Here is a 57,671-nt window from a genome sequence, read left to right on the forward strand (position 1 = left end):
AGCACGTCCAGGCGTTGCAGGGCGTCCTCGTCGGCGATGACGTCGCGCAGCGACCAGTCGACATAGGGGGCCAGCGCCCGCTCGCAGTCGGCCAGCCGGGCTGCGAACACCTGGGACGAATCCGCCAGCGCCAGCGCCATTCCCGGCCATTGGGAGCCTTGGCCGGGGAAGACGAACACGACCTTGCCAGGCTCGCCCGCGCTGCCCTCGATCACGGCCGGATCGCTCGCGCCCGCGGCCAGGGCGGCCGTCCCGGCCAGCAGTTCGGCCCGGTCCGCTCCGACCACCACCGCGCGCCGCGCATACGCCGAGCGGGTGGTGGCCAGCGACAGTGCGATATCGACCGGCCGCAGGCTCGGATCGGCGAGCACTCGGGCGCGCAGTCGGCGCGCCTGCGCGCGCAAGGCCGCGTCGCTCTTGGCCGACAGCACCCAGGCCACCGCGTCGGGTTCGGGCTGCTCCGGTGAAATCTCCTGCGGCGGAGCCTGTTCGAGGATGAGGTGCGCGTTGGTGCCGCTCAATCCGAACGAGGAGATGCCCGCGCGGCGCGGTGTGTCCGTGCGCGGCCACGGCACCTGTTCGGTCAGCAGTTCCACCGCGCCGAGTGTCCAGTCGACTTCGCCGGTGGGGCGGTCGATGTGCAGGGTGCGCGGCAGCGCTTCGTGCCGCAGCGCCAACACCATCTTGATCACCCCGGCCACCCCGGCCGCGGCCTGCGTGTGCCCGAGATTTGACTTCACCGAGCCCAGCCACAGCGGCCGGTCGCGATCGCGGCCGTAGGTCGCGAGTACGGCCTGCGCCTCGATGGGGTCGCCCAGACGGGTTCCGGTGCCGTGCGCCTCGACCACGTCGACCTCGGCGGCATCCAGACCGGCATTGGCCAGCGCCTGCCGGATGACCCGTTGCTGCGCAGGTCCGTTGGGCGCGGTGAGCCCGTTGGACGCGCCGTCCTGGTTGACCGCGCTGCCGCGCACCACCGCGAGCACCGGATGCCCGTTGCGTCGTGCGTCCGAAAGCCGTTCCACCAGAACCAGGCCCACGCCCTCGGAGAAGCCGGTGCCGTCGGCCGCGGCGGCGAAGGCCTTGCAGCGGCCGTCGGGCGCCAGCCCGTCCTGCTGCGAGAAGTCCTCGAAGATCAGCGGGGTCGCCAGGACAGTGACGCCACCGGCCAGGGCCAGCGAGCATTCCCCGGCGCGCAGCGACTGCGCGGCCAGGTGCAGGGCGACCAGGGAGGACGAGCACGCGGTGTCGACCGTGACCGCCGGACCCTCCAGCCCGAAGGTGTAGGCAACGCGCCCGGACACCACGCTGGTCGCGCCGCCGGTCAGGGCGTAGCCGTCGGCGGTGCCGCCGTACCCCTGCGCCCAGGTGCCCGCGAACACGCCGACCCGGCTGCCGCGCAGGGTCGTGGGATCGATGCCCGCGCGCTCGAAGGTCTCCTGCGAGACCTCGAGCAGCAGGCGCTGCTGGGGATCCATCGAGATCGCCTCGCGCGGTGAGATTCCGAAGAATCCGGCGTCGAAATCGCCCGCGTCGTAGAGGAATCCGCCCTCGGAGGTGACCGATCGACCCGACGGATCCCAGCCGCGGTCGCGCGGGAACTCCGACATCACGTCCGCGCCATCGCTCAAGACCTGCCACAGGTCCTCGGGCGAGGCGATGCCGCCCGGGAACCGGCAGCTCATCGCGACAATGGCGATCGGCTCCTCGCCCGCCGAGACCGTCTCGGCGACTTCGACATTCGGTGCGGTCCCGGTCAGCTCCGAGCGGATGTAGCCGGCCAAGGAGGCGGCGGTCGGATAGTCGAATACCAGGGTGGCGGGCAGCCGCAGCCCGGTGACCGCACCGAGCCGGTTGCGCAGTTCGACCGCGGTGAGCGAATCGAAGCCGAGTTCGCTGAAGGCCCGGATGGCGTCGATCGCCTCCGGCCCGCCGTGGCCGAGGACCACGGCCGCGTGGGTGCGCACCAGCAGCACCAGGTATTCGTCGCGTTCGAGCGGTGTCATCCCGGCCAGACGGCTCAGCAGGGAGGCGTCCGCGGCGACGGACTCGGCCGCATTGCGGCGTCCGCGCGCCCGCACCAAGCCGGTCAGCAAGGGCGGGACGGGTGCCGCGATGCGCGCGGTGTCGAGGTGGAACGGCAGCAGCAGCGCCCGCTCAGCGCGCAGCCCGGCGTCGAACAGGGCCAGACCCTCGGTGGTGGACAGGGGTTTCGAACCGCCGCGGGCCATGCGGGCCAGGTCGGTGGCGTCCAGGTGTGCCGAGATCGCGCTGCGCTGGTCCCACAGGCCCCACGCCAGCGCGGTGCCGGGCAGGCCGTGGGCGCGGCGGTGCTGGGCCAGGGCGTCCAGCACCGAGTTCGCGGCCGCGTAATTGCCCTGTCCGGCACCGCCGAAGGTGGCGGCGATGGAGGAGAACAGCACGAACTCGGCGAGGTCGAGGTGTTCGGTGAGGGCGTGCAGGTGCAGTGCCGCCTCGGCTTTGGGGCCGAGGACGGTGTCGAGCCGCTGCGGGGTGAGCGAGGCGATGACGCCGTCGTCCACGGTGCCGGCGGCGTGCACGACCGCGGTCAGCGGGTGCGCGGGCGGCACCAGGGTGAGCAGTCGTTCGACCTCGCCGCGATCGGCGACATCGCATGCGACCGCGGTGACCTCGGCTCCCAGTTCGGTGAGATCGGCCTCGAGTTCCGGGGCGATGCCGCGGCGGCCGACCAGCAGCAGATGCCGAATCCCGTGTTGGGACACCAGGTGTCGGGCGATCAGACCGCCCAGCACACCGGTGGCCCCGGTCACCAGCACCGTGCCGTTCGGGTCGAGCGGGGCGGGCACCGTGAGCACGACCTTGCCGATGTGGCGGGCCTGGCTGACGAACCGGAACGCCTCCTTCGCCCGGTGGATGTCCCAGGCGGTGAACGGCAGCGGCCGCAGTACACCCCGCTCGAACAGGGCGGCCACCTCGATCAGCAACTGCCCCAGTCGATCCGGTCCGGCCTCGAACAGTTCGAAGGCGCGGTAGTCCACGCCCGGATGGGCGGCGGCCACCCGCTGGGCGTCGCGGACGTCGGTCTTGCCCATCTCCAGGAAGCGACCGCCGCGCGGCAGCAGCCGCAGTGAGGCGTCCACGAATTCACCCGCGAGCGAGTCGAGGACGATATCGACGCCCTGCCCATCGGTGGCCTCGAGGAAGTGGCCCTCGAATTCGGTGGTCCGGGAGGACGCGATGCGGTTCGGCGCGATCCCGTTCTCCCGCAGCACATTCCACTTGCCGGGGCTCGCGGTGCCGAACACCTCGGCCCCGAGATGGCGCGCCAGCTGGACCGCGGCCATGCCGACGCCACCCGCCGCCGCGTGCACCAGCACCCGCTCCCCCGCCCGCATCTCGGCGAGATCGACCAGCGCGTAGTAGGCGGTGAGGAAGACCGCCGGAATGGTGGCGGCCTGCGCGAAGGTCAGATTCGCGGGAATCGCGGTGACCAGGCGGTGGTCGGCAACCGCCACCGGTCCGAAGGCCCGGTCCAGCAGACCCACGACGCGATCGCCGGGCGCGAGTCCGGTGACCCCGGGCCCGGTTTCGAGCACCACGCCCGCGCCTTCCAGCCCGAGCGGTGTCGCCGCGCCGGGGTACATGCCCAGCGCGTTCAGCACATCGCGGAAGTTCACCCCGGCCGCCCGCACCGCGATGCGGACCTGGCCGGGCGCGAGGGGCGCGCTGGCGTCGGGATGCGGTAGGAGGGCGAGGTTTTCGAGGGTGCCCGCCGCGGTGGTGTCCAGCCGCCAGGTGTCGGTGTCGGGTGCGGTCAATCCGGATTCGGCCCGGGTAAGCCGGGGTGCGAGCACGGTTCCGGCGCGCACGGCCAGTTGCGGTTCGCCCGCGGCGAGCGCGGTGGCCAGGGCGGAGGTCAGCCCGTCGTCGGAATCGATGTCCACGAGCAGGATTCGATCCGGGTTCTCCGACTGGGCCGACCGGACCAGACCCCACACGGCCGCGGTCGCGGGATCGGGCACGGTGTCGCCGGGGACGGCCGCGACGGCGCGGCGGGTGACCACCAGCAGGGCCGAGGCGCTCTCGGCCAGCCACAATTGCAGGGCCTCGAGCGTCTCGTGCACTGCGGGCAGGTCGCGATATGCCTCGATCCGGAACCCATTGGCGCTCAATGCCTCCGCGACCGCTTCGGCACCATCGGCGAGGACGGTCCAGCTGTCGTCGCGGCCGTGGGCCGCGTTCGCGGACACCGGGAGCCAGTCGATCGCGAACAGCGCGTCGCGTGCGATATCGGTGCGGGACAGTCGAGTCGGCGACACCGCGCGCAACACCAGCGATTCCACCTCCGCCACCGGCGCTCCGGCCGAATCGGAGACCGACAGGGTGAATTGGCCGTTGCCGGTCGGTGCGAGCCGCACCCGCACCGCCGTCGCGCCGGTCGCGTACAGGGCCAACGAGCGCCAGGAGAACGGCAGCCGCCCCTTCTCGTCGGGGGCCGCGAGGCCGAGCACATGCTGGGCGGCGTCCAGCAGCGCGGGGTGGATCCCGAATCGCTCGGTGTCCATGCCCTCCGGCAGCGCGACCTCGGCGAAGAACTCCTCGCCGCGTCGCCAGGCCGCCCGCAGGCCGCGGAAGGCGGGTCCGTAGGCGAACCCGTCGGCGGCGACGCGATCGTAATAGCCGTCCAGTTCCAGGGGTTCGGCGTCCGCGGGCGGCCAGTCGCCCAGCGGGGCGGGACCCTGCGGCGCGTTCGGGGCCAGCATGCCCACGGCGTGGCGCGTCCATGCCTCGTCGGCCGCGGCCGACTCCGGGCGTGCGTGCACGCTCAGACTCCGGCGACCGTCGTCAGCGGGCGGTGCGACGGTCACCCGCAGGGCGAGGCCGCCGTGTGCGGGCAGCACCATCGGGGTTTCCAGGATCAGTTCCTCGATCAGCTCGCAGCCGACCTGGTCCCCGGCCTGCACCGCAAGTTCGACGAAGGCGGTGCCGGGCAGTAGCACCGTGCCCTGCACGACGTGGTCGGCCAGCCACGGCTGGGTCTGCACGGACAGTCGTCCGCTGAGCACCAGGGCCCCGGATTCCGGCAGCGCCACGGCGGCGCTCAGCAGCGGATGCCCGGTCGCGTTCAGACCGGCCGCCGCCACGTCCGCGGTGGTGGCGGCGGGCCAGTACCGACGCCGTTGGAAGGCATAGGTCGGCAGGTCGACCGTGGTCGTCACGCCGGGGAAGGCCGGGGCCCAATCGATTTCGACGCCTTCGACGTGCAGCCGCGCCAACGCGGTGAGTACCGCGGCTTCCTCCGGCCGGTCCGCGCGCAGTAACTGGGTGAAGGTCGCGTCGGGCACGCACTCCTGTCCCATGGCGGTGAGCACGCCCTCGGGACCGAGTTCGACGAAGACGTTCGCACCGAGTTCGGCGGCGCGCTGTATCCCGTCGGCGAAGCGCACGGCCTCGCGCACATGCCGGACCCAGTAGTCGGCGTCGTAGGCGCGCACCGGTTCTCCGGTCAGGTTCGACACGACCGGAATCCGCGGCGGTGCGTAGGAGAGTTCGGCCGCGATCTCCCGGAACTCGTCGAGCATCGGCTCCATGAGCGGCGAGTGGAAGGCGTGACTCACGGTGAGCCGCTTGGTCTTCCGATCGGGGAACCGCGCGGCGAGCGCGAGCACCGCGTCCTCCGCACCGGACACCACCACCGCGCGCGGCCCATTGACCGCGGCGAGGCCGACCCGCTCGTTCAGCAGGGGCGTGACCTCCGCCTCGGTGGCCTGGATCGCGATCATCGCGCCGCCACCGGGCAGCCGCTGCATGAGGCGGCCCCGGGCCGCGACCAGCACGCAGGCGTCCTCGAGGGACAGCACGTCCGCGACATGCGCGGCGGCCAGCTCGCCGATCGAGTGACCGAGCAGGAATTCCGGTGTGAGGCCGAAGGATTCGGCCAGCCGGAACAGTGCCACCTCGAGCGCGAACAGCGCGGCCTGGGTGTACATCGTCTGGTCGAGGAGTTCGCCGTCGTCGAACAGGATCTCGCGCAGCGAGCCGCCGAGTCGGCCATCGAGCTTGGCGCAGACCTCGTCCAGTGCGGCGGCGAAGGCTGGGAACCGTTGGTACAGTTCGCGTCCCATGCCGGGACGTTGGGAACCCTGGCCCGAGAACAGGTAGGCGATCCGGGTTTCTCCCGACACGGTGCCTTCGACGAGTCCGGGGGCCGGTACGCCCTCGGCCAAGGCGCGCAGACCCGCCCGCAGTTCGTCGCGGTCCGCGCCGATCGCGACGGCGCGGTGCTCCAGTGCCGCCCTGGTCGTCGCCAGTGTCAGCCCGATAGCGGCCGCGTCGGTCTCCGGTGCGGTCTCGGTGTGGGATAGCAGTCGTTCGGCCTGCGCCCGCAACGCGTTTCGGTCGCGGGCCGAAATCGGCCACGCCACCATCGATCCGGTGTCGGGGTCGCCCGCGGTGATCGCGGCGGTCGCGGCGTCCTCGGTGAACTGTTCGAGAATGACGTGGGCGTTGGTGCCGCTCACGCCGAAGGAGGACACGCCCGCCCGATGCGGGCGGTCGTGGTCCGGCCAGGCGCGGGGTTCGGCGAGCAGTTCGACCGCGCCCGCGCTCCAGTCGATGATGGGCGAGGGCACCTCGGCGTGCAAGGTCTTGGGCAGCAACCCGTTTCGCATGGCCAGGACCATCTTGATGATCCCCGCGACCCCGGCCGCGGCCTGCGTGTGACCGATGTTCGACTTGATCGATCCGAGCAGCAGCGGTGTCTCGCGGTCCTGTCCGTAGGTGGCGAGCAGGGCCTGCGCCTCGATGGGATCGCCGAGCACCGTCCCGGTCCCGTGTGCCTCCACGGCGTCCACGTCCGACGCCGACAGACCGGCATTCGCCAACGCCTGACGGATGACTCGTTGCTGCGACGGACCATTGGGCGCGGTCAGGCCATTCGACGCGCCGTCCTGATTCACCGCCGACCCGCGCACGACGGCCAGCACCCGGTGTCCGTTTCGGCGCGCGTCGGACAGCCGCTCGACGAGCAGCATGCCCGCACCCTCGGCCCACCCGGTGCCGTCGGCTCCGGCCGCGAAGGCCTTGCAGCGGCCGTCGGCGGCCAGGCCGCGCTGGCGGGCGAATTCGGCGAAGATCTCCGGGGTCGAGATGACGGTCGCGCCACCGACCAGGGCGAGGGTGCTTTCGCCGCGCCGCAGCGATTCACCGGCCAGGTGCAGGGCCACCAGGGAGGACGAGCAGGCGGTGTCGACGGTCAGGGCGGGACCCTCGAGGCCGAAGGTGTAGGCGATGCGCCCCGACAGCACGCTGGCCGCGCCGCCGGTGAGCGCGTAGCCCTCCGCGCCCGACATGGGTTGCCGCGCCGCGTATCCGGAGGCCACCGCCCCAATGAACACCCCGGCCCGGCTGCCGCGCAGCGAGGTCGGGTCGATGCCCGCGCGCTCGAAGACCTCCCACGCGGTTTCCAGCAGCAGCCGCTGCTGGGGGTCCATGGCCAGCGCCTCGCGCGGGGAGATGCCGAAGAATCCGGCGTCGAATTCGGCCATATCGTGGACGAATCCGCCCTCGAGGGTGGTGGAGCTGCCCGCGGCGGCGGTGTCGTAGAGGTGTTCGAGGTCCCAGCCGCGGTCGGTCGGGAAGGCCCCGACGGCGTCCACCCCGTCGGTCAGCAGCTGCCAGAGTTGTTCGGGCGTACCGACTCCGCCGGGGAATCGGCATGTCATGCCGATAATGGCGAGCGGCTCGTCAGACGCGGCCGACACCGTCGCGGGTGTGGCCTCGGGCCGGGTTCCGGCCAGCCGATCCAGCAGGTGGTCGGCGACAGCCGCCGGGGTGGGGTGGTCGAAGACCAGGGTGGCGGGCAGGCCGAGTCCGGTCGCGGTGTCGAGTCGGTTGCGCAGTTCCACGGCGGTGACCGAGTCGAATCCGATGTCGCGGAACGGCTGTCGGGCGGGAACCGCGTCGACCGTGGTGTGTCCGAGTACGGCGGCGACGGTGGACCGCACCAGGTCGAGCGCCGCCCGTTCCCGGTCGTCCTCGGGCAGCGCGGCGAGCGTGCCCGCCCACCCGGTGTCCTCGGCGGGTAGCGGCATCGAGGCGGCCGCGACCTGCGGGCTGCCCGCGGCGGGTGCGTCCAGCCAGTAGCGTTGGCGCTGGAAGGCATACGCGGGCAGGTCGATTCGGCGCGCACCGGTTCCGGTGAACACGCTCGACCAGTCGACGGACGCGCCGTAGGTGTAGGACTGCGCGACGGCCGTCAGGAACTGGTCGTAGCCGCCCTGGTCGCGGCGCAGGGTGCCGGTGACGGCGGCCGGGTCCGCGGCCTCGTCGAGGGTCGCCTGCACGGCGGGCACCAGCACCTGGTGCGGGCTGCATTCGAGGAACAGGCGGTGCCCGTCGGCGACCAGACCGCGGATCGCGGTCTCGAATCGCACCGGGCGACGCAGGTTTTCGTACCAGTAGTCGGCATCCAGTGTCGTGGTGTCGGTCCAGTCGCCGAGGGTGGCGGAGAAGAACGGCACCGCGGCGGCCCGGGGCGTGAGGTCGGCCAAGGCCGCGAGCAATTCCTCGCGGATCTGCTCGACCTGGGTGGAGTGCGAGGCGTAATCGACAGGGATCTGGCGAATCCGAATGTCGTGCGCGGCACAGTGTTCGACCAATTCGGCCACCGCGGCCGGGTCCCCGGACACCACGACCGCCGACGGTCCGTTCACCGCGGCGAGTTCGAGCCTGCCGTCCCACCGGGTGAGAAGCGCGGTCGCCACCTCGGCGGTCATCGCGACCGAGGCCATGGCTCCGCCGCCCGCCAGCGCCGTGAGCGCACGACTGCGCAACGCGACGATCTTGGCCGCATCGGCCAGACTCAGCGCACCGGCCACACACGCCGCCGCGATCTCACCCTGCGAATGCCCAACCACCGCAGCCGGTTCCACACCGTGAGCCCGCCACAACTCCGCCAGCGACACCATCACCGCGAACAACACCGGCTGCACCACATCGACGCGTTCCAGCAGGTCGTCGTTACGCAGCGCGTCCAGCAGCCGCCAATCCACGTGGGGCTCCAGGGCCGCAGCGCATTCGGCCATTCGGGCGGCGAACAGCGGTGCGGACTCGAGCAGCTCGCTCGCCATCCCGGTCCACTGTCCGCCCTGTCCCGGGAAGACGAACGCGACCCGGCCGCCGACGGCGACGCCGCGCACCACGCGCGCGGATTGTTCACCGCGCGACAGGCTTTCGAGTTCGCGACACAGCTCGTCCCGGTCACCGCCGAGGACGACGGCGCGGTGGTCGAAGGCGGCGCGGGTGGTCACCAGGGAGAAGCCGACATCCAGCGGGTCGGCCGTCCGCGCGGTCGACAGCAGCCGGGCGGCCTGGGCGTGGAGTGCGTCGGCGCTCTTGCCCGACAGCACCCACGGAATCGGTTCGACCACGTGACGTTCGGGGGTATTCGACTGCGCCGCAGCGGCTTCGATCGGCACGCCCTCGACGATCACGTGCGCGTTGGTGCCGCTGATGCCGAACGAGGACACCGCCGCCCGGCGCGGGCGCTCGTGCGCGGGCCACTCGATCGCCTCGGTGAGCAGTTCGACCGCGCCTTGGGACCAATCGACCTGCGGTGTGGGCGCATCCACGTGCAGGGTCTTGGGCAGCGTGCCGTGCCGCATGGCCATGACCATCTTGATGACCCCGCCGACGCCCGCGGCCGCCTGGGTGTGGCCGATATTGGACTTCAGCGAGCCGAGCCACAGCGGGTGGCCGTCGGGGCGCTCCTGTCCGTAGGTGGCGAGCAGGGCCTGCGCCTCGATGGGATCGCCCAACACCGTCCCGGTCCCGTGCGCCTCCACCGCGTCCACCTCGGACGTGGTCAGCCCCGCGTTCGCCAACGCCTGACGGATGACCCGTTGCTGCGACGGACCATTGGGCGCGGTCAAGCCATTCGACGCGCCGTCCTGATTCACCGCCGAACCACGCACCACCGCCAGCACCCGATGGCCGTGGCGGCGTGCGTCCGAGAGTCGTTCCACGAGCAGCATGCCCACGCCCTCGGCCCAGCCGGTCCCGTTGGCGGCGGCGGAGAAGGACTTGCTGCGACCGTCCGGCGCGAGGGCCTGCTGCTTGCTGAATTCGACGAAGACCGCCGGGGTGGGCATCACGGTCACACCGCCAGCGAGCGCCATGGAGCATTCGCCATTGCGCAGCGCCTGACAGGCCAGATGCAAGGCGACCAGCGAGGAGGAGCAGGCCGTGTCGACGGTGACCGCCGGGCCTTCCAGTCCGAAGACGTACGACACCCGGCCGGAGGCGATACTGGCCGCCCCGCCGGTGCCCACGTATCCGGCCAGCGCCTCGGGCACGGCGTGCAGGCGCGAGAGGTAGTCGTGGTACATGACACCGGCGAACACGCCGGTTCGGCTGCCGCGCACCGTGTTCGGGTCGATTCCGGCGTGTTCGAAGGCCTCCCAGGTCGCTTCGAGCAGCAGCCGCTGCTGCGGGTCCATGGCGGTGGCCTCGCGCGGGCTGATCCCGAAGAAGCCCGCGTCGAATTCCGTGGCGTCGTAGAGGAATCCGCCCTCGCGGACATAGCTGGTGCCGGTCCGTCCCGGATCGTCGCTGTATTCGACGCGCCAGCCGCGGTCGGCGGGGAACGCGCCGATGGCGTCGGTGCCCGCGGCCACCAGTCGCCACAGCTCGTCGGGTCCGGTGACGCCACCGGGATAGCGGCAGCTCATGCCGACAATGGCGATCGGGTCGCCGGCCGCCGCGGCGGCCACCGCGATCGGGGCCGGTGCGCTGGTCTCGCCGAGCAGTTCGGCACGCAGCCAGCGGGCCAGCACCATCGGTGTCGGGTGGTCGAAGACCAAGGTGGCTGGCAGGCGCAGGCCGGTGCGCTCGGCGAGCCGGTTGCGCAGTTCGACCGCCGTCAGCGAGTCGAATCCGAAGTCCCGGAAGGCCCGGGTCGCCTCGATCTCGCCGGATCCGGTGTGCCCCAGCACCACCGCGACCTCGGCACGCACCAGCTCGAAGACCACGCGCTCCTGTTCGACCTCAGCGAGGCCGGAAAGCCGTGCGGTCAGGGATGATTCGGCGGCCGCCCGTTTCGCCGGAACCCGAACCAGGCCGCGAAGCATGGGCGGCAGCGACCCGGCGGCGGCCTGGGCGCGCAGCACCGACAGGTCCAGGCGCACGGGCGCGAGGACCGCCGCCTCGGAGATCCACGCGGCATCCAGCAACGCCAGACCCTCACTGGCGGACATGGTTCCGGAGCCAATTCGGGAGAGGCGGGCGGCGGTGGCCTCGTCCAGGTCCGCGGCCATGCCGTCGCTCTGCTCCCAGGTGCCCCAGGCGAGCGAGGTCGCGGGCAGGCCGCGGTCCCGGCGGTACTGGGCGAGGGCGTCGAGGAAGGTATTGGCGGCCGCGTAGTTGCCCTGGCCGGACGCGCCCAACACACCGGCGGCCGAGGAGAACAGCACGAAGGCGGAAAGCCCACGCTCCGCGGTGAGTTCGTGCAGGTGCACGGCGGCGTCGAGCTTGGGCCGCAGGACGGTATCGAGACGTTCGGGGGTGAGGGCCGGGATCACGCCGTCGTCGAGCACACCGGCGGTGTGCACGATCGCGGCCAGTTCGCGGTCGGCGAGCAACTCCGCCACGGCGGACCGGTCGGCCAGATCGCAGGCGGCGGCCGTGACGGTCGCGCCGAGTGCGGTGAGTTCGGCGATCTGCTCGGGGCCGGGCGCACGCCTGCCCACCAACAGCAAGCTGCGGACGCCGTGCTCGGTGACCAGGTGTCGGGCGACGAGGCGGCCGAGTGATCCGGCCGCGCCGGTCACCAGGACGGTGCCGTCAAGGGTCGGGAAGTCGGTGGTCGGCACCGGCATCGGGGCGAATCGGGGCACCCGAATTTGCCCGTCCCGCACCACGATTTGCGGTTCACCGGTAGCCAGGGCGCGAGCCAGGAGGTCGGGGGCCGCGCCGTCGTGGTCGAGCAGGACGAACCGGCCGGGGTTCTCGGTCTGCGCGGAGCGCACCAGACCCCACACCGCGGCGTCGACCAGATCGGTGATCTCCGGTCCCGCCGCACCGTGGGTGAGGAAGACCAGTGTGGAGTTCGCGAATCGCTCGTCGGCGAGCCAGGTCTGAATGGCGGCCAGGGCTCGATGGGTCGCGGTGTGCGCGGCCGCCACGACGTCCCCGCCGGTTTCCGGTTCGAAGGTCAGAGCCACATATTCGGCTGCGCCCGTGCCGATTTCGTCCAGCTCGCGGGCGAACTCGAGCGTCGCCGGAGTGGGTGCCGCCGCGACCGTCGGCCAGTCGATGCGGAACAACGACTGCCGCCGCGCCGTGCGGGGGCGTTCGAGTCCGGCCGCGGAGACCGGCCGTAGCGCCAGCGCGCCAATGGTGGCCACGGGTGCACCCGTACCGTCGGCGAGGTCCAGGGCGACCGCGTCGGCCCCGGCCGGGGTCACGCGCACGCGCAGTGCGCTCGCGCCCACCGCGCGCAGGGCGATATCGCGCCAGGAGAAGGGAACCCGACCCTGTTCCGCGTCGCGTCCGAGGCCCAGGGTGTGCAGGGCGGCGTCCAAGAGCGCGGGGTGCAATCCATAGCGTTGGGCCTGCTCGGCGTCGGGCAGCTCGACCTCGGCGAACAGTTCCCGGCCGCGTCGCCATGCCGCGCGCAGCCCTTGGAACATCGGTCCGTAGTCGAATCCGACTGTCTCGCTGGCCCATTCGTAGTAGTCGTCCACCGCGAGGGCTTCGGCTCCGGCAGGCGGCCAGTCGGTCAGCGCTGCCGCTTCGAGGGACCCGGTGGCCAGCACACCGGTGGCATTGCGGGTCCAGGGCTCGTCCGCGTCGGCGTCCTCGGGGCGGGAATGCACGGTGACCGCCCGCCGTCCGGTGGCGTCGGGCGCGCCAACTAGCAGCTGCACCACCATCCCGGTGCCGTCGCGCAGAATCAGCGGCGCTTCGAGGGTGAGTTCCTCGATGCGGTCGCAACCGACCTGATCGCCTGCCCGCGAAGCCAATTCGACGAACGCGGCACCGGGCAGCAGCACCCGGCCCAACACGATGTGATCGGCCAGCCACGGATGGGTGCGGGTGGACAGCCTGCCGGTCAGCAGCACCGAATCGGCGTCGGCCACGGTGATGGAGGCACCCAGCAGCGGATGCTCGGCCGCGCCCAGACCGGCCGCGGTGACATCCCCGCCCCCGGCGGGCGGCTGGATCCAGTACCGCTGCCGATCGAAGGCGTAGGTGGGCAGTTCGACGCGGTGCGCACCGGTCGCGGCGAGGACCCCGGTCCAATCGACCTGTGCGCCATGGACGTAGGCCCGCGCGACGGCGGTCAGGAACTGGTCGTAGCCGCCCTGATCGCGGCGCAGGGTGCCGGTGACGGCGGCGGGATCGGCGTAGCCGTCGAGGGTTTCCTGCACCGCGGGCACCAGCACCGGATGCGGACTGCACTCGACGAACAGCCGGTAGCCCTCGTCGAACAGGCCGCGGATGGCGGTGTCGAATCGCACTCGCTGCCGCAGGTTCTCGTACCAGTACCCGGCGTCGAGGCCCGTGGTGTCGATCCACTGCCCGGTCACCGTGGAGTAGAACGGCACCGTGGCGCGGCGCGGTGTGATCCCCGACAGCAGGGTCAGCAGTTCGTCGCGGATCTGCTCGACCTGGGCGGAGTGCGAGGCGTAATCGACCGGGATGCGCCGGGTTCGAATGTCGTGTCGGTCGCAATGGTCGATGAGTTCGGCCATGGCGTCGGGCGCGCCGGAGATCACCACCGAGGTAGGTCCATTGACCGCCGCGAGCGCGAGTCGCCCGTCCCAACGAGCCAGCAGGGTTTCGGCGGCCTCGGGGGTCATCGCGACCGAGGCCATGGCTCCGCCGCCCGCCAGGGCCGTGAGCGCACGACTGCGCAACGCCACAACCTTGGCCGCATCGGCGAGACTCAGGGCACCGGCCACACACGCCGCCGCGATCTCACCCTGCGAATGACCCACCACCGCAGCCGGTTCCACACCGTGCGCACGCCACAGCTCCGCCAGCGACACCATCACCGCGAACAACACCGGCTGCACCACATCGACGCGCTCGAGCAGCGCGCTGTCGTGGATCGCGTCCAGCAGTCGCCAGTCGACGTAAGGCTCCAGGGCCGCAGCGCATTCGGCCATCCGAGCGGCGAACACCGGCGAGGACTCCAGCAGCCGCGCGGCCATCCCGACCCACTGTCCACCCTGGCCGGGCAACAGGAACGCGACACCGCCCTCGGCGACCACGCCCGTAGTCGTCCCGGGCGCGGGCGTGCCGTCGGCCAACGCGGTCAACTCGGTGAGGAGTTCGGCCCGATCGCGGACCACCGCCACCGCACGGTGCTCGAGCGCGGCGCGGGTACTCGCGAGGGAGAATGCGACGTCGGGCAGCGTCAGATCCGCATGGGTGGTGAGATGGGACCGCAGCCGATCGGCCTGGGCCCGCAGCGCGGCGGCGGAGCGGCCCGACAGCATCACCGGAATCGCCTCCGGCACAGCGGCTTCCACCGTCGGCGCGTCCGACTCGGCGCTCGCGTCCCGCTCGTCTGAGACCGGAACGTCCTGTTCGAGGATGACGTGCGCGTTGGTGCCGCTGACACCGAACGAGGACACCCCGGCGCGGCGTGGCGCACCGGTCCGCGGCCACGGCAGGTGCTCGGTCAGCAGCGACACCGCGCCCGCGGACCAGTCCACATGCGGGGTCGGCTCGTCCACGTGCAGCGTGCGCGGCAACTGGCCGTGCCGAATCGCCATGACCATCTTGATGAGACCCGCCGCGCCCGCGGCGGCCTGGGTGTGCCCGATATTGGATTTCACCGAGCCCAGCCACAGCGGGCGTTCCCGGTCCTGGCCGTAGGTGGCCAGCAGAGCCTGCGCCTCGATCGGATCACCGAGCCTGGTTCCCGTGCCGTGGGCTTCGACCGCGTCGACCTCGGCGGCCGTGAGACGCGCGTCGGCCAGCGCCGCCCGGATCACCTGCTGCTGTGACGGCCCGTTCGGGGCGGTCAGGCCATTGGACGCGCCGTCCTGATTGACCGCCGACCCGCGTACCACCGCCAGCACCGGATGCCCGTGGCGGCGAGCGTCGGAAAGCCGTTCCAGCAGCAGCACTCCCGCGCCCTCGCCCCAGCCGACCCCGTCGGCGGCGCTGGCGAACGCCTTGCTGCGGCCGTCGGCGGCCATGCCGCCCTGCCGGGAGAACTCCACGAAGATGGTCGGGGTGGTCATGACGGTCACGCCACCGGCCAGGGCCATCGAGCATTCGCCGCGCCGCAGCGCCTCGGCCGCGAGATGCAAGGCGACCAGCGACGACGAGCAGGCGGTGTCCACCGTGAGCGCGGGCCCGGTGAATCCGAACGTGTAGGAGATGCGACCCGACAGCACCGCGGCGGTGGCGGCGGTGGCCAGATAACCCTCGGTGAGCCGGGGCGCGGCGGTCAGCAGGTTTGCGTAGTCCTGCCCGTTGGTGCCCGCGAAGACGCCGATCTCCCTGCCGCGCACCGTGTCCGGGGCGATTCCGGCCCGTTCGAATGCCTCCCAGCAGACCTCGAGCAGCAGTCGCTGCTGCGGGTCCATCAGGACCGCTTCGCGCGGCGAGATCTTGAACAGGCTCGGATCGAACGCCGCCGCGTCCGCGACGAAAGCGCCCTGCCGCGTGTGGGATCGGCCCGGCCGGGTCGGGTCGGTGCTGGCAAGGGCGTCCAAGTCCCAGCCGCGGTCGGCCGGGAAGTCCGCGACCGCGTCACGGCCCGCGGCCACGAGATCCCAGAGCTGCTCGGGTGATTCGACACCGCCGGGAAAGCGGCAGCTCATGGCGACCACGGCGATCGGCTCGTGCCGGGCGTCCTCGGCCTCGCGCAGCTGGCGGCGGGTCTGCCGCAGCTCGGCCGTCGCCCACTTGAGGTGCTCGAGTAGCTTGCTCTCATCGGTCATTGCACGTCACCCACCGATTTCCCGAATTCCCTGTGGAGAATGTCGAACAGTTCTTCCGCTGTGGCGGAATCGATTTCGTCGACCGGGTCGCCCTGGTCCGCGGTGCGGTCGGGCGCTCGGTCGTGCCGCTTCCAGGCGGCCAGCAGTTCCTCGAGCCGGGTCGTGATCGTCGCGTACTCGGCCGCCGTGGGCTCGAGGGCGGCGAGGGTCCGCTCCAGCGTGTCGAGGTGGTCGATGCCCGGCGCGACCGGATCGGTCGGCTCGGGAATCAATCGCGTGCGCAGGTTGGTGGCCAGCGCCTGCGGTGTCGGATGGTCGAAGACGACCGTGGCGGGCAGCCGGACTCCGGTCGCGGCGGCGAGCCGATTGCGGAATTCCATGGCCGTCACCGAGTCGAAGCCGAAGTCGGTGAAGGGCCGACCCGATTCGATGGCACCGGCGTCGGCGTGCCCGAGCACGGTCGCCACCTGGGCGCGGACCAGGTTCACCAGTAGCCGATACTGTTCCGCCGCACCGGATTCCGCCAGGCGCGCCAGCAGGTCGGTGGCGTCGGTTTCCGGTTCGCCGCTCGGAGTGGCGGGCTGTTTCCGGGCCTCCGGCAGGTCCGCCAGCAATGGGCTCGGCCTGGTCGCGGTGAACACGGGCAGGAAGCGATCCCAGTCGATGGCGGCGACGGTCAGCGTCGTCTCATCGCCCGCGAGGGCCGTGCGCAGCGCCGCCAGCGCGAGTTCGGGGGCCATGGCGGGCACGCCGTGTCGGCGCGCGATATCGCCGCCCTCGTGGTCGGCCATGCCGCCGCCCGCCCAGGGGCCCCAGGCAATGGCTGTGGCGGGCAGGCCCTGTGCGCGCCGATGCTGGGCCAGTGCGTCCAGGTAGGCGTTGCCGGGCGCGTAGTTGCCCTGGCCGGGTGTGCCCGCGACCCCGGCGAGGGACGAGAACAGCACGAACGCGGACAGATTCCGGTCGGCGGTCAGTTCGTGCAGGTGCCACGCGGCCCGCGCCTTGACGCGCAGCACCCGGTCGACCTGCTCGGCGGTCAGCGCGTCGAGCACCGCATCGTCGAGCACCGCGGCGGTGTGCACCACCGCGTCCAGCACCGGGAGCCGCGAGAGCAATTCGGCCAGGGCGGCGCGGTCGGCCACATCGCAGGCGACCACGGTGACATCGACACCGCGAGCGCGCAGTTCGGCTTCCAGTTCCGTCGCACCCGCCGCGGCGGGTCCCCGGCGACTCACCAATACCAGGTGATCGGCTCCGGCGGTGGCGAGCCACCGCGCGGTGTGCGCGCCCAATGCGCCGGTGCCGCCGGTCACCAGGACGGTGCCCGCGGGCTGCCAGCCGTCGGCGGCGGTCGTCGAGGGCGCGTGGGTCAGGCGTCGGCCGTATATGCCCGAGACACGCACGGCGACTTGGTCTTCCACGCCGGTCAGCACCGTCGGCAATGCCGCGCCGACACCGTCCGGCAGTCGCTGTCCGGCCGCTTCCGCGGGCAGGTCCAGAAGTCCGCCCCAGCGTTCCGGATGCTCGAGTGCGGCGACTTGGCCCAGGCCCCAGAACAGCGCCTGGTCGGGTCGCACGTCCTCCCCCGCGACCGCCGTCGCGCCGAACGTCGCGCACCACAGCGGGGCGTCGAGGCCCGCGGTCCCGAGGGCCTGCCACAGCGCGAGCGTCATCGCGTATCCCGCTGGGACAGCGGGGAATTCCGGCATCGGCTGGTCGTCGAGCGCCAGCAGCGACAGCACTCCGTCGACCGGTGCCGTGGGCAGTCGCCGGGCGAGGTTCTCGCGATCGGCGTACGTCAGTGCCATCTCGACCACGCTCGCCCCGTGCGCGGTAAGCGCGTCCACCACGGGACCCGAATCGGCTCCGGTTGGCGAGACCACCAGCCAGGTACCAGTCAGCGGCTGGAATTCGGTGTGCGCGAGCGCCTTCCAGGTCACCTTGTACCGCCAGGCGTCCACGGCCGACCGCTCGCGCAGGCCGCGCCGCCAGGCCGACAGGGCGGGCAATGCCTCGGCCAGCGGACGATCGGGCGCGACCCGCAGCGCGGATTCGAGGAACGCCAGGTCGTCGTGTTCCACCGCTTCCCAGAAGCGGGCGTCGACCGGGTCCGCTGCCCGGCGGGGTTCGAGCCAGAAGCGTTGGCGCGCGAAGGCGTAGGTGGGCAAGTCGACCGTGCGGGCGGGCCGGAGGACGGCTCGCCAGTTCGGGCCGGTGCCGCGTACGTGCAGGTGGGCCACCGCCGTCAGAAGCGCCTCCGATTCCGGCTGTCGCCTCCGCAGCAGCGGCACGAATCCGGCCTCGGGCACGCAGTCTTGGCCCATGGCGGTCACCGTGGCGTCCGGGCCCAGCTCCACGAAGGTGGTCACGCCCAGCTCCGCAAGGGTGCGCATGCCGTCGGCGAAGCGAACGGGTTGGCGTACGTGCCGGACCCAGTAGTCGGCGTCGTAGGCGGCCACGGGTGCACCGGTCAGGTTGGATATCACGGGGATTCGAGGGGGCGCGTAGGTCAGGGTCTCCGCGACTTCCCGGAATTCGGCCAGCATGGGATCCATGCGATGCGAGTGGAAGGCGTGACTCACCCGCAGCCGCTTGACCTTCCGGTCCTCGAACAGCAGCGTGATCTCCTCCACCGCGTCCTCGTCGCCCGAGATGACCACCGACTCCGGCCCATTGAGGGCCGCGAAGCCGACCCGCTCCGACAGCAGCGGGGCGATCTCGTCCTCGGTGGCCTCGATCGCGGCCATGGCTCCCCCGGCGGGCAGCGCCTGCATGAGTCGGGCGCGGGCGGCGACCAGCGTGCACGCGTCGTCGAGGGAGAGCACCCCGGCCACATGCGCCGCGGCGAGCTCACCGATCGAATGACCCATCAGCTGGTCCGGGACGATGCCCCAGTGCTCGAGCAGTCGATAGAGCGCGACTTCCAGTGCGAACAGGCCGGTTTGGGTGAACATCGTGCGATCGAGCAGTGCGCCGTCACCGTGGAGTACCTCGCGCACCGCGGGGTCGAAGCGGTCGCAGATGGCATCGAACGCGGCGGCGAACACCGGGTGGTGGGCGTAGAGCTCCTGCCCCATCCCGGCGCGCTGGCTGCCTTGACCGGCGAACAGGAACCCGAGCTTGCCGGGCACCACCGAGCCTCGAATGGTCGGTGCGGCAAGTCCTTTCAGGAACTCCTCGCGATCACCGGCGAGCACGACCAGTCGATGCGGATGCGCGGCCCGGGTGGTGGCCAGCGACCAGCCCACATCGGCCACGTCGAGATCGGCATGCCGCTCCACGTACGTCCGCAGGCGTGCGGCCTGCTCACCAAGTGCCGCAGCGCTTTTCGCCGACAGCACCCAGGCACCCTTCCCACCCGCCGTTCCGGCATGCTTTTGGCCGGAATCCACCAGGCGCTGCGGATTCCCGGCATGCACCGGCTCTGCATCCGGTTGGGCGTAGGACTCCACAATGACGTGTGCATTGGTGCCGCTCATCCCGAAGGCCGACACCCCGGCCCGGCGCGGCCGTCCCGCGTCCGGCCACGGAATCTGTTCGGTCAGCAGCGAAATCGCACCCGCTGACCAGTCCACGTGCGGGGTCGGCTCGTCGGCGTGCAGGGTGCGCGGCAGGACGCCGTGGCGCAGTGCCAGCACGGTCTTGATGATGCCGCTCATCCCGGCGGCGGCCTGTGCGTGACCGATGTTCGACTTGACCGAGCCCAGCCACAGTGGCCGTTCCCGGTCCTGGCCGTAGGTGGCCAGCAGCGCCTGTGCCTCGATGGGATCACCGAGTTTCGTTCCGGTGCCATGCGCTTCGACCGCGTCGACCTCGGTGGCGGTGAGCCGCGCGTCGGCGAGCGCGGCCCGGATGACTCGCTGTTGCGCGGGACCGCTGGGCGCGGTCAGGCCATTGGACGCGCCGTCCTGGTTCACCGCCGATCCGCGCACCACCGCCAGCACCCGGTGCCCGTGGCGGTGCGCGTCCGAAAGTCGTTCCACCAGGAGCATTCCGACGCCTTCGGCCCATCCGGTGCCGTCGGCCGCGGCGGCGAAGGATTTGCACCGGCCGTCGGCGGCCAATCCGCCCTGGCGGGCGAAGTCGATGAACGCGCCCGGCTGGGACATCACCGCGACACCGCCGACCACCGCCAGCGCGCATTCCCCGTGCCGCAGCGACCGGGCGGCCAGATGCAGCGCCACCAGCGAGGAGGAGCAGGCGGTGTCGAGGGTGAGCGCGGGTCCTTCCAACCCGAAGGTGTAGGCCAGGCGACCCGAGGCGACCGCGGTGACGCTGCCGGTCAGGGCGTAGCCCTCGGCGCTGTCGGCGGCACCGCTGAGCCCGGGTCCGTACTCCGAGTTCGACGCGCCGATGAAGACGCCGGTCTGACTGCCGCGCAGGGTGGTCGGATCGATTCCGGCCCGCTCGAACAACTCCCACGCGGATTCCAGCAGCAGGCGCTGCTGGGGATCCATGGTGAGCGCCTCGCGGGGCGAGATACCGAAGAAGTCGGCGTCGAAATCGGTGGCGTCGTGGACGAATCCGCCGGTGCGCGGGCGCTCGGGCAGGGTGTGCGGGTCCCAGCCGCGGTCGGCCGGGAACTCGGAGACCACGTCCACGCCGTCGCTGACGACCTGCCAGAGGTCCTCGGGCGAGGCGATGCCGCCCGGGAAGCGACAGCTCATGCCGACAATGACGATCGGGTCGTCGTCGGTGGGCAGGGTTGTCGTGTCGACGCGCACGGGTGCCTGTCGTCCGCGCAGCTCCCCGGCCAGATACTCCGCGACCGCGCGGGGGGTCGGGTGGTCGAAGACCAGGGTGGCGGGGAGCGCCACCCCGCTGTCGGCGGTGAGCCGGTCGCGCAGTTCGACGGCGGTCAGCGAGTCGAATCCGATGTCGTGGAAGGATCTTTCGGGTTCGACGGCCGCCGCGCCGGTGTGCCCGACGACCTCGGCGACCCGGGCGCAGACCAGATCCAGCAGTGCGGTGTCGTCCACGGCGACCGGCTCGTCCGTCGCGGTCGACGCGGCGGGTTCCGGTGTGTGTGTCGCCTCCGGGATTCCGTCCAGCAGGGGGCTGGGCCGTTCGAGGGTGAACAGCGGCGCGAATCGGGCCCAGTCCACCTCGGCGACGGCGAGCGTCACATCGTCGTGGTCGAGTGCCTGTTGCAGTGCGGCCAGCGCCCGTTCGGGGGCGAGCAGCGGAACACCGCGCCGCCGCAAGGAGTCTCGCTCGCCTTGCGCATCGACCATGCCGCCGTCGTCCCAGGGCCCCCAGGCGATGGAGGTGGCGGTGCGCCCGCGGGCCCGGCGTTGCTGTGCCAAGGCGTCCAGGTAGGCGTTACCGGCCGCGTACGCGCCCAGTCCGCCGACGCCCCAGACCGCGGAAACGGAGGAGAACAGCACGAAGGCGTCGAGGTCACGGTCGCCGAGCAGTTCGTCGAGATGCCGTGCGCCCAGCGCCTTTCCGGCCGCGATGGCGGCTACCTCGTCCGGTGTGGTGTCCGCGAGGGGCGCGATATGGCTCAGTCCGGCGGCGTGGATGACGGCGTCGACCGGATGCTCGGCCAGCACCGCCGCCAAGGCGGCGCGGTCGGCGACATCGCAGGCGACGACGGTGGCCGTCGCGCCCAGCGCGGTCAGCTCGGCGATCAGGTCGGTCGCGCCGGGCGCGGCGGGGCCGCGCCGCGAGGTGAGCACGAGCCGCCGCGCGCCATTGCGAGCCAGCCAGCGCGCGACGTGTGCGCCGAGCGCACCGGTGCCGCCGGTGATCAGGACGGTACCGCGCGGCCGCCACGCGGTGGGGGCCAGGGTCTTTCGCGTTGTCCGTGTCAGGCGGCGTCCGTACAGGCCGGACCCGCGCAGCGCGACCTGATCGTCTCCGGCCGCGCCGGAGAGCACCTGGACCAGGCGGTCCTGCGCCTGTTCGTCGAACTCCTCGGGCAGATCGATCAGGCCGCCCCAGCGGGCCGGGTGTTCCAGGGCCGCCGCTCGGCCCAGTCCCCAGATCTGCGCTTGCGCAGGGCTTTCCAGTCGATCGGCGGCATCGATGGAGACAGCGCCGCGAGTCAGGCACCACAGCGGTCCCGTGGTCGCGGACTCCAGCAGGGCCAGTGTGTCGGCCACCGCCCGCGTCTCGTTCAAGGCCGCCAGTGAGAGCACACCGTCGGCGGCGAGGCCGCGAATCTCCGCGGCCGCAGTCACGATGCGAACGGTCGCGCCGTGGCGTTCCAGGGTTTTCGCGCAGGTCTCGGTCAGGTCCGTCTCGGCCGGTCCGACCACGAGCCAGGTGCCCGTGAGCGCCGGTACGTCCGTGTCGGGCAGCGGCCACCAGTCGATCCCGTACAGCAGCGAGTCAACCGGCGATTGCGCGCTCACCGGCCAGTAGCGCTGTCGCTGGAAGGCATAGGTCGGCAGGTCCACGGCGCGTGCGCCCGGGAACATGGCCGCCCAGTCCGGGGCGATGCCGCGTGTATAGAGCTGTGCCACAGCGGACATCACCGCTTCGGGCTCGTCACGGTCCTTGCGCAGCGCGGGGGCGAAACCGGCGTCGGGCACGCAGTCGCGGCCCATGGCGGCGAGCGTGCCATCGGGACCGAGCTCCAGGAACGTGGTCACGCCCAGATCGGCCAGGCATCGCATGCCGTCGGCGAATCGCACCGCCTCCCGCGCGTGCCGCACCCAGTACTCGGCGTCGTAGTGCTCGACCGGCTGCCCGGTCACATTGGACACCACCGGAATTCGCGGCGGTTCGTAGGACAGCCCCGCGGCCACCCGCCGGAACTCGTCGAGCATCGGTTCCATGCGCGCGGAGTGGAAGGCGTGGGATACCCGCAGCCGCTTGGCTTTCCGGTCGCCGACCACCGACCACACCGCGTCCTCGTCACCGGACAGCACGATCGCGTTCGGGCCGTTGACCGCGGCGATGCTCACCCCGGCCACCAGCAGCGGTCGCAGTTCGTCCTCGGACGCCGCCACCGCGACCATGACGCCACCGGCGGGCAGCGCCCGCATCAACCGTCCACGCGCCGTCACCAATGCGGCCGCGTCCGGCAGGGACAGCGCACCGGCGACATGCGCGGCCGCCAGCTCGCCGATCGAATGGCCAAGCAGGAAGTCCGGGCGCAGGTCCCAGCCTTCGAACAGCCGGAACAGCGCCACCTCGAGGGCGAACAGCCCGGCCTGCGCGAAGTCGGTCCGGTTCAGCAGCTCGGCGTCGTCGCCCCAGAGCACCTGTCGCAGTGGCAGATCCACCGCCGCGCACACGTCGTCGAAGGCCCGGGCGAAGCCCGGGAAGGCCGCGTAGAGCTCGCGGCCCATGCCCAGCCGTTGCGAGCCCTGGCCGGAGAACAGGAAGGCCAGTTTGCCCTCGACGGCCGTGCCCGCGACGACTCGCGCCGAGGGGGTTCCGTGCGTCAAGGCCCGCAGACCCGCGAGCAAATCGGCCCGGTCTGCGCCCAGGACGACCGCGCGGTCCTCGATCGCGGCACGCGTCGTCGCCAGCGAGAACGCGATGTCCACCGGGGACTGTTCGCCGGATTCCACCGCTTCGAGCAAGCGCGCCGCCTGCGCCCGAATCGCTTTGTGGCCCTTGCCCGACAGCACCCATGGCACGACCGCGGGGACTTCGGGCTCCGCGACGAGCCCCGGCCCGGATTCCGGCTCGGACGGCGTCGCGGCCGGGTCCACCTCCAGAATCACGTGCGCGTTGGTGCCGCTGATCCCGAACGCCGAAATACCCACGCGCCGCGGCCGATTCGCCTCCGGCCACACCTGCGCCGCGGTGAGCAGCGCGACCGCGCCCTCGGACCAGTCCACGTGCGGTGTGGGTGTCTCGGCGTGCAGCGTGGCGGGCAGGATGCCGTGGCGCATGGCCATGACCATCTTGATCACCCCGGCCACACCCGCGGCGGCCTGTGTATGGCCGATATTCGATTTGATCGAACCCAGCCACAGCGGCCGTTCGCGATCCTGCCCGTAGGTGGTCAGCAGCGCCTGCGCCTCGATGGGATCGCCCAATGTCGTTCCGGTGCCGTGCGCTTCGACCGCGTCGACGTCGCGCGCCGACAGTCGCGCGGTCGCCAGGGCCGTGCGGATGACCCGCTGCTGCGACGGCCCGTTCGGCGCGGTCAGACCGTTCGACGCGCCGTCCTGATTGACCGCGGAGCCGCGCAGCACCGCCAGCACCGGATGTCCGTGGCGGCGCGCGTCCGACAGCCGTTCCACGATCAGCACACCGACGCCCTCGCCCCAGGCCGTGCCGTCCGCGTTCGCGGAGAACGGCTTACAGCGGCCGTCGGGGGCGAGCCCGCCCTGGCGGGAGAACTCGACGAACAGATCGGGGGTGGACATGACGGTGACGCCGCCCGCGACCGCCAGCGCGCACTCACCCTTGCGCAGGGCCTCGGCCGCCAGATGCAGTGCCACCAGCGAGGACGAGCACGCGGTGTCGACCGTGACCGCGGGGCCCTCGAATCCGAAGGTGTAGGCCAGCCGACCGGACAGCACCGCCGCCGAGGTGCCGGTGGCCAGGTAGCCGTCGAATCGTTCGCCGCCGTCGGAGCGCAGCACCGCGCCGTAGTCCTGGCCGTTGGTCCCCGCGTACACGCCGACCGCCCGGCCGCGCAGCGAGCTCGGATCGATGCCGGTCCGCTCGAAGGCTTCCCAGGCGGTCTCGAGCAGCAGCCGCTGCTGGGGATCCATCGCGACGGCCTCGCGCGGCATGATGCCGAAGAACTCGGCGTCGAATTCGGTTGCGTCGCTGAGGAATGCGCCGGATCGGGTGGTGAGGCGGCCGGACTCGGCCAGCCGGTCCACCTCCCAGCCGCGATCGGCCGGGAAACCGGAGACGACCTCGCGCCCGTCGAGCACCAGACGCCACAGATCCTCGGGTGACCGCACCCCGCCGGGGAACCGGCAGGCCATGCCCACTATGGCGATAGGCTCGTCATCCGTGGCCGCCGCCGCTTCCGGTGTCGTCGTTTCGCCTGTGCCGCCGAGGAATTCGGCGAGTGAGCGCGCGGTCGGATAGTCGTAGATGGCCGTGGCCGGTAGCCGCTGCCCGGTCGCCGCGACCAGGCGGTTGCGCAGATCCACCGCGGTCACCGAGTCCAGGCCTAGGTCCTTGAAGACCTTGTCGGCGGGCACCGATTCGGCGTCGGCGTATCCCAGGACGGTCGCGGCGTGCTGGCGCACGACCTCCAGCAGCGGGCGCGCCTCGCTCGCGGTGACGGGTGTCTCGAGCGCGGGGATCAGTTCGCTCAGCAGCGGGCTGGGCCGGGTGGCGGTGAAGGCGACACCGAAACGGTCCCAGTCGATATCGGCCACCAGGACACCGGATTCCGCGCGCAGCAGCGACTGCTCCAGCGCCCGCAGTGCGGCCCGGGGCGGCAGCATCGGCACGCCGTGGCGACGTGCGACGACCCCGAATTCGCCCTGTCCCATGCCTTCCCCGGCCCAGGGTCCCCAGGAGATGGCCGTCGCGGGCAGGCCCAGCGATCGGCGGTGGGTCGCCAGGGCGTCCAAGTAGGCATTGCCGGGCGCGTAGTTGCCCTGGCCCGGTGTCCCGACCACCCCGGCCAACGACGAGAACAGCACGAACGCGGACAGATTCCGGTCCGCGGTCAACTCGTGCAGATCCCATGCCGCCCGCGCCTTGACCCGCAACACCCGATCGACCTGCTCGACGCTCAGCGACTCGATCACGCCGTCGTCGAGCACGGCCGCGGTGTGCACCACGGCATCCAGGGCGGGCAGGCTCGCGACCAAGTCGGCCAGCGCGTGTCGGTCGGTCACGTCGCAGGCGCGGACCGTGACCCGGGCACCGAGTTCGCGCAGTTCGGCCGTGAGTTCGTCGATGCCCTCGGCCCGCGGTCCCCGTCGGCTCGCCAGGACCACATGCTCGGCCCCACCGGCGGCCAGCCATCGTGCCGTGTGCGCGCCGAGCGCCCCGGTTCCGCCCGTGACCAGGACGGTTCCCGACGGACGCCAGCCGTCGAGTGCGGTGAGCGTCAGCGGAGCACGAACCAGCCTGCGGCCGAACACTCCGTTCGGACGGATGGCGACCTGGTCCTCGGCTCCGGCGACGACCGTCGCGATGGACTGCCGAATCGAATCGTCCCACCGCTCGGGCAGGTCGATCAGTCCGCCCCAGCGGTCGGGAAGCTCCAGCGCCACAACCCTTCCCAGCCCCCACCACAGGGCCTGTGCGGGCCGGACGTCTTCGTCCGACACCGACACCGCACCCCGCGTCACGCACCACAGCAGGGCCTCGACGCCCGCCGCGCCCAAGGCTTGGATCAACGCCAAAGTCGTCGCGTAGCCGCGGGGCACGGCCGGGTATCGCGGGTGCGGTTCCGCGTCCAGCGCCAGCAGCGACAGCACCGCGTCGACCGGGCCGATCCCGGCGAGTTCGGCGGCCAGGTCCACGCCGGGCGCGACGCGAAGCACCCGAGCTCCTTGCTCGGACAGTACCGGGCTGATTTCGTTCTCATCGGGCGCGGCGATCACCAGCCACGTGCCAGCCTGAGAATCGTTGTGTGCCAGCCGCTTCCAGGTCACGCGGTAACGCCACGACTCGGACGCCGACCGATCCCGATCGAGTTCACGCGGCGCGGTCAGCCAATACCGCTCCCGCTGGAAGGGATAGGTCGGCAGGTCCACGCGCCGAGCACCGGCGAACATCGACTCCCAGCGCACCGGGACGCCCCCGGCGAACACCTCACCCAGCGAGGTCAGGAATCGGCGCAGACCACCGTCGTCACGGCGCAGGGACGCGGCGACCAGGCCGTCGATCTCCTTGTCGTCCAAGGTTTCCCGGACCGCCGCCGCCAGCACCGGATGCGCACTGGTCTCGACGAATACGCGATGCCCGTCGGCGAGCAAGGCGGTGGTGGCGCGCTCGAACTGCACCGTCTCGCGCAGGTTCCGGTACCAGTACTCGCCGTCCAGTCCGGCCGTGTCCATGGGTGCGCCGGTGACGGCCGAATAGAACGGCACCTCGCCGGTGCGCGGCCGCACCGGTGCCAACAGCTCGGCCAACTCCGCGCGGATCGCCTCGACGTGCGCGGAGTGCGAGGCGTAATCCACCGGAATCCGGCGGGCGCGAACACCTTCCGCCGCACATCGCGCCTCCAGCGCGTCGAGGGCGGCCGAATCCCCGGATACCACCACGGATTCGGGCCCGTTCACCGCGGCGAGGGACAACCCGTCCCCCAGCATCGACCGCAGCGCGTCGGCGGACAGCGCGACCGACAGCATGCCGCCGCGGCCCGACAGCGCCAGTAGGGCCCGACTCCGCAGTGCCACCACTCGCGCGCCGTCGGCGAGGGAGAGCCCACTCGCGACCACCGCGGCGGCGATCTCACCCTGCGAATGTCCCACCACCGCGGCCGGTTCGATGCCGTAGGAGCGCCACAGGGCGGCCAGCGACACCATGACGGCCCACAGCACGGGCTGTACCACGTCGACGCGTTCCAGCGCGGTCTCGTCGGTGAGGACGTCCCACAGCGACCACTCCACGAATTCGTCCAGCGCCGCCGCGCATTCCGCGAGCCGCGCGGCGAACACCGGTGCGTGCGCGGCCAATTCCAGGGCCATGCCCGGCCACTGCGAACCCTGCCCGGGGAAGACGAACACGACCTTGTCGTTCTGGTCGACGACCCTCGGGGTGGCCGGGGCGTCGGCGAGGGTGGCCAGCGCGGCCAGCATCTCGGCGCGGTTCGCCCCGACCACGACCACGCGAGTATCGAACACCGACCGTGCCGCCAGCGTCCGACCGACGGATGCGAGCTCCAGGTCGGGTTCGCGATCGACGAACGATCGCAGCTGTCGTGCCCGATCACGCAGCGCGGCCTCGGTTTTCGCCGATAGCACCCACGGCACGACCGGTAGTACCGGGTTGGCGGGCAGGTCGGAGGGAGCGGCGGGCTCCTCGATGATCACGTGGGCGTTGGTGCCGCTGATCCCGAAGGACGAGACACCGGCCCGGCGCGGGCGGTCGGTCCGCGGCCAGGGCACGGGTTCGGTCAGCAGCTCGACCGCCCCTGCGGTCCAATCCACATGCGGCGACGGCGCGTCCACGTGCAGGGTCTTCGGCAGCATCTCGTGCTGCAGCGCCAGCACCATCTTGATCACGCCCGCGACACCGGCGGCGGCCTGGGTGTGTCCGATATTCGATTTCAGCGAGCCCAGCCGCAGTGGGTGATCTCGGTGCTGGCCGTAGGTTGCCAGCAGGGCCTGCGCCTCGATCGGATCGCCCAGCGTGGTCCCGGTGCCGTGCGCCTCGACCGCGTCCACCTCCGCGGCCGACAGGCCCGCATTCGCCAGCGCCTGCCGAATGACCCGCTGCTGGGACGGCCCATTCGGCGCGGTCAGGCCATTGGACGCGCCGTCCTGATTGATGGCCGAGCCGCGCACCACCGCCAGCACGCGGTGCCCGTTGCGCTGCGCGTCCGAAAGGCGTTCCAGGACCAGCAGTCCGGCCCCTTCACTCCACCCAGTGCCGTCCGCAGCGGCGGCGAACGTCTTGCATCGCCCGTCCGGCGCGAGTCCGCGCTGCCGCGAGAACTCCACGAACATGCCCGGATTGGCCATGACCGTGACGCCGCCCGCCAGCGCCAGCGACGATTCGCCCTGTCGCAGTGACTGACACGCCAGGTGCAGCGCGAGCAGGGATGACGAGCAGGCCGTGTCGACCGTGACGGCGGGCCCTTCGAAGCCGTAGACATAGGCCAGCCGACCCGACGCGACCGAGGTCAGAGTGCCGGTCAGCGCGAAGCCGTCGGTCGAATCGTGCAGGCGCGGACCGTAGTCCTGCGCCATCGCGCCGAGGAAAACACCGGTCCGGGTACCGCGCAGGGCGGCCGGGTCGATACCAGCGCGTTCGAGAGCCTCCCAGGAAATCTCCAGCAGCACCCGCTGTTGCGGGTCCATGGCGAGCGCCTCGCGCGGTGCGATGCCGAAGAAAGCCGGGTCGAATTCGGTTGCGCTGTCGAGGAATCCGCCGAAGCGGGTGTAGGAGGTGCCCGGGTGCTCCGGATCGGGGTCGTACAGCCCGGCCAGGTCCCAGCCGCGATCGTCCGGGAACTCACCGACCGCGTCGCCGCCCTCGGCGACCAACCGCCACAGCTGTTCGGGTGAATCGATGCCGCCGGGCAGACGGCAGCTCATGGCGACAATGGCGATCGGCTCGAGCGCGGCGGCCGAGGGCGCTTCCGGTGCGACGAATTCCCCTGCCGCACCGGTGTTCTCCGCGTTGAGGAAGGCGGCCACGGCGGTGCAGGTGGGGTAGTCGAACAGCAGCGTGGCGGGCAGCGACAGTCCGGTTTCGGCGCTGAGTCGATTGCGCAGTTCCACCGCGAGGTGGGAATCGATGCCGAGGTCCTGGAACGGCAGCTCGACATCGATGATCTCCGGGTTCGGCTGTCCGAGGACGGCCGCGGCGTGGGTGCGGACCAGGTCGAGCTCCGCGCCCGGGGTCAGCGACACGGCCGGGATCGCCTCGGCGACAGCGTTTTCGGCCTCGTCGAACCAGTACCGTCGGCGTTGGAAGGCGTAAGTCGGCAGATCCACCCGTCGAGCCCCGGTGCCCGCGAACAATGTCTCCGGGTCCACCTCCAGACCGTGCGCCCAGGCCCGACCGACCGAGGTGAGGAACCGCCGCCACCCGCCGTCGTCGCGGCGCAGCGATTCGACCACCACGGCGTCGGCCGCGGTTTCCTGAATCCCGCTGGCCAGCACCGGATGTGGGGCGGCCTCGATGAATATCCGACGCCCGCCATCGGCGAGTGCGCGCACCGCGCGGTCGAGCCGGACCGGCTCCCGCAGATTCCGATACCAGTAGTCCGCGTCCAGCGTGGTCCCTTCGACCCACTCCCCGGTGACGGTCGACAGCATCGGGATCTGCGCCCGGCCCGGACGCAGATCCGAGAGTTCGGCCAGCAGATCGGCCCGGATCGGCTCGACCTGCGCCGAGTGGGACGCGTAGTCGACCGCGATCCGCCGGGCCCGCACACCCGCGGCCTGATACCTGGCCACCAGCACGTCCACCGCATCGGACGCACCGGAAACCACCACGGCATTGGGGCCGTTGACCGCGGCGATGGACAGCCCGTCGCCGAGGTCGACGCGCTCGGCGGGCAGCGCGATCGAAGCCATGGCCCCGCCGCCCGCGACCGCGGCCAGCAATCGACTGCGCACCGCCACCACGCGCGCCGCGTCGGTAACCGACAGCGCGCCCGCCACACAGGCCGCGGCGATCTCGCCCTGCGAATGACCGATGACCGCGGACGGCGTCACACCCAGCGATTGCCACAGCTCCGCCAGCGACACCATGACCGCCCACAGCGCGGGCTGGACCACCTCGACCCGCTCGAGCGCCCGCGCATCGCGCAGGACCTCCGGCAGCGACCAGTCGACGTGCGGTGCCAACGCGTCGGCGCACTCTTGCAGCCGATCGGCGAAAATGGCCGAGCACGAGGCCAATTCGATGGCCATACCCGGCCATTGCGAGCCCTGACCGGGGAACACGAACACCGCCGTACCGTCCCCGGCCACCCCGCGCACCAGATCCGGGACGGGAGCACCGTCGGCGAAGGCGTCCAGCAGCGCCCGCGGATCGTCCCCGATCAGCGCGGCCCGGTGCGCGAAGGCGGTGCGGGTGGCGGCCAGGGAGTATCCGATGTCCGCCGCGTCGGCGTTCGCCTCGGCGCGCAGGTGTTCTCGCAGTGATTCCGCCTGTCCGCGCAGGGCTTTCGCGTCGCGGCCGGAGAGGGTCCAGAGCACGGGCGCGGGCGTCGCAGGATGCCGTGGTCGCGGATGCTCGGCGGGCACGTGCTCGGCCAGCACGACATGGCAGTTCGTGCCGCCGACGCCGAAGGAGCTGACCCCGGCCACCCGCGGCCGCGTCGCCGTCCACTCCGCGGTGGTCTGCTGAACGCGCAGGTTCAGGGTGTCCAGCGGGATGTCCGGGTTGGGGGTGGCGAAGTGGAGGCTGGCGGGCAGGACCCGATGATGAACGCTCAGAACGGCTTTCAGCAGCCCGGCAATGCCCGCCGCGCCCTCGAGATGCCCGATATTGGTCTTCACCGAACCGACAGCCAGCGGTGCGCCGCCGCGTCGGGCCGCGCCGATCACCGCACCCAGCGCCGCGGCCTCGATCGGGTCGCCGATCCTGGTTCCGGTGCCGTGCAATTCGACGTAGTCCACCAGGGCCGGATCCACTCCGGCCTCGCGGTAGGCGGCCCGCAGCAGTTCCTGCTGCGCGAGCTCGTTCGGTGCGGTCAGCGTGGCCCCGCCGCCGTCATTGTTGACGGCGCTGCCGTGGATCACGCAGTAGATCCGGTCACCGTCGGCGAGCGCGTCGGCGAGTCGCTTGAGCACGACCAGGCCGCCGCCCTCGCCGCGGACGAAACCATTGGCGCGCGCGTCGAAGACGTAGCACGTCCCGTCCGGGGACAGCCCGCCGAAGCGGTCCACGCGCAGCGTGCTCTCCGGAGCGAGGTTGAGCTGCACGCCCCCGGCCAGGGCGAGTTCGGACTCCCCGCGGCGCAGGCTCTCCACCGCCAGATGCACCGCGACCAGCGAGGACGCCTGTGCCGCATCGACCGTCAGGCTCGGCCCGCGCAGGCCGAGCACATACGACAGCCGGTTGGCGATCAGTCCCCGATTGGTGCCGGTCAGCGAGTGTTGACCGATGACGCCGTGGCGCTGCGCGAGGGTGGCGTAATCGTCGGAGATCGCGCCGACGAAGACGCCGGTCGCCGTGGCGGCCAGCCGGGCGGGCACCAGGCGCGCATCCTCGAGGGCCTCCCAGCCCAGTTCCAGCATCAGTCGCTGCTGCGGGTCCATGGCGGCGGCCTCGCGGGCGGAGATTCCGAAGAAGTCCGCGTCGAATTCGCCTGTGCCGGTGAGGAACCCGCCCCGCGTTCCCGCAAGGGCGGGATGGCGGCGGTCCGCCGGGATGTCGGTTATCGCGTCGCCGCCGGTGCGCAGCAGACGCCAGAATTCGGCAGGTCGCGACGCCCCCGGAAAACGGCAGGAGGCACCGACGACCGCAATGGGGTCGGAGAGCATGGTGTGTGAGACCTCGTCGTGGACGCTTCGATCAGCGCGGGTGGCCGGATTCGGGAATCAGGAATCGGAGCGGGTGACGGGTGTGACGCGCGCGTCGAAGTCGATGTGGTGTCCCTGTATCCACATCAGCGATTTACCACCGTCTTTGGCGGTCTTACCGAGAATGACGGGCATCATCAGATCCCGCAGGAAGCGGCCGATCGCGCCGGGCGGCTCGGGATTGCGGCCGTGCTTGACGATCTTCGTCACGCGGTCGCGGCGCAGGGCTTCGAAGGTGGTGAACGCGGTGGGCACATCGGGGCAGTCGCGCAGGCATTGCGCGAGGACGACGGCGTCCTCGATGGCGAGGGCCAGGCCCTGACCCGCGGTGGGCGAGGTGACATGGGCGGCATCGCCGATGATCACCATGCCGTGGTTGTCGTGCCAGCGGCGGGCCACCGGCATGGTGTAGCTGGACCAGCCGAACAGGGGCGCGGGCGCGGCGTCGACAATGTCGTGCGCGAGCTTGGTCTCCCCGGCCATGATCTCGTGCAGCCAGCGGCGCAGCGCGGCGTCGTCGCCGTCGGACAGGACGCCGTCGGGGGTGTCGCCGGTCTTGGGCGGGTTGGCGAACCAGGCCGTACCGCCGTCCGGGGTGCGCAGCCAGGCGAAGGAGCAACGCGTACCGAGGTTGATGTGCAGATCGTGCTCGGGGGCGGCGATGGTGAAGTCGGGGATATAGCCGCCGGTGGTCAGGACCGGCACCGGGCTGGGTGCGGGAGCGTGCGGGTCGATCAGGGTGCGCACGGTGGAATGCACACCGTCACAACCGATCAGGAGATCGCCGTCGGCGGTGGAGCCGTCGGCGAAGACCGCCTGCACGCCCCCGCCGGGTAGTCGCACCACGTCACGCAGCGTCTTGCCGTATTCGACCGCGATGCCGCGTTCGCGGGCGGTGCCGTCGAGCGCTTCCCGCAGGGCCGCGCGCGGCACCATCATGGATTTCAGGCCGTCGGGCCGGGCCGGAATCGGCATGCGACCCAGGGATCGGCCACGGCTGTTGGCGAAACTCATGGTCTCGACCTCGTAGCCGAGTTTCTCCACCGGCCCCGCGGCGTCGATGGCACGCAGGGCGTCGATCCCGTTGGCGGACTGGAAGTTCAGCCAGGAGCCGTCCTCCCCGACCCCGGCCGCATCACCGGAGAAGATCCGGGATTCGATGTCGGCCTGCTGTAATGCCATCGATAGCACCGGACCGGCGACGCCGGACCCGATGATGAGTGCGCGGGTCATTCGCGCTCCTAACGGGAATGCGGTCGAACATGTGGACGCCGTGCTCCGTGGCGGCTCGTGACCGCCACCCGTCTTTCGAATTGCCCTGATAGGGAACATGATTCGTCAACGGCCGCGACCCGGTCGGTCGGCGCGCACGAGCGCGCTCGAACGATTGAGCCGCGCGAACAAAAAGTGAGCCTAATCACCCCGTTCGAAGCGTGTCAATCAAATCCGTTGCGGCTGAACAATATGCGCAAGGCGAGTCCTCACCACGCGCTCCCCTGAAGCAGATTGATTAAACTGAACACTCGTCCAGCGGCAATGTTCCCAGCTTCCTCGACCAAGAGTGGTGCACTGCAACACGTTTCGGGATCCCCGAGGCCCTTCGGGCACGACGGGTCGGCGACCGCGTTGACCGATTCGTAGCCGACCTCCCGATCCGCGACATGCCCGAAGTCTGATTCGCCCGCTTCGATGCGGCGGTGGACTACCATTCATGATCGATATAACGCCTGTTCGGAGTTGGTGTCCATCGCACATCTGATCCTGGGAGAGGCGAATATGGGTCGGGCCACGGTCGTTTCGCTGTGCGCGTGCTGCGCGGCCATGTTCACCGCCGTCATGCCGATATCGGGGGCGGCACCGGTCGATTCGAATCCAGACCCGGTGACGACCGATCTCGCGGCCGCGGTCCGCCGCGATCTGCACATCGAGATGGCGGAGTATCTGGCCCGGGCCGCCACCTCGCAGCGGCTGGCCGACTTCGAGAAGCTCGCCCGGGTCGCGTATCCGATGGTGTTCGCCGGGGTGCGGATGGACGGTGCGCGGGCGCTGGTGTCGCTCGGTGACGGCACGGGACTCGACGCCGCCACCGAAGCCGCGCGCAAGGCCGGGTTCGAGGTCGTACGGGTCGGGTCCAGTACGGCTTCGCTGCGGCAGCGGCGGGCGGAGGTGCGGCGGTGGATCGATGCACAGCCGCCCGGGCCGTCGACGGATGATTCGGAGATTCCGGTGACGGTCGCCGCGCCCGGCGAACCGTTCAAGGGCGGCCAGCCCTACGGCATCGGCTTCGACGCGACGCATTACGGCAACTGCTCGCTGGGCTTCAACGCGACCGATGCCGACGGACACGATGTGGCGATCTCGGCCGGGCACTGCGATCCCAACAATCTGGTCGATCCCGCATCGAAAACCACCGAGCCGCACAGGATCTACGACTACGCCGCCGACGGTCTCGGCGACGAACTGGGCTATTTCGGGAAGACCGAGTTCGGGCCGCACGACTACTCGATCCTGCGGTTCAACCCCGACCAGGTCGCGCGCTTCCGCAACAACCTGGTCGTCGGCGGTCCGTCGGAGCAGCCCGGCCCCGCACCCGACGCCCCGACCTCTCCCACCCCCGGCGGCGGTTCGTCATCGAGCGGCAGCTCGAGCAGCACCAAGACCGAGCAACTGGCCTCGGGCAGCAGCCTCCCGGCGCAGGGCATCGGCGTCGAAATGACGGCGGCCGCCGCGACCATCGCCATCGACGGCGTCGCCAGCCCGGTCACCGGCATGCCCGCGTGCAAATCCGGCGCGATCACCGGATACACCTGCGGCACAGTCGATATGGTCGGGCAGACCTTCGAGGAGGGCGGTCTGCCGGGCACGGACCGGAAGGTGCGGGTCGAGGGCTTCTTCACCGTGACCACCTGCAGCGTGCAGGGCGACAGCGGCGGCTCGGTCCTCAGCGGGACCAAGGCGCTCGGCCTGGTCAGCGGCGGCACCAGCAAGAATCACCGGTGCGCCGTCGGCGACATCCTCACCTCCCAGCCGATCGACGCCGTGCTCTCGGCCAATCCGGGACTACGCCTGCGCACGAGCTAGTCGAACGGCTCAGTGATCGGGCAGCCAGTTGCCGTGGAAACCGTAGGGGACCCGGCGCGGTAGGTGGATGGTGGCCACAGGCGGTGCGGCCAGGTCCGTGACATCGAGAATGACCAGATCGCTGCGATCCTCGGCCCTGTCGTAGACATAGGTCATGAGATAGCCGTCCCCACCGGGGGTTTCGTCGGCGGGAACGAAGGACGCCTCGGAAGGGATACGGCCGGAGCCGAATTCGTGAACCTCACTGCCACCGGTGTGCAGGTCGTAGCGCATCAGGATGCCACTGTCGTCGGAGGCGGTCACCACGTGGCCGTAGCGGGAGTCGAGTCCGGCGAGGCGGTCGTCGATGCGGGGGAATTCGGCGGCGCGGTCGTCGAGTTGCTCCGCACGGACGGTTCCGGTGGTGAGATCGATGGTCCAGCGCCACAGGGTCGCGCCCTCGTCGAAGGTGCTGGAGTCGGTGCGCCACAGGCTCGAATAGCGCATGACGTACACGACGATACGGTCGCCGTCCTCGTGGGCGTTCAGGGCGTGGAAGACGTAGCACGGGTCGATCGGGAACCAGCGGACGGCACCGAACGGGTCATCGCGGCGCAGCACGCCGAGGCGGGCCTGGTAGTCGTCGCTCCAGCGGAAGGGCAGGCCCGCGCCGGACATGGCGGTCGCGGCGTCGAAGAGCACCGGCAGATCCATGAAGACGACATGCCCTGCGGTCAAAATGAAGTCGTGGTGCATGGTGGCGGCTGGCACGTCGATCGGGCGGCTGAGCTCGAGATTGCCCGCGGCGTCGGCGCGATGGTAGGTCAGGTACGGCTCGACGAAGTCGTAGCCGAAGAAGTGCAGTTCGCCGGTGGTCGGGCAGGTCTTCGGGTGCGCGGTCATGGCGGTGGTGAGCTTGCCGTCGAAATCGTGCGGGCCGAGAGTGTCCAGCTCGCAGGTGATTTCATAGGGGAACGAGGATTCCACGAGGGCGAGGACGCGTCCGGCGTGCCGGACGACATGCGTATTCGCCACGCCCGCCGCGTAATCCCGATTCCCCTGGGCGTCGAACATCGGCGCGTTGTCGGTGAAGGTGGTGGTGCGCACCCACCGATTCCGGTAGGACACCGCGCGCCCGCCCTCGACGCGAACGCCGTGCACCATGCCGTCGCCGAGGAACCAGTGCGGCGACGCCGCGGCGTGCGGGTTCGGTCCGTTGCGCAGGTACCAGCCGCTCAACTCGTCGGGAATCGTTCCGGTGCAGGGCAATTCGTAGGCGGTCACTTCCTCGGTGACGGGTGCGTAGTTACCGGTGAGATGCGGGACGGTCATGATCGATTCCTAACTTCGGGCGAGCGCTACTCCGCGAGCGCGGCGCGGGCCTTGCCCTGGATGTGGGCGACATAGCGGATCGTGAAGACGACGGGGATGACGAAGGCCAGCACCTGCACGGTCACCCGCGGCCCGGCCGACCCGTGGGCCAGCGCGGCGAGGGCGATACACCCGATCACGAAGCTGGCCGTCCACACCGAGGTGAGCACGTAGGCGGTCCGAATGAACAGCGGCTGGTCCCAGAACTCCCGGGGCGTGGTCTGTTTGGCGATGGGCAGGGTGAACGGCACGCGGATCAGCAGCGAGATACCGGCAATGAGCGCCAGCACACCATTCGCGATCGCGGGCATGTAGGCGTGCAGCGCCGTGTCCGGATCGGCGAACGCGACCACCGTGACGATCGCGAAGAACACCGCCGATCCGATGTCGATGACCAAGGAGTCCAGGCTGCGGCCAGCCCGCAGCTGCACCGCGATCCCGGCCACGGCGATGACGACCGCGATGACCGCCGACCACTGCCAGTACTGCGACGGGATGATCGCGTAGACGATCCAGGGGGCGAAGGTGCGCAGATAGGACACGGCGAGAACTCCTCGGCGACAGCACATTCCAGTTCTGACATGTCCAAGCCTGAGCCTCCTATACCGACATGTCAATAGTGGAATGTAAAGTGATGCGCATGAGTCTCCGGTATGCCCTGCTCGGATTGCTGTCCGACGGCCCCGCCAGCGGCTACGACCTGCTGCGGACCTTCAAGCATTCGCTGGCCAATGTCTGGCCCGCGACGCAGAGCCAGATCTATACGGAGCTCACCAAACTCGCCGACACCGGCCTCATCGAGATCAGCGACGAAGGGCCGCGCGGCCGCAAGGAGTACACGCTCACCGATGCCGGGCTCGAGGATCTGCGCACCTGGTTGACGACGACCAAGCCGAAACAGGTGGTGCGCAACGAGGCACTGCTGCGGATCTTCTTCCTCGGTGTCGTGCCGCGCGAGCAGGCCCTCGCGTATCTGGCCGACATGGAACAGCATTCGTCCGCGGCGCACGAGGAATTGACCGAGTTGGAGCGGCAGATCGACTGGGACGACAGCAATCTGTCCCGCTACGGCCGCATCGCCCTCGAGTACGGCGAGCGCATCACCGCTTTGAACCGCGAATGGGCGCGCTGGGCGATCGAACAGCTTCCGCTCGAGAACTAGTGCGCGAGGGTGCTCACAGGCCCAGCCCGTGGGCGAGAACCGGCCAGGAGGCGGGGAACTCGTCGTCCCAGTAGCCCCAGGAATGGGTGCCGTAGGGATGCAGTTCGACTGTGGCGGGGATGCCGAGTTCTTTCAGCCGGGCGGCCATATCACGGGTGCATTGATCGACCGCCGCCTCGAGGATGCCGCCCACGAGTATCTGGTTCGCGAGATTGTCTCCGCCCCCGGCGAAATGGCGGTCACCGGCCTTGTCGTGCGGGCCGGGCAGGCCGTTGCCGCTCGACAGGTACAGATCGACTCCGCGTAGGGCATCGGCGTGCAGGTAGGGATCCTTGGCCGCCCACATGGGGTCGTTGAAGGGGCCGTACATGTTCGCCGCGTCTCCCCCGCCGAAGCCGACGGTGATGCGAACGAAGGCCTGCCCCACCGGATCCGCGATGCGCGCGCACCCGCTGTAGGCGGCGACCGAGTGGTACAGGCCCGGCTTGGCGATCGAGAGTTGCAGGACCGAGGTGCCCGACATCGACACTCCCACAAGGCCGTTCACTCCATTGGTGGCGAGCGCGGCGTCGATGAGCGGGGGCAGTTCCTCGGTGAGGTAGGTCGTCCATTTCATGACGCCCAGCCGTGGATCGGGCAGTCGCCAGTCGGCGTAGTAGGAGGCCGCGCCGCCGATCGGCTGGACCACATTGACGTTCTTGTCGGCCAGGAAGTCGAAGGCATTGGTGCGGCTGTCCCAGGACGCCGGGCCCTTGCCGCCGCTGCCGCCGCTGAGCATGTAGAGCACCGGGCGCGGGGCGGAATCGTCGGCGGGGCGCTGGACCTCGACGGGGAAGTCGGCGTTCATGGCGGCGGAGTGGACGGTGAGTCGCAGGTGGCGGTCGTCGATGACGCGGGTGCCGACAATGGTCGAACCGTCCGGTGCCACCGGTGAAGTCGACGGATCGGTGGGCACCATGATGTCCGGTTCCGCCATGGCGGCCCGGTCGAACGGCGTCGAGGACAGGGCGATGAGCATTGCCGCCGCCATAATCGCCGCGCTGCACATGATCGAGCGGAATCGCACGTCCGGGTCCTGGTTCTCTGAGGCCGCCGCGCTACCGATCCGGGTGGTCATCGGGTGCGCGGCGGCGAGTCTGGCACTTCGCTTCTAACGGAAGGTTTCCGGTTGCTTGCGCGCAGCGAACACCTTGCGCACCGAGAACTCGGGCGTGCGGTGACTCAGTCGAGGGTGAGGAGTTTGGCGGTGCCGGAGACGACGGTTTCGCTCTGGTCGACCAGGGCGACGCGCACCTGCACCGGCGTGCCGGAGGTCAGGGGCGTCTCCCCCGGCATCGGGGTCAGTGCGATGGTCGCGGTGTGCGGGGAACCGTCGCAGGTGACGGCGGTCTGCGTGCCGGTGGCGGCCGGTCGGTCCGCGTTCGGGTCGCCGACCATGGCGTCGATCCCGGCGACGCCCGCGGTGGATTCGCAGGTGTAGTCGATGCCGACGACCGAGGGTTTGGCGGCCTCGACGGTGACCGAATTGGCGGCCAGCGCGGGTGCGGCGGCCAGCAGCCCGGCCACGCCGAGGGTCGCGAACGCCATCACGATGGCCGTGGCGCGTCCGGGAATTCGTGTGGTGATCATGGGTTTCGTTCCTCCTGGGCTCGACATTCGTTGAACACATCGGGGAAAGCTGAAACACCGGCAAGGCGGCTTCGATCGCACCGCGGATCTCCATGGTCCACCGTCGGACCCCGATCTCGTGGGAAAACCGACCGGCCGGAAAATCACGAATCGGGGACCGCATACGGTCGCGGGCGCGGGTCCCGTGGGAGACCATGGAGGCGCGTGGCGAATGATGAGGAGCGCCTGTGGATTCCGATCTGTGTTACGCCTCGGCTCGGGAGCTGGTCGGCTGGCTGCGGCGGCGCGAACTGTCCGCCGTGGAGGTGGTGCGGGCTCATCTCGACCGCATCGAGCGGCTCAATCCCAAGGTCAATGCCATCGTCAGCCTGGTGGCCGAGCAGGCGCTGGACGCGGCATACGCGGCCGACAAACGACTCGCCGACGGGGCGGAACCCGGTCCGCTGCACGGGATTCCCATGGCGCACAAGGACACCCACGACACGGCGGGGATTCTCACCACCTACGGCAGTCCGCTGCTGGCTGAGAACATTCCGGCCCGGGACGAGCTGGTGATCGAGCGACTGAAGGCGGCCGGGGTGATCACCCTCGGCAAGACCAATGTGCCCGAGTTCGCGGCGGGCTCGCACACCGTGAACCCGGTCTTCGGCCCGACCCGCAACCCCTACGACCTCGGCAAGTCCGCGGGCGGCAGCAGCGGCGGCGCGGCGGCCGCCCTGGCCTGCGGCATGCATCCACTCGCCGACGGCAGCGATATGGGCGGCTCCCTGCGCAATCCCGCCTCGTTCTGCAATGTCGTGGGCTTCCGCCCCTCCCCCGGCCGGGTGCCGACCTGGCCCGACCCGGCGGCCTGGCAAACCCTCGCCGTGCAGGGTCCGATGGCGCGCACGGTGTCCGACGCGGCCCTGCTGCTCTCGGTGCTGGCGGGCCCGGATCCCCGCAGCCCCCAAGCGATTTCGGAGCCGGGATCGATCTTCGCCGAACCCTTGGAGCGAGATCTGGTCGGGCTGCGCGTGGCGTGGTCTCCCGACCTGGGCGGGACGGTTCCCGTCGACCGCGCCGTCCGCGACGTCCTGGAACCCGCCGTCCGCGTCTTCTCCGACCTCGGCGCGACCGTCACCGACGACTGCCCCGACCTCTTCGGCGCCGAACAGGTCTTCCGAACCCTGCGGGCCTGGTATTTCGCCCTCGGCCTGGGACCGCTCCTGGCCCATCGCGACCACCTGAAACCCACCCTGGTCGCCAATATCGAAGAGGGCCTACGCCTCACCGGCGACGACATCGCCGAAGCCGAAGTCCTCCACACGAATCTGTTCCACCGAGTCCGAGAGTTCTTCGACCGCTACGACATTCTCCTCCTCCCGGTCAGCCAGGTCCCACCCTTCGACATCGACCTCGACTACCCGGAGGAAATCGCAGGCGAGCCCATGCACACCTACCTCGACTGGATGCGCTCCGCCTACTTCATCAGCGCCACCGGCTGCCCCGCCCTCTCGGTCCCCGGCGGCTTCACCCCAGCCTGGCTCCCGGTAGGCCTCCAAATAGTCGGCCCCCACCGCTCCGACCGCCTGGTCCTAGAGGTAGGCCACACGTTCGAACAAGCCACCGGCTACGCCACCGTCCGCCCCTCCCTAACCACCCGCTGATCGAAACCCCCAATGCCACGCCGTCTTCCCAACCCCAGCTGCAATGATCACCCCATGGCTTCGATCACCCGAGAAATCCTCATCGACGTCCCACCCGACCAGGTCTGGGAAGTAGTCTCCGACTTCATCAACGGCCCCCTCCGCATGGCCCCCGACCTGGTCACCGCCACCACCGACCTAGGCGACAACACCCGCGAGGTCACCTTCACCCACGGCACGGTAGTCCGCGAACGCCTGATAACCCTCGACCCGGACACCCGCCGCTTCGTCTATTCGGTCTACGCCGGAACCCCCACCCCTCTCCATGACAACGCCGTCATGCAGATCTTCCCCCACGGCGACAACGCATCCCGCTTCGTCTGGTCCCGAGACCTCCTCCCCGATTCCCTGGCAGCCCCCTACGCAGCCACCATGGACCAGGCCCTCCTCCTCTTCAAGAAGACCCTCGAGTCCAAGTAATCCCACGAACATGCATTCCAGCAGACGTCTTCTCGACGTTTACCTGCCGGATTGCATGCTCGTGGGCTGAGCTACTACTCCGCGGGGGTGAGGAAGACGGGGAGGGAGGTGTGGCCGTTGGAGATGAAGCTGCCGAGGGGGGTCAGATCCTTTGCGTCGGTGGCCAGTCGGAGTGCTGGGAAGCGGGCGAACAGTGCCGGGAGGGCGATGGAGGCTTCGAGGCGGGCCAGTGGCGCGCCGAGGCAGTGGTGGGCGCCGTGGCCGAAAGCTATGTGTTGGTCTTTCGTTTCGCGGTGGATGTTGAAGGCGTCCGCTGTGTCGCCGTGGATTTTGGGGTCGCGGCTGGCTGCGGCGTAGGAGGCGAGGATGGCTTCGCCCTTGGGGATGGTGTGGCCGTCGATTTCGATGTCCTCCACCGCGTATCGCAGCGGCAGGTGCGCGACGGGGGCCTGGTAGCGCAGGGTTTCCTCGATGACATCGCTCCACGACGCCCGCTCGGCGAGCACGTCGGCCAGCTGTTCGGGATGGGTGAGCAGGGCGACCACGGCCTGGCCGAGGAGGTTGACGGTGGTCTCGTGTCCGGCATTGATGACCAGCATGAGGGTCGCGACCAGTTCGGCCTCGCTCAGCTGCGAGCCGTCCTCGTCGTCGCGCGCGGCGATCATGGCGGAGGTGATGTCGTCGCCCGGGTTGTCGCGGCGGTAGGCGACGAGTTCGCCGATGCGCTCGGCCATTTCGAGGTAGTTGGCCATCGACTCCTCGGCCGTCAACGAGCCGTCGAAGAAGCCGTCGACGCACTTGTGGATGGCCTCGTCCAGATGCTCGGGCACACCCATCAGGCTGGAGATCACATTGATCGGCACCGGGTAGGCGAACAGCGAGCGCAGGTCCACCTGCGAACCCTCGGGGAGCGCGGCCAGCTCGTCGAGCAGTTCGGTCACGATGGCCTCGATCCGCTCGCGCATGGCGGTGGTGCGGCGGTTGGTGAACGCCGGGGACACCAGCTTGCGCAAGCGGCGGTGGTCGGAACCGTAGGCGGTGAACATGTTCTCCGCGATCACCCAGGGCAGCAGCGGCCACGCCTCGGTGATCTCGCCATTGCGGAACGCGGCCCAGTGCTGGCGCGGGTCCTTGGAGACGCGCGGGTCGGCGAGCAGGCTCTTCAGCACGGCCTGATCGGTGACCGACCACGCCGGGACGCCACCGGGCAACTCGACCAGCGTGACCGAGCCCTGTTCGCGAATCCGCGCGGACTCGCCCTGAATATCCGTGCCGGTGACATCCAGCACGATCGGGCTGTTGGACATAGGTAGTGCTCCTTGATTTCGCGCGTAGCGCGGGTTTACACCGCGCGCAGCGCGGGGGTCATCGGGAATTCGACCGGCAGTGCCACCATGGCGCGGTGGAACGGGCCTGGACGCCAAGAGATTTCGTGCTTCGGAACCGACAACTGCATATCGGGCAAGGCATCGAGCAACTGATCGATGGCCGTCTGTACGACCAGGTAGGCGACCGAGCGGGCGGGGCAGGCGTGCGGTCCCGCGCTCCAGGCCAGATGCGAACGGTTGCCGGTGCGGTCGCCGCCCGCGATCTCCGGATCGTTGTTGCAGGCGGCGAGGCTGATCATGACCGGCTGATGCGCGGGCAGCCAGGTGGTGTCGATCAGTATGGGCTGACGCGGATAGGTGATGGCGAAGTTGGCCATCGGCGGGTCGTTGAAGAGCACCTCGTCGAGCGCGTCCCGCGTGGACAGGCTGCCGCCCAACACATCTCCGCCGAACCGGTCGTCGGTCAGCATGAGCAGCAAGGTGTTACTGATCAGATTCTGCATCGGCTCGATGCCCGCGCCGTAGAAGCTGACCAGCTGATACAGCATCTCCTCGTCATTGAGATTCGCCGCGTGATGGGCCATGCGGGAGGTGACGTCATCGCCCGGCTCGGCGCGCTTGAGCGCGATCAGCTCCAGCAGCGCCTCCGCCAGCGTCTGCATTCCCCAGGCCGCGTTGACCGTATCGAACAGCGCCGCCATCCCGGTGGCGACCCGCTGACCGATATCGGCCGAGCAGCCCACCAATTGGTTGAGCACCTCGAACACCAGCGGCAGCGCGTATTGCGACACCAGATCCGCCGCACCCTCGGCCTCCAGCGCCGCGATCAACGGCCCGGCGATCTGCTCGACGGTGAAATGCACCGCGTGCAAATCGATCCCGTCAATGGCGGCGGTATAGGCCTGCCGATACCGCACGTGCTCGGCCCCGGAGTTGCGCAGCGCGTTCGGATACCACTGCATCATCGGCTTGACCGGCGAATCGTCGGGAATCCCCTCCTGCCAGACGCGCGGATCGGCGGGAAAGTGTTCGGGATCATTGAGAATCCGCAAGGCGGTGCGGTAGTTCACCACCAGCGTCGCCGGAACCCCCGGCGACAGCTCGATGGGCACCATGGCGCCGTGCTTGCGCCGCATCTCCCGATAGGCGCCGTGCGGGTCGGCCGCGAATTCCGCTGTCCCCAAGGGAATCCGAGGCACCTCCCCCCGACTCATCACCGGACAGCCCGCCGATGCCCCCGAGAAATCGCGCCACGACCCCGTCGTCTCCAACCGAAACTCCCTACCGAAGAACAGCTTTCACCAACCCACCGAGTCACCCCGATCGAGCCACCGCATCGCACACTAGCAGCCCGCCAGCACACCCACCCTCTTTGTCGCGCGGCGCTATTCGTCGATCGAGGTGATCAGCGTCCGATTGCCGTCGGTGCGAGTGGTGACGGTCTGGGTGAACACGTCGGGCAGCTGCCCCGGCGGCTGTTGGGTGATCTTGACCGACCAATGGTCGTTGTCGGTCGGCGAGATTCGGGTGACCTGAACGCAGTAGCGGGTGCCCAGCGGGACGGAGTCGATGCCGGACTGGATCTTCGGGGCGTCGGCCACGCTCGCGGAGTCGTCGGCGACGAATTGCCGTGCGGCGGGACCGGATCGCAGCACGTAGTAGGCGTATTGGAAGCCGAGGATGGCGTCCGGGCCGGAGCTGGTGTTGCCGGAGTCGATGCCGGACACCCCATCGGGCGTGCGGCGCGCCGGGCAGCCGTCGGCGGCCAAGCTCGCCGAGGTGGTGAGGGAGGCGGGCGCGCTGCTCGATGCCGCCTTGCTCGGCGCCGTGGTGGTGAGGATGGCGGCCGAATGCGAGCTCGGCGTCATGAGCGAGGAGATGAGCCCGACGACGGCCGCGGTGGCACCGGCCAGCAAGGCGACCGCCGACAAGGCCAGCAGGGTCCGCGATCGCCGCCACGACCGGGAGACCTCGTTCGCGCTGTGCCTGCCCGTTTCGCGCGGCGGCGGGAGGGCACCGCGGGGCCGGGCGGCGGACAGCGCCGCGTTCACCGCCGCGGATAGCTCTGTGCAGGTGGCGAATCGGTCGCGCGGGTTCTTGGCCATGGCCCGCGCCAGAATCGGATCCAAGGCGGGCGGCAGCGCCGGATTCAGCGTGCGCACGGACGGCACTGGCGCACTGACGTGCCCATAGATCAACCGCGGCAGATCCCCGTCGGCGTACGGCGGCGCACCGGTGAGCATCGCGAACAGCGTGCAGCCCAACGAATACACATCCGAGCGCCGATCCACCCGCGCTTCCCCGTGGAATCGTTCGGGCGCGGTGTACTGGAAGCTCGCCATCACCTCACCGTTCTCGGTGATGCCACGCACCTCGTGATTGGACTGGGCGATCCCGAAGTCGCTGAGCAGCGCCCATTCTCGCGGCTGGGCGGTGAGCAGGATATTGGCGGGCTTCACGTCCCGGTGCAGCACGCCCGCGTCGTGCGCGTAGTCGAGGGCGCGGGCGACGTCGGCGGTGATGGCGGCGGCGCGTTTGGGTTCGAGCGGACCGTTCAGCAGTTCGGCGGCCAGATCGGAGCCGTCGACGTAGGCCATGGCCAGCCACTGCCGACCCTGTTCCTCGCCGCGCGCGTAGATGGTGACGATGTTCGGATGCGCGAGCCGGGCAATGATATTGGCCTCGCGCAGGAACCGCTGCCGCGACTCGTCATCGTCGCCCGCGATGCTGTTGAGCAGCTTCAATGCGACGAATCGGGGTAGGTCTCGGTCATGGGCCAGATACACCTCACCCGTGCCGCCGGTACCGAGCAACCGCTCGATTCGATACCCGGCGAAGATCACTCCCGGCCGGAGTTGCTCAGCCAACCTCTTCCTCCCGATTCACCCGCACCGCAGACAATACCGATCCACGCCGATCGAATCCCCCACGAGTCCGCCCTGTCCATGGGGCTCGACCCGCCGGACCGTCCGTGCGACACAGGTGAATTCGATATCCTTCAGATTGGAACTACTCGCGAGTTGTACTCGGCGGGAAGGACATCCGATGAGAACGATGCGACGGGTGCTGGCGGGGATGGCGGCGGCGCTGGGGATCGCGGCCGCGGTGTGCGGCGTGAATGCGACACCCGCGCGCGCGGATTGGATACCGGAATTCGCGCCGCTCGGTTCGACCATCCTGACCTTCGGGGACGCGAACTTCTGCGCTGGAGCGATCTATGTGGGCCTGGAGGCCGCGCACGGAATGCCTGGTCACGTGATCGCGCACGTGTCGCCGCTGGGTTACATCAGCGGCCCGTGCGGCAATCACATCGCCCTGGCGTGGCTGGGCTCGGCCGGAACCGGCACCCGCGACGTGTATGTCCACGCGGGCACGACGGCGGGCGAGACCCAGACGGTCGACCTCTGGATGGGCATGGGTCTGGCCAAACTCTTCGCCAACAGCTGGCCGCTACAGGGCCCCTGGGCCGAGTGGTACCTGATCGTGCCCTGACGGGCGATCATGCGCCGACTCATATCCAGTCGGCCGCAGGCAGGCGATGGCGGTCGCGGACTCGGCGACGATTTCGCGCATGGCGGCTTCGGCGGCGGCTGCGTCGCCGCCTTGGATGGCTGCGGCAATAGCCGCGTGCAATCGCAGGGCCTGCGGATTCGCCTGCGCGGGCATGAGTTCGTGTTCGGTTCTGCCGGTGAGCACTTCGCGCACGATGGGAGCGAAGACCGCGAGCAGCGGGTTGCCGGAGGCGGCGAGCAGCGTCGCGTGGAAGGTGACGTCGTGCTCGAGGTAGGCGGCGGTATTGGCCGCGCGGGCGGTGGCCGACATGCCCATGACGGCGGCGGTGAGGGTCGCGCACTGGTCGGGGGTGGCATTGGTGGCGGCCAGGCGGGCGGCGAGTGGCTCTATGCCCGACCGCAGTTCGGCCAGCCAGGCCAGCTGCGGAAACCGGTTCGGGCCCGCGAGCTGCCAGCGGATCAGCTTGGGATCGAGGGCATTCCAGTGCGCGGGATCGAGCACCGTGATGCCCGCGCGGCGGCGGACCCCGACCATGCCGAGGGATTCCAGGACGCGCACGACCTCGCGGGCGACCGTGCGGGAGACCTCGAAGCGGGTCGCGATCTCGTCGGAGGAGATGCGCGCGCCGGGCGCGATGGCCCCGGAGGCGATGTCGGAGCCCAGCCGATCCAGCACCGATTCGTGCAGCGGCAGGGATTCGGCACTCTCGACCATGGCTTCAGTGTCACACATCTGAGGCATATCTATCGGCATCCAGCACTCAATACGTAGTACTTATTCGCGCGATGACTTGATATAGTCCTCCATATTAGGTCTCTGTGCCCTGGATCACTCCACCCCGACTCGAAGAAGCGTCATGCACAACCTCACTCCACTCGCCGTGGTGAATCTGGCCGATGCGGCCACCCACCACGCCGGTAGCGCCCAGCTCATTACCGCGGCCCTGATCGGTGTCGCCCTCATCGTCGGCCTGATCACCTGGCTGAAACTGCATCCCTTCCTGGCCTTGGCGATCGGCGCGGTGACCGTCGGGCTCATCGCCAAGCTGGGTGCCGCCGACACCGTGGCCTCGTTCGTGAAGGGCTTCGGCTCGACCATGGGCAGCGTCGGCATCCTCATCGGCTTCGGCGCGATGTTCGGCAAGCTGCTCGCCGATTCCGGCGGCGCGGATCAGGTGGTCGACACGCTCGTCAACCGGGCCGGGCCCAAGGCGCTGCCGTGGGTGATGGGTCTGGTCGGCGCGATCATCGGCCTGCCCATGTTCTTCGAGATCGGTGTCGTGCTGTTGATGCCGGTCATCCTGCTGGTGGCGAACCGATCGCGACTTCCCTTGCTGGCGGTGGCGATTCCCGCGCTGGCCGGGCTCTCGGCCATGCACGGTCTGGTGCCGCCGCATCCGGGTCCGCTGGTCGCGGTATCGGCGCTGAAGGCCGATCTGGGGCTGACGCTGGGTCTGGGCGTGCTGGTGGCGGTACCGACCGTCATTCTGGCCGGTCCGCTGTTCGGGAAGCTGGCCGCCCGCTGGGTGAATGTGCCGGTGCCGGAACTGTTCTCGACCGAGGCGGCCGAGGACGAGGAGCAGGCCGAACACGAGAAAGAGCAGAAGCCGCGTCCTAGCTTCATCGCGACGCTGGCGACAATCCTGCTTCCGGTCGTTCTCATGCTGGGTAGCGCGGTGTACGACGTGGTGTCGCCCAAGTCGGGATCCGCGGTCAAGAAGCTCCTCGACGTCCTCGGCACCCCGGTGGTCGCCCTCGGCATCGCCCTGCTGGTCGGCATGCTCGTGCTCGGCCGCGGCGGTCGCATGACCCGGGAGTCCTTGGCCGACACCATGAACAGCGCCCTGCCGCCCATCGCCGGAATCCTGCTCATCGTCGGCGCGGGCGGTGGCTTCAAGCAGGTGCTGGTCGACACCGGCATCGCCAACACCATTGCCGACGCGATCCGCGACTCCAGCCTGCCGGTACTGTTGCTGGCCTGGTTCGTGGCCGCGCTGATTCGTGTGGCCACCGGTTCGGCGACGGTCGCGACGGTGACCGCCTCGGGCATTCTCGCCCCGGTGGCCGCCGGGTTGAGCACCCCGCACGTCTCGCTCATGGTTCTCGCGATCGGCTCGGGCTCGCTGTTCCTCTCGCATGTCAATGACGCCGGGTTCTGGATGGTCAAGGAGTACCTGGGCCTGAATGTGGTGCAGACGTTGAAGTCCTGGAGCGTCATGGAGTGCGTGATCTCGCTGGCGGGCCTGGCCGGTGTCCTCGCCCTGAGCGCGGTCGTTTAAGGAGAACAGATGCAATCCAGCGCGCGACCGCACATCGTCGTCCTCATGGGCGTCTCCGGCTCCGGCAAATCCACGGTGGCGGGCATGCTCGTCAGCACCCTGGGCTGGGACCTCCTGGAAGGCGACGACCTGCACCCGCCCGCGAACATCGCGAAAATGCATGCCGGACACGCCCTCACCGACGAGGACCGCAAGCCGTGGCTGGAGGCGATCGCGCGCTGGATGTCCGAGGAGGTGAGGGCGGGCCGGTCGGCCATCGTCACCTGCTCGGCACTGAAACGGTCGTATCGGGATGTGTTGCGCGCCAGCATGATCGGACATCCCGACGCCGTGCTCACTTTCGTACATCTGACGGGCTCGCGGGAGGATCTCCAACGCCGTCTGACCGCGCGCATGGATCACTTCATGCCGCCCGGCCTCCTGGACTCCCAATTGCAGACCCTGGAGGCTCCCGCTCCTGACGAGCACATTGTCAGCATCGAAATCGGCCCTCCCCCAGGCGAAGTCGCCGCCGCGACGCTGGCCGCCATTCGCTCTCACAGCTGATTCGAAGCTTCAGCTCAGCTTCAGCCGCGATCTCTACGATCACCTGCGTGTACGCACCCAGAATCGCCGCCGCGATCGCACTGTCCACCGCGTTCCTGGCCGCCGGGTGCTCGCACCCGCTGGCCCGCGCCGCCGCCGACACCACCGTGACCCTCGAATTCGGCGGGCTGCAGCGGCAATACCTCATCCACTACCCCGCCAACCATCCGCCGGGCGCGCTCCCCGCCGTGCTGGTCTTTCACGGCGGCGGAGGCTCCGCCCAGAACACGGCCTCCGCCTTCGGTTTCGACAAGCTCTCCGACGCCGACGGTTTCCTCGCCATCTACCCCGAGGGCTATGAGAAGTCCTGGAACGACGGCCGCGGCGACGACACCAATGCCAGCGCCGCCAATATCGACGACGTGGGTTTCGTTGCCGCCGTGATCGATCGCCTCATCGCCAACGACTCGGTCGATCCGGCACGCGTCTATGCCACCGGCATGTCCAATGGCGGCATGTTCACCGAGGACCTCGGCTGCCGCCTGTCCGACAAGCTGGCCGCCATCGCCCCGGTGGCGGGCCCGCTGCCCGAGGCCGACGTATCCGCGTGCGCCCCAACCCATTCCCTGCCGGTGTTGGAGATCCACGGCACCTCCGACCCGATCGTGCCCTACGACGGCGGCGTCGTGCGCATCACCTCCGGCCATCACGGCGCGGGCTCGAGCCCGGTCCTGTCGGTCGACGCCACCCAGCAGCTGTGGCGCGAGAAGAACGCGTGCGACGCCGCGTCCACCACCCAGCTCCCCCAGCGCACCGACGACGGCACCTCGGTGACCGTGCAGTCCTCCGACTGCGCCAACGGGACCACCGTGCAGCTCTATTCGATTGCCAATGGCGGCCACACCTGGCCCGGCGGACCCCAGTACCTACCCCAGGCCCTCGTCGGCAAGGTTTCCCACCAGTTCGACGCCTCCGAGGTGATCTGGCGATTCCTGTCCCAGTTCCGCAAACAGCCCGGGTGAACAATGGACAACCAGGACGTACCGGTACGGTGAGCTGATGGCCGCCACAGAGTTTGCCTGCCGGTAACTCTCGTGTGAAACAACCAACGAACAAGCGCCGGAGGGTTCCACGAGAGGTGGGCACGTACGTGATGCCGCAGGCACAGACCGAGACCGAGATCGACGCCGACCCCCTGCTGCGGGCGGCGTACGCACCCCCGGCCCGGACCCTGGTCGACATTCTCGCCGCGACCGCGGCGGCACACCCGGACGCACCCGCCATCGACGACGGCGAGGAGGAACTCACCTACGCCGAGCTGCGCGAGGAGATCGCGCTCGTGGTCGAGAGCCTGGCCGCGGCCGGGGTGCGGGCGGGCGACCGGGTCGGGGTGCGGATGCCCTCGGGCACGCGCGGGCTGTACATCACGATTCTCGCGGTGCTGCACGCCGGAGCGGCGTACGTGCCGGTGGATGCCGACGACCCCGACGAGCGGGCCCGACTGGTGTTCGGGGAGGCGAAGGTCTCGGCCATCGTCACGGCCGACGGCATCCAATCGACCGGCGCGGTCGACGAATCCTCCCGTCCGGCAACCGAATCCCACAGCCCCGCAGGCGAATCCACCGGACCGACCGCGACGGCCGAGCCGACACCGGACGACGACGCCTGGATCATCTTCACCTCCGGCTCCACCGGAACCCCGAAAGGCGTTGCGGTGACCCATCGCAACGCCGCGGCCTTCGTGGATGCCGAGGCGCGTCTGTTCCTCCAAGGCGCGCCGATCGGCCCCGGCGACCGCGTGCTGGCCGGACTCTCGGTCGCCTTCGATGCCTCCTGCGAAGAGATGTGGCTGGCCTGGCGGCACGGTGCCTGCCTGGTGCCCGCGCCGCGCGCGCTGGTCCGCACCGGCGCGGATCTGGGCCCGTGGCTGGTGCGCCGGGAGATCAGCATTGTCTCCACCGTCCCGACGCTGGCCGCCACCTGGCCCGCCGAGGCCCTGGAACCGGTGCGGCTGCTCATCTTCGGCGGCGAGGCGGTGCCGCCTGAGCTGGCCGAACGGCTTGCGGGCAATCAGGATTCCGAGCGCGAGGTGTGGAATACCTACGGGCCCACCGAGGCCACGGTCGTCGCGTGTGCCGCGCTGCTGGACGGCGGCTTTCCGATTCGCATCGGCCTGCCTCTGGATGGCTGGGATCTGACGGTCGTCGACGCGGCCGGAAATCCGGTGGGTGAGGGCGAATCCGGGGAGCTCGTGATCGGCGGCGTCGGTCTGGCCCGCTACCTCGATCCTGCCAAGGATGCGGAGAAGTACGCGTCCCTGCCGTCGGTGGGCTGGGAACGCGCCTATCGCAGTGGCGATCTCGTGCGCAACGACCGCGAGGGTCTGGTCTTCCTCGGCCGCGCCGACGACCAGATCAAGCTGGGCGGACGCCGAATCGAACTCGGCGAGATCGACAACGCCCTCCAGCATCTGCCGGGCGTCACGGGCGCGGCCGCCGCCATCCGCACCACCAAGGCGGGCAACAAGATCCTGGTGGGCTACCTCACCGGCCCCGAACCCGGCTACGACCTGACCGCGGCGAGAAACATTCTCGCCGAACAGCTTCCGGCACCGCTGGTCCCCCGCCTGGCCGTGGTCGACGATATGCCGACCCGCACCTCCGGCAAGGTCGACCGCGACGCTCTGCCGTGGCCGCTGCCCAAGGCCACCGCCGCCCTCCCCGACAGCGGGCTCACCGAGACCGAGCAGTGGGTTGCGGGACTGTGGGATTCGATTCTCGGCGCGGAGGTCAGCGACCCCAATGCCGACTTCTTCGACCTGGGCGGCGGCTCGCTCGCCGCGGCGCAGCTCGTCGCCGCGCTGCGGGAACGCCAGCCGCACATCGCCGTCGCCGACCTCTACGACCATCCGCGCCTGGGCGCACTGGCCACATTCCTCGACGCCGCCGCGCCGATCGCCGCCGTCGAGGAGCGGCACGTGCGCCCGGTTCCGCTGCCCGCGCAGCTGTTCCAGGTGCTCGCCACCATCCCACTCACCACCCTGACCGGTCTGCAATGGCTGACCTGGCTGGCCATCGTCGGCAATATCGCCGCCTGGTCCGGGTCACTGCCGTGGCTGCCACACCTGTCGTGGTGGTGGACCCTGGCCGCCTTCCTGCTGTTCATCTCCCCACCCGGCCGAATGGCGCTGTGTGTGGCCGGATCCCGCCTGCTGCTGAGCACGGTCGAACCCGGCAGCTACCCCCGGGGCGGCCACGTACACCTGCGGCTGTGGACCGCCGTGCGGCTCTCGGAGGCCAGCGGGGCCGAGAACCTCTCCGGCGCACCGTGGATGGTGCCGTTCGCGCGCGCCCTCGGTGCCCGCGTCGGCCGGGGCGTCGACCTGCACACCCTGCCACCGGTCACCGGCATGCTCGAACTCGGCGACGGGTGCAGCGTAGAACCCGAGGTGGACCTGTCCGGCTATTGGATCGACGGCGACCTCGTCCACATCGGCCCCATCCAGATCGGCCCCGGCGCGGTCGTGGGCGCGCGCTCGATGCTGCTGCCCGGCACCCGAATCGGACGCAATGCCGAGATCGCGCCCGGCTCGGCGGTCTCGGGCAAGGTCAAGGCCGAACAGGAATGGGCGGGCTCACCCGCGGTGAAAGTCGGTAAGGCACAGCACCGCTGGCCCGACGAGACCCCCGCGCGCGCCTCGCACTGGATCGCCATCTTCGGCGTGACCTCCATGGTGCTGGCCGCCGTCCCGATCCTGTCGCTGGGCGCCGGCGGACTGCTCATCGCCTGGTGGATTCGCGACACCCAGACGCTGACGGCCGGTTTCGGTCGCGCCTCCGCCATCCTGCCGCTGGCCATGCTGGTGGTGCTGGGCGTCTACGCGACGGTCACCATCGTGGCCGTGCGACTGCTGAGCATCGGGCTCACCGAGGGACACCACCCGGTGCGCAGCCGCGCCGGATGGCAGGCCTGGGCCACCGAACGCCTGCTGGATTCCGCGCGCACCTTCCTGTTCCCGCTCTACGCCAGCCTGCTCACCCCGGTCTGGCTGCGGCTGCTGGGCGCGAAAGTCGGCAAACGCGTGGAGGTCTCGACCGTCCTGCTGCTGCCCAAGTTCACCGTCGTCGCCGACGGCGCCTTCCTGGCCGACGACACCATGGTCGCCAGTTACGAATTGGGCGGCGGCTGGCTGCGCATCGGGGAGGCCAAGGTCGGCAAGCGCGCCTTCCTCGGCAACTCCGGCATGACCGCGCCCGGACGGCGCGTGCCCAAGAACGGTTTGGTCGCAGTGCTTTCCGCGGCACCGTCCAAGGCCAAGGCGGGCTCATCGTGGCTGGGCAGCCCGCCGATTCGACTGCGCCGCGCCGCCGAATCCGGCGACACCGCACGCACCTTCGATCCGCCGCCCCGCCTGCGGGTGGCGCGCGCGGTGGTCGAAACCTGCCGACTCGTCCCCGTTTTCGTGACCTTCGCCATTGGCCTCGGGGTGCTCTTCGCCCTCGCCTGGCTGGCTCGACACCTCGGCCACCTGCCCGCCGCACTGCTCAGCGGCCTGGTCCTGCTCGCGGCGGGCGCGGTCGCCGGAGCCGCCTCGATCCTCGCGAAATGGCTGCTGGTGGGCCGGATTCGCAACGAGGAGCACCCGCTGTGGAGTTCCTTCGTCTGGCGCAACGAGGTCGCCGACACCTTCGTCGAGCACGTCGCCGCGCCCTGGTTCGCGCGCGCCGCGACCGGTACGCCCGTACTGAACCTCTGGCTGCGCGGACTCGGCGCGAAAATCGGGCGCGGGGTATGGTGCGAATCCTATTGGCTTCCGGAGGCTGACCTGGTGACGCTCGGTGACGGCGCGACGGTGGAACGCGGCTGCGTCGTCCAGACGCACCTGTTCCACGATCGCATCATGGCCATGGACACCGTCACCCTCGGCGCGGGCGCGACCCTCGGCCCCCACTGTGTCGCCCTGCCCGCCTCCATGATCGGCGCGGGCGCCACCATCGGACCGGCCTCGCTGGTCATGCGCGGCGACAGCGTGCCGCCCTCCACCCGCTGGTGGGGCAACCCCATCGCACCGTGGCCCGCCGGGGGTCGCTGATGGCCGACCAACTGGACGAACCCATCGACGATTACCTGCCGCAGAACGGAAATCGCGGATACCGGGTCTCGCGCTACGACCTGGAGCTGGTCTACAAGATGTCCAGCAACCGGCTGGCGGGGACCGCGGAGATCACCACGGTGACCACCGGCGTGCGAGATCGGTTCGCGCTGGACCTTTCTCAGTCGCTTGCGGTGACCAAGGTGATGGTCAATGGGGCCAAGCCCGCCAAATACGTGCATCAGCGCGGCAAATTGGTGATCACGCCGCGGCAGAAGATTCCGGCGGGCGGGGTGCTGGTGTTCACCGTGAACTACGCGGGACCGCCGAAGCCGGTCCGCGGGCCGTGGGGCGAGGTCGGGTGGGAGGAGCTCACCGACGGGGCGCTGGTGGCCAGCCAGCCCAACGGCGCCGCCTCCTGGTTCCCCTGCGACGACCACCCCAGTTCCAAGGCCAGCTACCGGATTTCGATCACCACCGACTCGCCCTACTACGCGCTGGCCAACGGCACGCTCATGCGCAAGCAGACCAAGGCCAGCCAGACCACCTGGGTGTACGAGCAGCCCGAACCGATGTCGACGTACCTGGCCACCATTCAGATCGGCCAGTACCGCAAACAGCGTATCGACGCCCCGCGCGGCACGGTGCCCATGCAGGCCATCCTGCCGCCGCGCGTGCGCGCCGCCTTCGAGCACGATTTCGCGCGGCAGCCGCAGATGATGGCGGTGTTCACCGAGAAATTCGGGCCGTACCCGTTCGAGGCGTACACGGTCGTGGTCACCGACGACGAGCTCGAGATTCCCATCGAGGCCCAGGGCATTTCGGTGTTCGGCGCGAACCACTGCGACGGACGGCGCGGGTCGGAGCGGCTGGTGGCGCACGAGCTCGCCCATCAGTGGTTCGGCAACAGCCTGACCATTCGGCAGTGGCGCGATATCTGGCTACACGAGGGCTTCGCCTGTTACGCGGAATGGATCTGGTCCGAGGCCGCGGGCGGCCCCAGCGCCGACCAGCTCGCGCGCACCGCGCACCGCAATCTCTCGCGACTGCCCCAGGACCTCCTGCTGGCCGATCCCGGGCCCGAGCTCATGTTCGACGATCGGGTGTACAAGCGGGGTGCGCTCACCCTGCACGCCTTGCGACTCACGATCGGCGAGGCCGCCTTCTTCGACCTGCTGCGGGCCTGGACCGCCCGGTATCGCCACGCGTCCATCTCGACGGCCGAATTCACCGATCTGGCCGGGCATTACAACCCGGTGCCGCTGCATCAACTCTGGGACGCCTGGCTGTACGCACGGCCGCTGCCCGCCCTGCCACCCCTCCCCGCGTACGGGGCGCAAACCTCGACCGGGTAGACTACCGGCGAATCAGAAAGTTGATCATGGATGTGGCACGGCCACATCAAGCGTCGTAGTTCGCTCACCGCTCGCATGCACCATCCAGGCTGCGCGACCCCAGGCTTTCCTTACGGCGATCGATTTTGCGCGACCGCAATCTCGCCACCCTGTGCCCCCGGCCCGGACTCACCTCCGCAGACGGCTCGGGCACCCCCGATGCCCGAAAGGCACTGTTACCCAATGACTTCCCCCTCCTTCGCCGATCTCGGCGTGCGCGAGCCGCTGGTGCGCGCCCTGACCGCCGCCGGTATCACCGCCCCGTTCCCCATCCAGGCCGACACCCTGCCCGACTCGCTGACCGGGCGCGATGTGCTCGGGCGCGGCAAGACCGGCAGCGGCAAGACCCTGGCGTTCTCCATTCCCATGGTCGACCGGCTCGGCGCGCGAGGCGGGCGCAGCGCGGCCAACCACCCGCGCGGGCTGGTGCTCGCGCCGACCCGGGAATTGGCCACGCAGATCGCGGCCACCATGGAACCGCTGGCCGCCGCGTACCGGATGTCGGTGACGACGATTTTTGGCGGGGTCTCGCAGCATCGGCAGGTGCAGGCGCTCAAGCGCGGCGTGGATATCGTGATCGCCTGCCCGGGGCGGCTCGAGGATCTCATGAAGCAGGGCGTGATCAGCCTCGACGCCGTCGAGGTCACCATTATCGACGAGGCCGACCACATGGCCGATCTGGGCTTCCTGCCCGGGGTCACCCGCATCCTGGCCGCAACGCCGGAATCCGGTCAGCGACTGCTGTTCTCGGCCACCCTCGACAATGGCGTGAACAAACTGGTCAAGCGCTTCCTGCCGGATGCGGTGAAACACTCGGTCGACGAGGCGAATTCGCCGGTCGCGGCCATGACCCACCATGTCTTCGAGGTGTCCTCGGTCGAGGCCAAGCGCGCTGTCGTACACCGGCTCGCCTCCGGCGCCGAACGCCGAATCCTGTTCACGCGCACCAAGCATCAGGCCCGCAAGCTCGCCAAGCAGCTCACCACCGCCGGGATTCCGGCCGTCGATCTGCACGGCAATCTCTCCCAGCCCGCCCGCGACCGCAATCTGGCCACCTTCTCCTCCGGCGCGGCCAAGGTCCTGGTCGCCACCGATGTCGCCGCGCGCGGCGTCCACGTCGACGGCGTCGAGCTGGTCGTCCACGTCGACCCGCCCGCCGAGCACAAGGCCTACCTGCACCGCTCCGGCCGCACCGCCCGCGCGGGCAATGCCGGTGACGTCATCACCCTGGTCCTCCCGGATCAGCGCGGCGACATGCACTCCTTGATGCGCAAGGCCAAAATCACCGTCACCCCGCAGTCCGTCACCCCCGACTCCCCCGCCGTCGCCCAGCTGGTCGGCGATGTCGCTCCGCTGGTGACGCTCAGCGAGCCCACCGCGACCCGCCGCGCGAAGCCCGCCACCGAGGGCAGGACCGGTTCCGAGTCCGGCCGGATCGCGGTCGGCGGCGTGCGATCGGGTCGTTCCCCTCGACGCGCCAGCGGGTCCGACCGCGGTGAAGAGCGAAATCCGGTGCGCGGCAACCGCACCGGCGACCAGTCCCGCTCCCGGCGGACCGAGGAGCACACCGTCGGACGCACCGGCGCTCGCCGCCAGCGTGGTGCCGCTCAGGGCTCCGAGTCCTACAAGCGCAGCACCCACGGCGATGCCGAGGCGGGTCTCACCAAGCCCGGTACGCGCGGTCAGTCGGCCGGTCGCCAGCAGTCCGAGCGGGCAACCTCGGGCTCGTCGCGGCAGGGTGGTCGCGGTGCGGCACCGGCCGGAAGCAATGGCGGTCTCGCCGGGTTCTCCCGCGCGGGCGGCGGTCCGCGCCGTCGCCGCAACGGCTGACCCGGCGGCTCGGAGCTCCGGGCGGTCGGGCCGGTTTCAGATGGTCCAGGTCATCGGGTAGTTGATGATGGGGCGCTCGAATTTGCCGCCGATCGCCTCCAGCTCGCCGCGCGCGACCACGGCCATCAGGGTCAGCTCGTCCATCTGCTTGGCGTGCTCCTCGGAATCCCAGACGCTGATCTGGACCGTGGAGCCGTCCGGCGAGACTCCGGTGAACCAGTGGATGAGGCCCGGCAACTCCTTGATGGCCGGTACCAGGTAGTCGGCCTGCTTCCTGATGAGCGCCTCGAACCGCTCGTAGTCGCTCGGGTCGAAGCTCGCGCGACCCACGCGGACCACCGCGCCC

The 57,671-nt window shown here is 70.1% G+C and carries 23 protein-coding genes (2 of these 23 running past the window's edge); 11 read left to right on the forward strand and 12 right to left on the reverse strand.

What is annotated here, in order from left to right; genetic code table 11:
• The 3 genes in view from VMT40_RS24805 to VMT40_RS24815 are tightly spaced (at most 57 nt apart) and all read right to left on the reverse strand, a layout consistent with a single transcriptional unit that may run on beyond the window.
• Positions 1-15,944: the 5' portion of a type I polyketide synthase gene (locus tag VMT40_RS24805; RefSeq protein WP_326361135.1), read on the reverse strand. Its footprint begins 2,917 nt before the window's first position; the window shows 15,944 of its 18,861 coding nt (coding positions 1-15,944); it begins with the start codon at positions 15,942-15,944; its stop codon lies beyond the left edge, outside the window.
• Entirely contained in the window at positions 15,941-31,999 is a 16,059-nt protein-coding gene (locus tag VMT40_RS24810) for a type I polyketide synthase (protein WP_326361137.1), read from the reverse strand. Before VMT40_RS24810 ends, VMT40_RS24805 begins: the two co-directional genes overlap by 4 nt.
• A gap of 57 nt (positions 32,000-32,056) precedes the next feature.
• Complete coding sequence (locus tag VMT40_RS24815) at positions 32,057-33,271, reverse strand: FAD-dependent oxidoreductase (protein ID WP_326361138.1); 1,215 nt, start codon at positions 33,269-33,271, stop codon at positions 32,057-32,059.
• Between the two features lie 507 nt (positions 33,272-33,778).
• Here VMT40_RS24815 and VMT40_RS24820 point away from each other — a divergent pair.
• Positions 33,779-35,119, forward strand: coding sequence for a S1 family peptidase (locus VMT40_RS24820; RefSeq protein ID WP_326361139.1), 1,341 nt, complete (start codon positions 33,779-33,781; stop codon positions 35,117-35,119).
• Positions 35,120-35,128: 9 nt separating this feature from the next.
• Here the strand turns inward: VMT40_RS24820 and VMT40_RS24825 are convergent, their stop codons facing one another.
• Both VMT40_RS24825 and VMT40_RS24830 read right to left on the reverse strand, forming a co-directional pair.
• Positions 35,129-36,430 (reverse strand): carotenoid oxygenase family protein, encoded by a 1,302-nt coding sequence (locus VMT40_RS24825; protein WP_326361140.1) that lies wholly within the window; start codon positions 36,428-36,430, stop codon positions 35,129-35,131.
• Between the two features lie 26 nt (positions 36,431-36,456).
• The gene (locus VMT40_RS24830) at positions 36,457-37,011 is read right to left on the reverse strand and encodes a hypothetical protein (RefSeq protein WP_326361141.1); all 555 of its coding nucleotides are present in this window, start codon (positions 37,009-37,011) and stop codon (positions 36,457-36,459) included.
• 98 nt (positions 37,012-37,109) lie between these two features.
• Between VMT40_RS24830 and VMT40_RS24835 the strand changes: the two genes are divergently transcribed.
• On the forward strand, positions 37,110-37,631 hold the full coding sequence (locus VMT40_RS24835; protein ID WP_326361142.1) for a PadR family transcriptional regulator: 522 nt from the start codon (positions 37,110-37,112) through the stop codon (positions 37,629-37,631).
• A gap of 13 nt (positions 37,632-37,644) precedes the next feature.
• Here the strand turns inward: VMT40_RS24835 and VMT40_RS24840 are convergent, their stop codons facing one another.
• Both VMT40_RS24840 and VMT40_RS24845 read right to left on the reverse strand, forming a co-directional pair.
• Positions 37,645-38,679, reverse strand: a complete 1,035-nt coding sequence (locus tag VMT40_RS24840) for an alpha/beta hydrolase (RefSeq protein ID WP_442790056.1) — start codon at positions 38,677-38,679, stop codon at positions 37,645-37,647.
• Between the two features lie 173 nt (positions 38,680-38,852).
• Positions 38,853-39,260 (reverse strand): hypothetical protein, encoded by a 408-nt coding sequence (locus VMT40_RS24845; RefSeq protein WP_326361144.1) that lies wholly within the window; start codon positions 39,258-39,260, stop codon positions 38,853-38,855.
• Positions 39,261-39,487: 227 nt separating this feature from the next.
• Between VMT40_RS24845 and VMT40_RS24850 the strand changes: the two genes are divergently transcribed.
• Complete coding sequence (locus tag VMT40_RS24850) at positions 39,488-40,906, forward strand: amidase (protein WP_326361145.1); 1,419 nt, start codon at positions 39,488-39,490, stop codon at positions 40,904-40,906.
• 54 nt (positions 40,907-40,960) lie between these two features.
• Complete coding sequence (locus VMT40_RS24855) at positions 40,961-41,365, forward strand: SRPBCC family protein (protein ID WP_326361146.1); 405 nt, start codon at positions 40,961-40,963, stop codon at positions 41,363-41,365.
• A 74-nt stretch (positions 41,366-41,439) separates the two neighbouring features.
• Here VMT40_RS24855 and VMT40_RS24860 read toward each other — a convergent pair whose 3' ends face one another.
• The 3 genes from VMT40_RS24860 to VMT40_RS24870 all read right to left on the reverse strand — a co-directional run bounded on the left by VMT40_RS24860 (position 41,440) and on the right by VMT40_RS24870 (position 45,560).
• The gene (locus tag VMT40_RS24860) at positions 41,440-42,672 is read right to left on the reverse strand and encodes a cytochrome P450 family protein (RefSeq protein WP_326361147.1); all 1,233 of its coding nucleotides are present in this window, start codon (positions 42,670-42,672) and stop codon (positions 41,440-41,442) included.
• A gap of 35 nt (positions 42,673-42,707) precedes the next feature.
• On the reverse strand, positions 42,708-43,907 hold the full coding sequence (locus VMT40_RS24865) for a cytochrome P450 (protein ID WP_326361149.1): 1,200 nt from the start codon (positions 43,905-43,907) through the stop codon (positions 42,708-42,710).
• 171 nt (positions 43,908-44,078) lie between these two features.
• On the reverse strand, positions 44,079-45,560 hold the full coding sequence (locus VMT40_RS24870; protein ID WP_326361151.1) for a serine/threonine-protein kinase: 1,482 nt from the start codon (positions 45,558-45,560) through the stop codon (positions 44,079-44,081).
• 178 nt (positions 45,561-45,738) lie between these two features.
• On the opposite strand from VMT40_RS24870, the gene VMT40_RS24875 reads away from it, so the two are divergent.
• Positions 45,739-46,185: a hypothetical protein gene (locus VMT40_RS24875; protein WP_326361152.1), complete on the forward strand. Its 447-nt coding sequence runs from the start codon at positions 45,739-45,741 to the stop codon at positions 46,183-46,185.
• Here the strand turns inward: VMT40_RS24875 and VMT40_RS24880 are convergent.
• Positions 46,144-46,920, reverse strand: a complete 777-nt coding sequence (locus VMT40_RS24880) for a FadR/GntR family transcriptional regulator (protein WP_326361153.1) — start codon at positions 46,918-46,920, stop codon at positions 46,144-46,146. The two genes, VMT40_RS24875 and VMT40_RS24880, sit on opposite strands and share 42 nt — an antisense overlap.
• Before the next feature lie 142 nt (positions 46,921-47,062).
• On the opposite strand from VMT40_RS24880, the gene VMT40_RS24885 reads away from it, so the two are divergent.
• The 6 genes from VMT40_RS24885 (at position 47,063) to VMT40_RS24910 (ending at position 57,325) form a co-directional block, all read left to right on the forward strand.
• Positions 47,063-48,484 carry a GntP family permease gene (locus VMT40_RS24885; RefSeq protein WP_326361155.1) on the forward strand — a complete coding sequence of 474 codons (1,422 nt, stop codon included), beginning with the start codon at positions 47,063-47,065 and terminating at the stop codon, positions 48,482-48,484.
• 9 nt (positions 48,485-48,493) lie between these two features.
• On the forward strand, positions 48,494-49,030 hold the full coding sequence (locus VMT40_RS24890) for a gluconokinase (RefSeq protein WP_326361156.1): 537 nt from the start codon (positions 48,494-48,496) through the stop codon (positions 49,028-49,030).
• Between the two features lie 47 nt (positions 49,031-49,077).
• Positions 49,078-50,031 (forward strand): extracellular catalytic domain type 1 short-chain-length polyhydroxyalkanoate depolymerase, encoded by a 954-nt coding sequence (locus VMT40_RS24895; protein WP_326361158.1) that lies wholly within the window; start codon positions 49,078-49,080, stop codon positions 50,029-50,031.
• Positions 50,032-50,162: 131 nt separating this feature from the next.
• Positions 50,163-54,101, forward strand: a complete 3,939-nt coding sequence (locus tag VMT40_RS24900; protein WP_326361745.1) for a Pls/PosA family non-ribosomal peptide synthetase — start codon at positions 50,163-50,165, stop codon at positions 54,099-54,101.
• Complete coding sequence (locus tag VMT40_RS24905) at positions 54,101-55,456, forward strand: M1 family metallopeptidase (protein WP_326361159.1); 1,356 nt, start codon at positions 54,101-54,103, stop codon at positions 55,454-55,456. The genes VMT40_RS24900 and VMT40_RS24905 overlap by 1 nt, the downstream gene beginning before the upstream one ends.
• A 222-nt stretch (positions 55,457-55,678) precedes the next feature.
• The gene (locus VMT40_RS24910) at positions 55,679-57,325 is read left to right on the forward strand and encodes a DEAD/DEAH box helicase (RefSeq protein ID WP_326361161.1); all 1,647 of its coding nucleotides are present in this window, start codon (positions 55,679-55,681) and stop codon (positions 57,323-57,325) included.
• Between the two features lie 36 nt (positions 57,326-57,361).
• Here VMT40_RS24910 and VMT40_RS24915 read toward each other — a convergent pair whose 3' ends face one another.
• Positions 57,362-57,671, reverse strand: partial view of a hypothetical protein gene (locus VMT40_RS24915; RefSeq protein ID WP_326361162.1) — the 3' portion only. Its footprint extends 20 nt past the window's final position; only the last 310 of its 330 coding nucleotides appear in the window; its start codon lies off the right edge, out of view — the gene reads right to left on this strand; its stop codon occupies positions 57,362-57,364.

It is taken from the genome of Nocardia sp. CDC160 (assembly GCF_035818795.1).
In the GTDB taxonomy this organism is placed as follows: domain Bacteria; phylum Actinomycetota; class Actinomycetes; order Mycobacteriales; family Mycobacteriaceae; genus Nocardia.

Excerpts from the sequence above, each read along its gene's own strand:
- VMT40_RS24810 (WP_326361137.1), bottom strand. The coding sequence starts at position 31,999 with ATGCTCTCCGACCCCATTGCGGTCGTCGGTGCCTCCTGCCGTTTTCCG.
- VMT40_RS24815 (WP_326361138.1), bottom strand. The coding sequence starts at position 33,271 with ATGACCCGCGCACTCATCATCGGGTCCGGCGTCGCCGGTCCGGTGCTA.
- VMT40_RS24825 (WP_326361140.1), bottom strand. The coding sequence starts at position 36,430 with ATGACCGTCCCGCATCTCACCGGTAACTACGCACCCGTCACCGAGGAA.
- VMT40_RS24835 (WP_326361142.1), top strand. The coding sequence starts at position 37,110 with ATGAGTCTCCGGTATGCCCTGCTCGGATTGCTGTCCGACGGCCCCGCC.
- VMT40_RS24840 (WP_442790056.1), bottom strand. The coding sequence starts at position 38,679 with ATGTGCAGCGCGGCGATTATGGCGGCGGCAATGCTCATCGCCCTGTCC.
- VMT40_RS24845 (WP_326361144.1), bottom strand. The coding sequence starts at position 39,260 with ATGATCACCACACGAATTCCCGGACGCGCCACGGCCATCGTGATGGCG.
- VMT40_RS24855 (WP_326361146.1), top strand. The coding sequence starts at position 40,961 with ATGGCTTCGATCACCCGAGAAATCCTCATCGACGTCCCACCCGACCAG.
- VMT40_RS24860 (WP_326361147.1), bottom strand. The coding sequence starts at position 42,672 with ATGTCCAACAGCCCGATCGTGCTGGATGTCACCGGCACGGATATTCAG.
- VMT40_RS24865 (WP_326361149.1), bottom strand. The coding sequence starts at position 43,907 with ATGAGTCGGGGGGAGGTGCCTCGGATTCCCTTGGGGACAGCGGAATTC.
- VMT40_RS24875 (WP_326361152.1), top strand. The coding sequence starts at position 45,739 with ATGAGAACGATGCGACGGGTGCTGGCGGGGATGGCGGCGGCGCTGGGG.
- VMT40_RS24880 (WP_326361153.1), bottom strand. The coding sequence starts at position 46,920 with ATGGTCGAGAGTGCCGAATCCCTGCCGCTGCACGAATCGGTGCTGGAT.
- VMT40_RS24885 (WP_326361155.1), top strand. The coding sequence starts at position 47,063 with ATGCACAACCTCACTCCACTCGCCGTGGTGAATCTGGCCGATGCGGCC.
- VMT40_RS24890 (WP_326361156.1), top strand. The coding sequence starts at position 48,494 with ATGCAATCCAGCGCGCGACCGCACATCGTCGTCCTCATGGGCGTCTCC.
- VMT40_RS24900 (WP_326361745.1), top strand. The coding sequence starts at position 50,163 with ATGCCGCAGGCACAGACCGAGACCGAGATCGACGCCGACCCCCTGCTG.
- VMT40_RS24905 (WP_326361159.1), top strand. The coding sequence starts at position 54,101 with ATGGCCGACCAACTGGACGAACCCATCGACGATTACCTGCCGCAGAAC.
- VMT40_RS24910 (WP_326361161.1), top strand. The coding sequence starts at position 55,679 with ATGACTTCCCCCTCCTTCGCCGATCTCGGCGTGCGCGAGCCGCTGGTG.